The 57,671-nt window shown below is 60.7% G+C and carries 47 protein-coding genes (2 of these 47 running past the window's edge); 20 read left to right on the top strand and 27 right to left on the bottom strand.

Features of this window, described 5'->3' with window-relative positions:
* The 5 genes from HDF16_RS06895 to HDF16_RS06875 all read right to left on the bottom strand — a co-directional run.
* Positions 1–324 carry the 5' portion of a beta-galactosidase gene (locus HDF16_RS06895; RefSeq protein ID WP_184214845.1) on the bottom strand. The gene continues 1,794 nt to the left of window position 1, outside the view, so the window shows 324 of its 2,118 coding nt (coding positions 1–324); the start codon lies at positions 322–324; its stop codon lies off the left edge, out of view.
* 125 nt (positions 325–449) lie between these two features.
* Positions 450–1,649 carry a chromate efflux transporter gene (gene chrA / locus HDF16_RS06890; protein WP_184214843.1) on the bottom strand — a complete coding sequence of 400 codons (1,200 nt, stop codon included), beginning with the start codon at positions 1,647–1,649 and terminating at the stop codon, positions 450–452.
* Positions 1,650–1,698: 49 nt separating this feature from the next.
* A complete protein-coding gene (locus HDF16_RS06885; protein WP_184214841.1) occupies positions 1,699–2,604 on the bottom strand; it encodes a proline iminopeptidase-family hydrolase in 906 nt (301 codons plus the stop codon).
* 91 nt (positions 2,605–2,695) lie between these two features.
* Positions 2,696–5,911, bottom strand: coding sequence for an FG-GAP-like repeat-containing protein (locus HDF16_RS06880; RefSeq protein ID WP_184214839.1), 3,216 nt, complete (start codon positions 5,909–5,911; stop codon positions 2,696–2,698).
* 305 nt (positions 5,912–6,216) lie between these two features.
* Complete coding sequence (locus HDF16_RS06875; RefSeq protein ID WP_184214838.1) at positions 6,217–7,458, bottom strand: potassium channel family protein; 1,242 nt, start codon at positions 7,456–7,458, stop codon at positions 6,217–6,219.
* A gap of 203 nt (positions 7,459–7,661) precedes the next feature.
* On the opposite strand from HDF16_RS06875, the gene HDF16_RS06870 reads away from it, so the two are divergent.
* Positions 7,662–8,036 carry a response regulator gene (locus HDF16_RS06870; RefSeq protein ID WP_184214836.1) on the top strand — a complete coding sequence of 125 codons (375 nt, stop codon included), beginning with the start codon at positions 7,662–7,664 and terminating at the stop codon, positions 8,034–8,036.
* 15 nt (positions 8,037–8,051) lie between these two features.
* Here the strand turns inward: HDF16_RS06870 and HDF16_RS06865 are convergent, their stop codons facing one another.
* Entirely contained in the window at positions 8,052–9,791 is a 1,740-nt protein-coding gene (locus tag HDF16_RS06865; protein ID WP_184214834.1) for a putative bifunctional diguanylate cyclase/phosphodiesterase, read from the bottom strand.
* Between the two features lie 497 nt (positions 9,792–10,288).
* Between HDF16_RS06865 and HDF16_RS06860 the strand changes: the two genes are divergently transcribed.
* Positions 10,289–10,738: a recombinase family protein gene (locus tag HDF16_RS06860; RefSeq protein ID WP_184214832.1), complete on the top strand. Its 450-nt coding sequence runs from the start codon at positions 10,289–10,291 to the stop codon at positions 10,736–10,738.
* On the opposite strand, the gene HDF16_RS06855 is transcribed toward HDF16_RS06860, so the two are convergent.
* Positions 10,728–11,102: a hypothetical protein gene (locus tag HDF16_RS06855; RefSeq protein ID WP_184214830.1), complete on the bottom strand. Its 375-nt coding sequence runs from the start codon at positions 11,100–11,102 to the stop codon at positions 10,728–10,730. The genes HDF16_RS06860 and HDF16_RS06855 overlap by 11 nt on opposite strands.
* A gap of 191 nt (positions 11,103–11,293) precedes the next feature.
* Between HDF16_RS06855 and xseA the strand changes: the two genes are divergently transcribed.
* Entirely contained in the window at positions 11,294–12,841 is a 1,548-nt protein-coding gene (gene xseA / locus HDF16_RS06850) for an exodeoxyribonuclease VII large subunit (protein ID WP_184214828.1), read from the top strand.
* Positions 12,838–14,256: a phosphoglucosamine mutase gene (gene glmM / locus HDF16_RS06845; RefSeq protein WP_184214826.1), complete on the top strand. Its 1,419-nt coding sequence runs from the start codon at positions 12,838–12,840 to the stop codon at positions 14,254–14,256. Before xseA ends, glmM begins: the two co-directional genes overlap by 4 nt.
* An 18-nt stretch (positions 14,257–14,274) precedes the next feature.
* Here glmM and HDF16_RS06840 read toward each other — a convergent pair whose 3' ends face one another.
* From HDF16_RS06840 to HDF16_RS06830, 3 genes are all read right to left on the bottom strand, one after another.
* Positions 14,275–15,723, bottom strand: coding sequence for a phospholipase effector Tle1 domain-containing protein (locus HDF16_RS06840; protein ID WP_184214824.1), 1,449 nt, complete (start codon positions 15,721–15,723; stop codon positions 14,275–14,277).
* A gap of 158 nt (positions 15,724–15,881) precedes the next feature.
* Positions 15,882–16,970 (bottom strand): permease, encoded by a 1,089-nt coding sequence (locus HDF16_RS06835; protein ID WP_184214822.1) that lies wholly within the window; start codon positions 16,968–16,970, stop codon positions 15,882–15,884.
* 121 nt (positions 16,971–17,091) lie between these two features.
* Positions 17,092–18,753 (bottom strand): MFS transporter, encoded by a 1,662-nt coding sequence (locus tag HDF16_RS06830; protein WP_184214820.1) that lies wholly within the window; start codon positions 18,751–18,753, stop codon positions 17,092–17,094.
* 400 nt (positions 18,754–19,153) lie between these two features.
* Here HDF16_RS06830 and HDF16_RS06825 point away from each other — a divergent pair, with 400 nt between their 5' ends.
* Positions 19,154–19,570: a secondary thiamine-phosphate synthase enzyme YjbQ gene (locus HDF16_RS06825; RefSeq protein WP_184214818.1), complete on the top strand. Its 417-nt coding sequence runs from the start codon at positions 19,154–19,156 to the stop codon at positions 19,568–19,570.
* 27 nt (positions 19,571–19,597) lie between these two features.
* Positions 19,598–20,995 (top strand): DUF3999 family protein, encoded by a 1,398-nt coding sequence (locus HDF16_RS06820; protein WP_184214816.1) that lies wholly within the window; start codon positions 19,598–19,600, stop codon positions 20,993–20,995.
* 107 nt (positions 20,996–21,102) lie between these two features.
* Here the strand turns inward: HDF16_RS06820 and HDF16_RS06815 are convergent, their stop codons facing one another.
* From HDF16_RS06815 to HDF16_RS06800, 4 genes are all read right to left on the bottom strand, one after another.
* Positions 21,103–23,070, bottom strand: a complete 1,968-nt coding sequence (locus tag HDF16_RS06815; protein ID WP_184214814.1) for a CocE/NonD family hydrolase — start codon at positions 23,068–23,070, stop codon at positions 21,103–21,105.
* Positions 23,071–23,132: 62 nt separating this feature from the next.
* On the bottom strand, positions 23,133–23,405 hold the full coding sequence (locus HDF16_RS06810; RefSeq protein WP_184214812.1) for a type II toxin-antitoxin system YafQ family toxin: 273 nt from the start codon (positions 23,403–23,405) through the stop codon (positions 23,133–23,135).
* Positions 23,405–23,662 (bottom strand): type II toxin-antitoxin system RelB/DinJ family antitoxin, encoded by a 258-nt coding sequence (locus HDF16_RS06805; protein WP_184214810.1) that lies wholly within the window; start codon positions 23,660–23,662, stop codon positions 23,405–23,407. The genes HDF16_RS06810 and HDF16_RS06805 overlap by 1 nt, the downstream gene beginning before the upstream one ends.
* Positions 23,663–23,700: 38 nt before the next feature.
* A complete protein-coding gene (locus HDF16_RS06800) occupies positions 23,701–26,412 on the bottom strand; it encodes a DNA translocase FtsK (protein ID WP_184214808.1) in 2,712 nt (903 codons plus the stop codon).
* Between the two features lie 386 nt (positions 26,413–26,798).
* Here HDF16_RS06800 and HDF16_RS06795 point away from each other — a divergent pair, with 386 nt between their 5' ends.
* Positions 26,799–27,266 (top strand): PA2169 family four-helix-bundle protein, encoded by a 468-nt coding sequence (locus HDF16_RS06795; protein WP_184214806.1) that lies wholly within the window; start codon positions 26,799–26,801, stop codon positions 27,264–27,266.
* A 67-nt stretch (positions 27,267–27,333) separates the two neighbouring features.
* Positions 27,334–27,687, top strand: coding sequence for a DoxX family protein (locus HDF16_RS06790; RefSeq protein WP_184214804.1), 354 nt, complete (start codon positions 27,334–27,336; stop codon positions 27,685–27,687).
* A 180-nt stretch (positions 27,688–27,867) separates the two neighbouring features.
* Here HDF16_RS06790 and HDF16_RS06785 read toward each other — a convergent pair whose 3' ends face one another.
* Both HDF16_RS06785 and HDF16_RS06780 read right to left on the bottom strand, forming a co-directional pair.
* Complete coding sequence (locus tag HDF16_RS06785) at positions 27,868–29,496, bottom strand: hypothetical protein (protein WP_184214802.1); 1,629 nt, start codon at positions 29,494–29,496, stop codon at positions 27,868–27,870.
* A gap of 191 nt (positions 29,497–29,687) precedes the next feature.
* Positions 29,688–30,230, bottom strand: coding sequence for a YfiT family bacillithiol transferase (locus HDF16_RS06780; protein WP_184214800.1), 543 nt, complete (start codon positions 30,228–30,230; stop codon positions 29,688–29,690).
* 273 nt (positions 30,231–30,503) lie between these two features.
* Here HDF16_RS06780 and HDF16_RS06775 point away from each other — a divergent pair, with 273 nt between their 5' ends.
* Positions 30,504–31,331, top strand: coding sequence for a glycoside hydrolase domain-containing protein (locus HDF16_RS06775; protein WP_348641258.1), 828 nt, complete (start codon positions 30,504–30,506; stop codon positions 31,329–31,331).
* A 26-nt stretch (positions 31,332–31,357) separates the two neighbouring features.
* Here HDF16_RS06775 and HDF16_RS06770 read toward each other — a convergent pair whose 3' ends face one another.
* From HDF16_RS06770 to hemE, 4 genes are all read right to left on the bottom strand, one after another.
* Complete coding sequence (locus HDF16_RS06770) at positions 31,358–31,546, bottom strand: hypothetical protein (RefSeq protein ID WP_184214798.1); 189 nt, start codon at positions 31,544–31,546, stop codon at positions 31,358–31,360.
* 94 nt (positions 31,547–31,640) lie between these two features.
* Entirely contained in the window at positions 31,641–33,077 is a 1,437-nt protein-coding gene (hemG, locus tag HDF16_RS06765) for a protoporphyrinogen oxidase (protein WP_184214796.1), read from the bottom strand.
* A gap of 157 nt (positions 33,078–33,234) precedes the next feature.
* On the bottom strand, positions 33,235–34,365 hold the full coding sequence (gene hemH, locus HDF16_RS06760) for a ferrochelatase (RefSeq protein ID WP_184214794.1): 1,131 nt from the start codon (positions 34,363–34,365) through the stop codon (positions 33,235–33,237).
* Complete coding sequence (hemE, locus tag HDF16_RS06755; protein ID WP_184214792.1) at positions 34,362–35,459, bottom strand: uroporphyrinogen decarboxylase; 1,098 nt, start codon at positions 35,457–35,459, stop codon at positions 34,362–34,364. Before hemE ends, hemH begins: the two co-directional genes overlap by 4 nt.
* A gap of 171 nt (positions 35,460–35,630) precedes the next feature.
* On the opposite strand from hemE, the gene HDF16_RS06750 reads away from it, so the two are divergent.
* Entirely contained in the window at positions 35,631–36,596 is a 966-nt protein-coding gene (locus HDF16_RS06750) for a sugar phosphate isomerase/epimerase family protein (protein ID WP_184214790.1), read from the top strand.
* A gap of 28 nt (positions 36,597–36,624) precedes the next feature.
* Here HDF16_RS06750 and HDF16_RS06745 read toward each other — a convergent pair whose 3' ends face one another.
* The 3 genes from HDF16_RS06745 to rpmE form a co-directional block, all read right to left on the bottom strand.
* On the bottom strand, positions 36,625–36,921 hold the full coding sequence (locus tag HDF16_RS06745; protein WP_184214788.1) for a hypothetical protein: 297 nt from the start codon (positions 36,919–36,921) through the stop codon (positions 36,625–36,627).
* Positions 36,921–38,201, bottom strand: a complete 1,281-nt coding sequence (locus HDF16_RS06740; RefSeq protein ID WP_184214786.1) for a tRNA dihydrouridine synthase — start codon at positions 38,199–38,201, stop codon at positions 36,921–36,923. Before HDF16_RS06740 ends, HDF16_RS06745 begins: the two co-directional genes overlap by 1 nt.
* Before the next feature lie 68 nt (positions 38,202–38,269).
* Entirely contained in the window at positions 38,270–38,509 is a 240-nt protein-coding gene (rpmE, locus tag HDF16_RS06735) for a 50S ribosomal protein L31 (RefSeq protein WP_184214784.1), read from the bottom strand.
* Between the two features lie 366 nt (positions 38,510–38,875).
* On the opposite strand from rpmE, the gene HDF16_RS06730 reads away from it, so the two are divergent.
* The gene (locus HDF16_RS06730) at positions 38,876–40,141 is read left to right on the top strand and encodes an ankyrin repeat domain-containing protein (RefSeq protein WP_184214783.1); all 1,266 of its coding nucleotides are present in this window, start codon (positions 38,876–38,878) and stop codon (positions 40,139–40,141) included.
* A 103-nt stretch (positions 40,142–40,244) separates the two neighbouring features.
* Entirely contained in the window at positions 40,245–41,021 is a 777-nt protein-coding gene (locus HDF16_RS06725; protein WP_348641257.1) for an ATP-binding protein, read from the top strand.
* Positions 41,022–41,161: 140 nt separating this feature from the next.
* Here the strand turns inward: HDF16_RS06725 and HDF16_RS06720 are convergent, their stop codons facing one another.
* Positions 41,162–41,323: a hypothetical protein gene (locus HDF16_RS06720; RefSeq protein ID WP_184214781.1), complete on the bottom strand. Its 162-nt coding sequence runs from the start codon at positions 41,321–41,323 to the stop codon at positions 41,162–41,164.
* 171 nt (positions 41,324–41,494) lie between these two features.
* On the opposite strand from HDF16_RS06720, the gene HDF16_RS06715 reads away from it, so the two are divergent.
* Together HDF16_RS06715 and HDF16_RS06710 are read left to right on the top strand one after the other, a co-directional pair.
* Positions 41,495–42,046, top strand: coding sequence for a DUF2393 family protein (locus tag HDF16_RS06715; RefSeq protein WP_184214779.1), 552 nt, complete (start codon positions 41,495–41,497; stop codon positions 42,044–42,046).
* Between the two features lie 371 nt (positions 42,047–42,417).
* Positions 42,418–43,335, top strand: a complete 918-nt coding sequence (locus tag HDF16_RS06710; RefSeq protein WP_246408820.1) for an OmpA family protein — start codon at positions 42,418–42,420, stop codon at positions 43,333–43,335.
* A 375-nt stretch (positions 43,336–43,710) separates the two neighbouring features.
* Here the strand turns inward: HDF16_RS06710 and HDF16_RS06705 are convergent, their stop codons facing one another.
* Complete coding sequence (locus HDF16_RS06705; protein ID WP_184214777.1) at positions 43,711–46,218, bottom strand: sensor domain-containing protein; 2,508 nt, start codon at positions 46,216–46,218, stop codon at positions 43,711–43,713.
* A 473-nt stretch (positions 46,219–46,691) separates the two neighbouring features.
* On the opposite strand from HDF16_RS06705, the gene HDF16_RS06700 reads away from it, so the two are divergent.
* Complete coding sequence (locus HDF16_RS06700; RefSeq protein WP_184214775.1) at positions 46,692–47,186, top strand: thioredoxin family protein; 495 nt, start codon at positions 46,692–46,694, stop codon at positions 47,184–47,186.
* A gap of 16 nt (positions 47,187–47,202) precedes the next feature.
* Here the strand turns inward: HDF16_RS06700 and HDF16_RS06695 are convergent, their stop codons facing one another.
* Positions 47,203–47,358: a hypothetical protein gene (locus HDF16_RS06695; RefSeq protein WP_184214773.1), complete on the bottom strand. Its 156-nt coding sequence runs from the start codon at positions 47,356–47,358 to the stop codon at positions 47,203–47,205.
* 85 nt (positions 47,359–47,443) lie between these two features.
* Here HDF16_RS06695 and HDF16_RS06690 point away from each other — a divergent pair, with 85 nt between their 5' ends.
* From HDF16_RS06690 to mutL, 4 genes are all read left to right on the top strand, one after another.
* Positions 47,444–48,514: a YihY/virulence factor BrkB family protein gene (locus tag HDF16_RS06690; protein WP_246408818.1), complete on the top strand. Its 1,071-nt coding sequence runs from the start codon at positions 47,444–47,446 to the stop codon at positions 48,512–48,514.
* A 153-nt stretch (positions 48,515–48,667) separates the two neighbouring features.
* Positions 48,668–50,278: a pyruvate kinase gene (pyk, locus tag HDF16_RS06685; protein WP_184214772.1), complete on the top strand. Its 1,611-nt coding sequence runs from the start codon at positions 48,668–48,670 to the stop codon at positions 50,276–50,278.
* A 453-nt stretch (positions 50,279–50,731) separates the two neighbouring features.
* On the top strand, positions 50,732–51,508 hold the full coding sequence (locus tag HDF16_RS06680) for an EAL domain-containing protein (protein WP_184214770.1): 777 nt from the start codon (positions 50,732–50,734) through the stop codon (positions 51,506–51,508).
* A gap of 276 nt (positions 51,509–51,784) precedes the next feature.
* Positions 51,785–53,770: a DNA mismatch repair endonuclease MutL gene (gene mutL, locus HDF16_RS06675; protein WP_184214768.1), complete on the top strand. Its 1,986-nt coding sequence runs from the start codon at positions 51,785–51,787 to the stop codon at positions 53,768–53,770.
* A gap of 14 nt (positions 53,771–53,784) precedes the next feature.
* Here mutL and HDF16_RS06670 read toward each other — a convergent pair whose 3' ends face one another.
* The gene (locus tag HDF16_RS06670) at positions 53,785–56,430 is read right to left on the bottom strand and encodes an ABC transporter permease (protein ID WP_184214767.1); all 2,646 of its coding nucleotides are present in this window, start codon (positions 56,428–56,430) and stop codon (positions 53,785–53,787) included.
* Positions 56,431–56,615: 185 nt separating this feature from the next.
* Between HDF16_RS06670 and HDF16_RS06665 the strand changes: the two genes are divergently transcribed.
* On the top strand, positions 56,616–57,671 hold the 5' portion of the coding sequence (locus tag HDF16_RS06665; RefSeq protein ID WP_184214765.1) for an alpha-L-arabinofuranosidase C-terminal domain-containing protein. 924 nt of this gene lie beyond the right edge of the window; the window shows 1,056 of its 1,980 coding nt (coding positions 1–1,056); its start codon is at positions 56,616–56,618; its stop codon lies off the right edge, out of view.

Below are 57,671 nucleotides of genomic sequence, written 5' to 3'. Positions count from 1 at the left end.
TAGGATCACCGCGATCCCATGCGCGTTCAAAATCTTCACCGAACGCTCCAGCCACTCGAAGTGGAAGAAGCCCTCCCTCGGCTCCATAAGAGCCCAGGCAAACTCAGCGATGCGGACATTCGTGATGCCCATCGCCGCCATCTGCACGGCGTCGTCTTCCCAAAGATGTTCAGGCGTCTGATCTGGATAGTAGTCAGTCCCGAGTAGTAGCAAATTGGAGGAAACGTTTACCCCATCGCCCTGACTAAACCCCACCCGGCCCGGCAGAAATCCCAGCGTCGCTACGGTCGCTCCAGCACTCAACACAAACATCCGTCGATCCATGTTTCCTCCAAGGCCGATCTTTATAGCAGCCTCAACATACGATCGGCAATCGACGTCCTGGTAAACGTTCCCTAAATGGCGTCTCCCTTTCCCGAGTGCCTCGTCACGGATCGACGACTTGTCTTCTAAAAGACGTGCACCGCTAGGCTGAGAACAAGCATGAGGCCGACAACCGCCACCGGTTGAATCTTCCACTGAGTCAGCAGGACGAACGCAACCAGCACAATCAGAAAGTCCCAAGGGCCGTGCACGGTGGATGTCCAAAGCGGGGAAAAGAGCGCAGCGATGAGCACACCAACAACTGCGGCGTTGACGCCTCGCAGAACGGCCTGCATCGGTCGAAGCTCACGCCAGCGGTGCCAGAACGGCAAGATGGCACCCATTGCCAACAATCCCGGCGCGCTCAGCGCGATGAGTCCGAGCAGACCCAACCAGACACGATGCGCCGATCCCTGGATAGAAGCCCCTAGAAACCCTCCGAAAGTGAAAAGCGGTCCGGGCAGAGCCTGGGCTGCTCCATACCCCGAAAGAAAGACGGACTCCTTTACCCAGCCGGGATCGACCACCGCAGTCTTCAGCAACGGCAGAACGACATGCCCCCCGCCAAAGACCAGCGCCCCGCAGAGGTAAAAGGCCGAAAGCACTTTGATCGCCAAGGCATGGGAGAGATAGCCAGCCAGCGGCAGCACGACGAGCAGCGCAAGAAGTCCAACTGCACAAAAAATCCCTTCTCGCTTTGAAGAAGGCAGCAGCACAACCTTCGGCTCCGGCAACGCAGCAGAGTGGAAGAGCAGGACACCCGCCGCGCCGCCAACCAGGATAGCCAGAAGCGTCGCAAAATGTGAAGGCCCGAAGAGGACGATGGCAAGAGCAATCACGGCTAACGTCATCCGCTCGCGATCCGGAGCGAGAGAACGCTGCATCGTCATGACTGCCTGAGCAACGATAGCGACGGAGACGAGCTGTAGACCGTGGACAACGCGAGCGCCCAGCGGCCCAGAGAGATACGCTGTCCCGTAGGCGAACACAAGCATGAGCACCGCAGAAGGGAGAGTGAACCCAATCCACGCCGCGAGTCCGCCAAACCATCCGGCTCGTAGAATGCCCAGGCCGAAACAAACCTGGCTGCTCGATGGCCCAGGAAGCGATTGTGCCAACGCGATGATCTCTGCAAAAGTGTCTTCGTCGCACCATCTTCGTTGCGCAATGAGATCTTTCTGAAAGTAGCCCAGATGAGCCACAGGTCCTCCGAAAGACACACACCCCAGGCGGAGGAAGGCAAGGAACACCTCCAGCACTGTTCCTCGTCCCGGCTCCTGCTTCATCGTCAGTCCTTTTCCCAGGAAGTTTGCAGAGCCCTTCGCATCGCTGTCCCTACAGCGACTTCAAGAACCGCAGAAGTCCTTCAAAGTAAACCTCCTGGTCGTCCCACATCGCCAGATGGCTCCCATTTGGGCAAATCAGCGACGTCCCATCCGCCACCATCTCCGCCATCTTCTTCAAGTCCTCGGGATCCATCGTGTCGTGCGCCGCGCCGATCGTCAGCGTCTTCACCTTGATCTCGTGCAGCCGGTCCCAGCTCTCCCAGTCCTTGAAGTTCCCCGTCACCACGAACTCGCTCTTGCCCTGCATCTCGTTATAGATCGCAAGGTTCGCCTCACGGAACGCCCGCGTCACCGGCTCCGGCCACGGCTTTGTTCTGCAGATCACCTGCGGATAAAGCTCCTCCATCATGATCCGTTCGTACTCCGGATTGTCGTAGTCTCGCGCCGCGTCCAGAATCTCCAGTCGCTCCCGCGACTCTGGCCCCAGCAGCCCTTTCAGGTAATCCAACCGCCCCAGGTAAGCCTGGATCCCCGCCGTCATATTCGAGATCACCAGCCCCTTCAAGTGTCGCTGATACTTCAGCGCATACTCGATCGAGAGCATCCCGCCCCAGCTCTGCCCATACAGCACAAAGTCCTCGAGCCCCAGCCCCACGCGGACCTCTTCCACCTCTTCGCGATACCGCTCCCGCGTCCACAGCGACGCATCATCCGGCTTGTCCGAGTTCCCGCACCCAAGCTGATCGTAGTAGTACATCTCGATACCGGCCTGCGGCAGAAACGACTCCATCGCCTCAAGATACTGGTGAGTAAACCCCGGCCCGCCATGTAGCAGCAGAACCTTCAGGGGCCCCTCGCCCATCCGCTTGGTCCACACCTTGTACCGGCCACCCATCACCGGAATCATCTTGATCCCCGCCACCTTGATCCCAACCGGATTCAACCCGTCGCTCATCGCAGCAGTATACCCACGCGCTTCAGAAAGCGGAGTCTGACCGAAAGCCCCAGACTCCGCTGCTTTGACCCTTCCATCCGTACAGCAAGAGCTAGTGCGCGATCCAGGTCCAATTCAGGATCTTGATCGAACTTGCCGTGGCTCCGGTCCCGGCTGTGAACCCGGCAAACGCCTGTGCCGGTATCAACGATTCCAGCCCGCTTCCCGAGTACAGCTTTGTGGTGAAGTTCTGGTACTGGTCGAGGTCCGTGATGGAGAGCGTCAGATTCGTCCCATCCGATTCGATCCGCGCATGGAACGTGTGCCCGGTATAGAACAGAATCCCGGTCCTTCCCAGGTCGATCGATGGCGTAGTCGGAGATGCGCCGTTCAGGTATAGGCCAGTCGAGTCTGTCCCCTCGCCCGCATTGTTATGCGTATCGAACTTTATTGCCAGGCTGTTGCCGATCACCGCCCCGCCCCCGCCCGGAGTTGCCGGACCGTAGCCCAGCCCTCCCCCCTGCGAGCCGATTGAACCTAGCCGCTGGTTCTGGATCACAAACGCGAACCCATCCCCCTGGCCATTCGCGATCTGAAAGTCGAAGTCGGTTGAGAAGAAGCCATGCGGCAGCACCTTCGCAATCTCGAACGCTGCGGTCGCCTGGAACTGGGTGCCATTGGTCAACTGCAACACGGATCCATTGACCGCCGCAACGCCATTGAAGCCAAGTCCCGTCCCTCCCGTGAACCCATCAAACGGCTGCCCCGTTCCCGGCGCGAATCCGTCCGGATAGGTTGGCTTAGGATAGGGAAACAGCGACGGAGCTGGCGGAAAGGCGTCGACATTGATGCTCCAATCGTAGATCGTCTGAATGGCTGTGCCGGCGCCGGTCCCTCCAGTGAATCCCGCGTAGAAGGCGCTGCCGCCCAGCGGATAGGCCGTCGAGAGAAACAACGTGAAATCAGTGGACTTTTGCGTCACGAGATCGGTAAGCATCACCTCGATTTGATCTGAATTTTGCGAGAAGATCCTCGCGTGAAAACGATGGCCGCTATGCAGATCGAGTCCGGATGGCGTCAGATCGACCGGAGCGGTGAAATTCGGGTTTAGGGACTTAGTAACTCCGTTCTCCTCAAGCCTCACGGAATTGCTGCCTTCGCCCTGGTTACTATGTAGATCGAAGGCCACCGCCAGGCTGTTCGTGATGCTCGCTCCCGTTCCGCCGGCAGGATTTCCATAGCCAAGGCCGCTGCCGGAAGAGCCAATGGCGTTCGGACCATTCGATTGCAGTACGAAGGCGAAACCGTCAGCATTGGCATCCGTCAATTGGAAGTCGAAGTCTGACTCGAAAGAGGAGACGGCAGTCAACTCGATCCTCTTCTTTGAGAAGAAGCTGCCGCTCTCGAACTGACCGCCATCGGTCAACTCGATTGCCGACCCTTGCAGCTTGGCGCTCCCGTTCAACTGTAGCCCCGTCTCTCCCGCGAATCCGCTTCCGTACGCAACTCCCGCTGAATCGACCTCGCTGCCCGGCGACACACTGCCGCTGTGAAAGGTGTCCCCAGAGTAAGTGGAGATGATGTTGTGTACCCCCGAATCGAGCGGCACAGCCGTGCTACTGCTCGCAACCAATGTCTGGCTCAATGAAGGCACAAAGCTCGTCGATGCCGAGGCGCTCAACGGGTTTAGCTCCAGCAGGTCAGGAATCCCGTCACCCGTGAAGTCTGCGTAAGCAAGCACGGGATACACGTACCCATTCGGCTGCGGAAGGATCAGTGTGGACATGTAAAAAACGCCCTGCCCGGGTGGGTTGGTGATCTGCTGGGCCGCAAAATACGACCCGAGATATCCTTCCGACCCGGCGAATCCCGCTACATCCAGATTGCCGTTGCCGATGACGTCAGCGGCGAATAGGTAGTTCAACCCGTTGCTGCCGTGTTGCACGAAGGTAGAGTCACCGTTGCCGTGCAAGAAGGCGCCGATGCCGAATCCTGTGAAATTGATGTCCAGAAAGCCATCGTTGTCAAAGTCACCGACCAGAAGAGTACCCGCATCGCTCAAATCCTTGTAAGGATTTCCCGATAACGTAACTGCTGTCACGGGGAGTGACTGCAAAGTGCCATCCCCGTTCCCGCCGAGAACCAGAATCTGTTGTGTCACCACGTCGTACAGGGCCAGGTCCTGAAATCCATCGTGGTTGAAGTCCGCAATCGCTGGATTGGCTAAAGTGTCTCCGCCTATTGAAATCGCCGCCTGCACTGCAAACGTCCCGTCACCCTGTCCCAGCAGGACATGGATTGCACCACCGCCCGAAGCGGTCTTGCTGATCAGAACCAGGTCAGCTATCCCGTCCCTATTAAGGTCTCCCGTCGCCAGAAACAACGGGCTGTCGTTAAGAGGCGTGGACGTAGCTGCCGTAAACGTCCCGTTCCCATTTCCCAACCCGACATAAATCGAGTTCGTCTCCGTGTCCGGAATTGCAATATCCAGCTTGCCGTCTCCGTTGAAGTCCGCAGTAAGCAGAGCGCCATGTGCCCCAGTCGGCCCCGCAGGTGTAGGCGCGGGCGTAAAGGCTCCAGCCCCGTTGCCAAGCAGAACGTTCAATGTAGAAGCGCTATTGGTCTCCGCGATGTCCTGGAATCCATCGTTATTGAAGTCCCCGGTCGTCGCTGCAACCGCCGTTGTCTTGAGCGTCACAGGGACGCTGGAGAGATCCAGCGAACTTCCGGTCGGAAAGCTAAGATAAGGGAGATAGTTGACATTCACAGCCACCGGCGCGGTCGCCAGCAAAGCATTGTCCCTCGACGCGTCTGTAAATGTGACCGTTCCGCCAGGTCTAATGCTTCCCACGCTCTGTACATTCGCCGAGAACGTATATCCGCTGGTTGCCGCAACCGCCCCACCGCTTGTTTGGGTCGCCGCGACCGCGGCGCTGGGCGTCGTCGAAAGTCCGTGCCCCACGGAGATGCTCGTAGCGTAGGTCTTTGTCCCGTGAAAGATCGCCCGCAGCGCGTGCGGCCCCGGCGCAAGCTGCAGTCGGATCGTCGCCGTCCCATTCGCCAGCAATTGTGCACGACCGATCGGTGCTTCGTTCTCACAGTTTGTCGGCCCCTTGTCGCAAAAGATCACCAGCCCCGGATGGACCACCGTAGCGCCGGACGTGACCGTCGCCGTCAGCGTCGTCACGCACCCCTGTTGCAGACAGGCGGAACTCACATTTAATGCCGTTGTTGTGGAGGCTTGGGCGCTGCACTTTACAGGCGAGCCAAACACTGCAAATGCGAGCATAGCCAGGAAAAAAGACGGGACGAGACGCAGAACTCTCATGTAGATCTCCGTATGCTGAGGTCGCTTAGGAATGATGGTTGTCGAACTTACTTTCGATTTCGATGCCAGGCCGTTCTGCTTGCATCGACGAGGGGAACTGGGGAGTTCGACCCGATGAGTATCGCCTTTCACCGTGCGGCGTCGTGCACCATCCTGAGTCGGCGGAATCATACGCTGCCAATATGCAGGTTTTCGAGACAAAAAATGGGGATCTCCGATTTTAGGATTCAGCAGTAGGCAATCGCCAGAATCTCGCCGCCCACTCAACCCTTGAGTCACCCGTAGCCGCGACTCCGCCGCTACACCTAGTACTTATGCTCTTCATGCAGCGGAGTCTCACCCACAACCGCAAACTCTCGAGCTTCCTTGTCAGGCTTTGTATTGATTGCCACTCCCGGAGCCAGCTTCCTCGCAATCTCCTTCTGCGACCGCAGCCCCGCCACCGTGCTCCACTGGTCGTTCTTCTTCGGCTCCGTGATCCAATCCGAAACCGGCATCCCCAGGTACTCCGCCAGCGCATGAGCATACGGCTCGTACAGCTTCCGGATCGCCTTCAGCCGCTCCTCCGAAGCCGGATCGCCGCACAGCTCAATGTCGGTATCGTTCAGCAGCCCGCACAGCCTGCGGAAGTCCGCCATCGGCAGCCGGTCGATCTCCTGCTGCGCTGCCCACTCCTTCTGCTCCTTCAGATGAAATACCAGCACCAGGTCGACCAACGCATGCCTTGCCATCGCGAAGGTCAACTGAGCCTGCCGCACCGGCGTCCCCTGCAGGCTCGTAATCAGCACGGAGCAAGCATCCAACACCGCCGTCAGAGCCGACAGCCAGCTCTGGTTGTCATGCTGCGATCGGTAGTAGCAAAGAATCGGGTACGACACATGCGACTCCAGCAGCTCTGCCGACCACCGCTCCCACTCCGCCAGCAGCGTCACAATCGCCTCATCGCCACCATCGAACCCATGCCGCCGCAGCAACTCTCCCGCAGTCGGCGGCGACCCCGCCCGCCCATCCAGCAGCGCAATACTCACCTCGCGCTTCGAAAACGCCCCGTACAGTACCGGCACGTACCCGATAACCAGCGCCACAAATCCCAGCCCCACGCCCGCCTCGGTAATAATCATCGCCCGCGCCGAGACTACCTGCGGCAGGATGTCCCCCAGCCCTAGCGTGAACAGCGTGGTCCCGCTCACGTAGAGGTCCGTCCGAAACTGATCGAACCCGCTAGTCGCCACATGCCCCGTCACGTCGTGGAACGGCGACCCCATCGCGAAGAACAGCAGAGCGAACCCGATCTCCAGCAGCGCAGCCCAGACCACCAGCAGCAGGATCAGGGATGCCGGGCCGTAGATCCCGTAAAAGTCCTCCCGCGCCCGCTTGCTCTCGATCCTCTTCGCGATCCCCGACCACGGCCCCCACGTTGCGATAAAAAATAGCCGCGTGATCCGAAATCGTCCCGCCGGACGCCTTGGCAGGATGATCGTCTGGAACGTGTCCAGACCTACCGCCAACAAAAACACGACTCCCGCGACTCCCGCTATGATCTGCAAAACTCTTTTGGCTCCAAATCAGATTTTAGGTCATGTCCGGAACGGCAACTTTTCCTCGCCTTAGAATAATGAAGCTTATGTTTTCTGGCAGACAGTAACACCTCGAGAATCTCGATAATCTGGCCGAACTTGTCTTCCAATTTCTGTATCACGCTTCAGGGGCCCCCATCGTTACGCAACCTCTCTCCCAGCAGAGCTACACCATGAAACGAGTCCTGGTCATTGACGACGAGCCGATCACGGCCGACACCCTGGGCCTGATATTTCGCAAGCGCGGGTTCGACACCCACGTCGTCTACAACGTAGACGCCGCCCTCGATTACGTTCGCGAGTCGCATCCACAACTTATCCTCTGCGACATCACCATGCCCGGCCGCGACGGCCTCGAGTTCATGGTCGAACTCACCCGCATGAACTCCGCCTGCCCCGTCATCGTGCTCACCGGCTACATCACCAACCTGCCTCCGGTCCGCGAACAGATTCGCAAGATGCCGCAGAGCACCCACGTCTTCCTCAAGCCCTGCCCTCCCGAAGAGATCCTCCGCGAAGCCGCCCGCATGCTCTCCGTCGCCAGCTGAACCGATCTCGATCGGTTAGGGATTGCGTACGTTCCTTCCCAGTCGCAACTCAGCGATAGGGACGGGCCTGCCGAACAGATATCCCTGGTACGCTTTGCATCCTTGCGATGCCAGGTAATCCCGTTGCTCCTGCGTCTCCACACCCTCGGCGACAACGGCAAGCCCCAGGCTCGCGCCCAGCGCCATGATCGAGCAGGCAATCACAGCGTCGTTTGGATTCGTCAGGATGTCCTTCACAAACGTTCGGTCGATCTTCAACTCATCAAGCGGAAGACTCTGTAGATATCCCAACGAGGAGTAGCCGATACCAAAGTCGTCCAGCGAAAAGTAGAGGCCCCTCGCCTTCAACGCCCTCATCTTGGAAACCGTGTCCTCCGTCAGCCCCAGCATCACCCGCTCGGTAAACTCCAGCACCAGCCTCTTTGGATTGATGCCCGTCCGGTCGATCACCTTCAGCATCCGCGGCACGAACTCCGGGTGCGAAAACTCCAGCGCGCTCACGTTGATCGCAATCGTCAACTCGGCAGTCTCCGGATCAGCGCTCCAGCGAAGAAGCTGAATACATGCCGCTTCCAGCACCCACTGCCCGATCAGGCCAATCAACCCCTTCTCCTCGGCGAAGGCAATAAACTCGCCGGGCGACAGCAGTCCACGCTTCGGGTGGGGCCATCGTAGCAACGCCTCAACGCCGGTCAGCTTATTGGCACTGTCCACCTGCGGCTGGTAGTAAAGGACGAACTCGTTCTCCTGGAGCCCACGTCTCAAATCCACATCGAGTACGTCCCGCGCAGTCTCGACCGCCTGCATCTCCGGATCAAAGAATTGCATCGTGCTGATGCCCATGGTCTTCGCACGGTACAGCGCCATGTCGGCACGCTTCAGCAGGTCTTCCACGGAAGACAGGTTGTCCTTGAAGAGAGTGACGCCCAGGCTGCCGGAGCAGCAGTATTCATACTTGTTCAGCTGATAGCACGCCTCGAAGGTCGCGAGGATCTTCTCGCCAACCACCTTTGCCTGCTCCGCTGCCTCAACCGGATTCTTCGAGAGGTGCAGGATCATCACGATAAATTCATCGCCGCCGAGCCGCGCCACCGTGTCGCACTCTCGGATGCAGCCCGTGATCCGGGCGGCAACCTGCTGCAGCAGCAGATCGCCCATGACGTGTCCCTGGGTGTCGTTTAGGTTCTTGAAGGAGTTCAAATCGATAAAGAAGATCGCCCCATGATGATGCGTTCGGACGCACTCCAGGAACGCGTGTTGCAGACGATCCAGCAGCAGCCGCCGGTTCGGAAGCGACGTCAGCGGATCGTAGAACGCCAGGTGCTTGATCTCTGCCTCAGCCTTCTTCCGCGCTGTAATGTCCACCACCGTCAGCCGTACCGGAGATCGGACGTCCTTTGCCGTTACCCGCAGGCAATCGATCTGCGCATCGAAGATCGTCCCATCCAGCCGTCTCAGGGATAGATCCATCCTCTCGGGATCGCCACTCGCCGTCACATCTTCCAGAAGCTGCGCATACCGATGTTCGTCCTGGGCAACCACGAATCCGGCAAAGGGCAGGCCAATGATCTCATCCCTGCGCCCCGACAGAAGCCTCGTTCCCGTTCGGTTCACGTCCAGGACCGACGCAAGAAGATCCAGCGTGAGATAGCCTACCGGTGCCAGCTCATACAGATTGATGTACTGGTGCTTGATCGACTCCGACTCTTCTAGAGAGGCGCGCGTCTCAGAGAGAGTTTGCTCCAACAGTCTCATCTGGTCTCGAAGTTCGCGGTCGCCTATCAAGCCGTCACTTGGTCGCCCTTCCGCTGGTCGTCCTGAATGGAGGTTCATGCAGTTGCACCGCGAGCAATGGGCAGCGCAAAAAAAAGGAACATGTCGAATCGTGTAGTTTGCATAGTGGCGCCTCTGCGTAAGTCTCTATAGAGCGTTGAGCGAAGTGCCAAGCCAGAAGGAAATCTGCCCGTTCCGCCACTTTGGGCGATGTTCATGAGATGCGGAAGCTTAGCCTAAGTGGTCCCGCTACATGACTAAAGTCATCTAGCGGACAGAGCTATTGTTCAAGCCGGTCTTCCGGGAGCGCAAACCTTCACGACCGTTCGCAATCGGACATCCGTTCCGGAAAATGAACATTTCAACCCGAGTCGCTCGCCGAAGAACTCAATACCACCAGCCACTTAGCCGTGCTTCGCTTCGGCACTCAAAGTGCCCCCACACGCGAACGTAGCTCCGCCATAAAAGGAGTTCCACCCATGTCGCACTTCGAACGCATCCGAGATGTCATCTCCGGTCCCTTCAGCCCAGGCATCATCGACCAGCGCCTCGCCTCCGGCTGGCAGCTTCTCTCAATCGAGTGGCGCCGTGAACTTCCCGCCATGGAAGCCCCCCCCACCGGCGCCTTCGCAGACGATATCCCCTACGGCCTCCGCATCTCCGACGACTGCACCCGCCTCGAGATCGACCCCACTGAAAACCAGGTGATGAAGCAGATGATGGATCTCCTCGCCCAGGACTTCCCCTACTCCAGCATTGTCAGCGACCTCAACGAAAAGGGCTTCCGCACCCGCGATGGCAGCCTCTGGACCCGCGTCGCCGTCTTCAACATGATGCCGCGTCTCATCGAAGCCGGCCCCCGCCTGCTCTCGGACGACGACTGGAGACGCCGCCACGCCACCGCAGCGTCGCCCAGACTCAGAACCTGAACGGCCAGATAAGGCGTAGCAGAAACCGCACCACACTCAGGCTCAGGCTGAACTCCGGATCATCCGCATACAGATTCCCCGGTTTCGGATCGAGCGCCCGAATTTTTTCCTCGGTCAAATCGTCAGTGAACCCAAACGACCGAGCCACCGGCTTCGGCTTACGCACCGGATACGGCTGAAAGTTCGCGCATGCCCGCTTGCAAACCACGCAGTCGGCGTGAAAGGTGGCATGGTCCGCGCAGTGATGCTGGCCCGGGTCTCCAATCGTCCTCCCCGGCCTCACCACCTCCATCTCCGCACTCCCATGAGGCGAGCGAACCGGACGAAGCAGAACACCTTTATCTTCCGGATCAGGCCGTTCCATGGCCTGAAGTCTACTACCGCAGGCCACCGGGTGCCCCACATCTCGCCTCTGAGATGTGGGACGTAAAAGTTCCCGCGCCCAAACCCCGGGGTGCCCCATTCATCGCGCCTCTGTCTTATGCGATGAGTGGGACATTCGCGCCAAGCGCGAACCGCCCCCGCCCACTCCCAGAATGCTAAACTTCCCTCTGGATGCCCGCCGGAGAGAACTCGACCCCACCCGACACCCTGGCCAGCCTGCGCCGCAAATCCCGCCCCAAGGTGGAAAAAAGCCGCCCCACCCAACCCGACCTCTTCTCCACCCACGAACCCGCGCCAGCCCCAGAATCTACGAAATCCGTCAGTCTGAGCGAAGCGAAGAATCCCCGCATTCCGGCCCCCGCCATCGCCGTTCCGATAGAGCAAGAACGCCGCATCTACTCCGTCCGCGCCCTCGTCGCCGACATCCGCCAGCACACCGAGTCCGCCTACTCCAACGTCTGGGTCGAAGGCGAGATCTCGAACTGCCGCCCCGCCGCCTCCGGCCACATCTACTTCACCTTGAAGGATGGCGAAGCCCAGCTCCCCATCGTCCTCTTCCGCCGCCAGGCCCAGCTCCTCCGCTTCCGCCCACAAGACGGCCTCGCCGTCCTCGTCCGCGGCCGCATCTCCGTCTACGAGTCCCGAGGCCAGCTCCAGCTCATCGCCGAGACCATGGAGCCCCGCGGCGCAGGCGCACTCCAACTCGCCTTCGAACAACTCAAGCGCCGCCTCGCCGACGAAGGCCTCTTCGACGCCGACCGCAAGCGCTCCCTGCCGCCCTTCCCGCACTGCATCGGAGTCGTCACCTCGCCCACCGGCGCCGTTATCCGCGACATCGTCACCGTCGTCCGCCGCCGCCACGCCCGCCTCAACCTGCTCATCTATCCCGCTCTCATGCAGGGCGCAAACAGCCCTCAGACAGTCATCGACGGCATCGCCTGGTTCAACGCGCATCCTGACCGAGTCGACCTCATCGTCATCGCAAGAGGCGGCGGCTCCATCGAAGACCTCGCCGGCTTCAACGACGAGTCCCTCGCCCGCGCCATCGCTGCCAGCGAGCTCCCCATCGTCTCCGCCATCGGCCACGAGACCGACTTCACCATCGCCGACTTCGTAGCCGACCTCCGCGCTCCCACGCCATCCGCCGCCGCCGAACTCATTACCGCCGCCCAGCACCGCATCGAAGACCGCGTCCAGTCCCTCACCACCCGCCTCCAGCGCGCCATCTCGTATAGCCTCATGCAGTCGCGGCAGCGATACGCCCGCCTCTCTGCTGACTCCGTCCTCATCCGCCTCCGCGACAACCTCTACCGCCGCGAACAGCATCTCGACGACCTCGCCTATCGCGCCGACTCCGCCCTCCACCGCCGCTTCCGCTCTCATGTGGCCCGACTCGCCGGCCTCACCGCCCGCCTCCAGCAGCAAGCCCCCACGGCACGCTTGGCCCTTGCCGATCGCCGCCTCGACCGCGCCCGCGAAGCCCTCATCCGCACCGGCAGCCACCTCCTCGACACCCGCCGCACTCGCCTCGCCTCTGCCGCGACCCGTCTCCACGCCCTCTCGCCTCTAGCCGTGCTCAATCGTGGCTACGCCCTCATCTACTCAGAGCAGGGAAGTCTTCTGCACAACGCCGCCGAAGCACGCCCCGGCCAACGCATCAGCGCTCGTCTTGCCACTGGCACCCTTACCGCAACAGTTTTGGAGATTGAATCAAAGTGAAAAAACTCTTCGGCACCGACGGCATCCGCGCCGTCGCCGGCCAGGCCCCGCTCGACCCGCCCACCATCTATGCCGTAGGCCTTGCGCTCGCCCATCACCTCGGCAACTCGCCAAAGGTGTTGATCGGCATGGACACGCGTGAATCCGGGCCCTCCATCGCCGCCACCCTCACCTCCGGCCTCATCGCCGGCGGAGCCACGGTCGAATCCGCCGGCATCATCACTACCCCCGGCGTAGCGTACCTCGCCGCCACCCACAACTTCGCTGCGGGCATCGTCATCTCCGCCTCGCACAATCCCTGGGAAGACAACGGCATCAAGCTCTTCGGCCCCGACGGCTTCAAGCTCCCGGACGCCACCGAACTAGCCATCGAAGCCGAAATCTTCAAACAGCTCGATGCCGCCACTGCGAACCCAGAGACTGCCCATGGAAATGTCACCCTGAGCGAAGCGCAAAGCGAGGAGTCGAAGGACCTGCAGTTAAGTGGCACCGCAACCACCCCCACAGTCAACGAATCCGACCGCCTAACCTACATCAACTTCCTCTTAAACTCCGTTCCCGATCTCACCCTGGCCAACCAGAAGATCGTCATCGACTGCGCCAACGGAGCCGCATCCTCAATAGCCCCTCAGTTGTTCGCCTCCTTGATCGAACGAGCGGGAGGCGAAGCGATCATCACCCACGCCAGCCCAGACGGTCGCAACATCAACGAGCACTGCGGTGCCCTCCACCCCATCGTCGTCGCGCAGGAAGTAGTAGCCCAAAAAGCCTCGCTCGGCATCACCTTCGACGGCGACGCAGACCGCGCTCTCTTCGCCGACCACCACGGCAACGTCATCAACGGCGACGCCGTCCTCCTCCTGGCCGCCCGCGATCTAGCCGCCCGCAACGCCTTAGCTAACCAAACTGTCGTCGCCACCACCATGTCAAATATGGGCCTCGAAGCCGCCCTGAAACGCACGAATATAAAAATGCTCCGCGCCAACGTAGGCGACAAGTACGTCCTTGAGCAGATGCTCGCCACCGGCGCATCGCTCGGCGGCGAACAATCCGGCCACATCATCTTCTCCGGCCGCAGCACCACCGGCGACGGCCTGCTGACCGCCCTGCTGCTCCTCGACATCGTGCAAAGAGCAGGGAAGTCCCTTGCCGACCTAACCTCTGACCTCAAGACCTTCCCCCAGGTCATCGTCAACGTCAAGGTCCGCGAAAAACGCCCGCTCGAGACCATCCCCACCGTAGCCGCCGCCATCGCCGCGGCCGAGCACGATCTCGAAGACAGTGGCCGCGTCGTCATCCGCTACAGCGGCACCGAAGCCCTAGCCCGCGTCATGATCGAAGCCGAATCCGAACCCCTCATGCGCCACCACTCAGAGGCAATCGCCGCCGCCATCCGCACTGAACTCGGTATCTAGGCACTAGATAATCGGACGCTAAAGCAGCCGGATCGCCCAGACCGCGAGCGCTCCCAGCCCGCCGACGAAAGCCAGTTCCGCTCCGGTCACCGCGATCATGATGCTCCAGCGAACGAATGCCTCGTTCTGCACCGGCTTTTTGTCCTCAGGGGGTTGATACAAATAGAGCGACCCGCTCGGCTGCCCCTCTACTTCAACTGGCGACAGCGACTTAACTCCGCCCACTACGTTTCCAGGCTCATAGCCGCGACTTGCCATCCAGTCTCTGGCGGTGCGGTGAATAAACGTCTCTTGCGTAGCGAATTTGCCATCGGGCAATTTGATCTTGCCTGATGGCAGTCTCCGCCTCATTCCCAGCGGAGTCCGCCAGTTCTCCACGCCGTCATCCTTGTCGTAGTACCGGTGCGGCAATAGCTCCAGCAGACACCACGATCCATTCAACGACGGATGCACCATCTTCTTGGTCGGCTTGACGTAAAGGTCTTTGAGCGCCGCGATACGCCGCAACTCATCGAGCTCAGTCGCCGCATCCGGCATAGGATTTATGTCCTCACCCAGCACAAGCTGCTGCATATGCAGTTTGATGTCCGCCCCGGCCTTCTCTATCTCTCCGATCATCCACTCAAGAGAATTGTTTGAGAGCACGCTCGAGTCCTGGGAATAGCTGCCGCCTACATCAGAGTGAACACCCGGAAACCAGACCTGCAGCACATCCTGAGTCGGGTGTGGATCGTCCTCCGAAGCGATCGCCGCCAACTGCTGGTCTGTTGCCTTTTCGAACAGGTTGTCGCGATAAAAGCATCGCCGCTCATCGATGCTGATCGCATGCCGCGCAGTCTTTACCGTGGGATTCTGGGCGACACTGAACAGCCGCAGCGGCGTATTGATCCAGCCCACCGACGACACCGTGTCCCAGATACCCAGAAAATGGATCCGAAACTTCCGGCGCGAAAAGGTCTCTTTGAATCGGGTGTTGCTTTCGACCTTCTTCAACTTGCGGTCGTCATGCTGCCTTGCATACTCATTCCACGCATAGGGCAGATGTCCTTCGTTGCCTTTACACAAAAGTCCATACCCATCCAGAAGTCCGGCCAGGGCACGCACGGTGTAGGCGCCTCGCGAAAACCCGATCATATAGACCTGGTCGCCGTCGTCGTAGGTCTCCATTAAATATCTATAAGCATCCAGAACGTTGTCTTTGAACCCGGCGGCAAAGGCCATTCCCTTTGTCCGATACCACAGGCTGGCAAGCTTGCTCTCTGCCTTGGGATCATCGGATGTTCCGACACCTGGATGGTAATAACCAACCTGATTGTTCGTAATCCGCAGCGTCGAATACAGCTTCACCACATTCGAGTTGCTGTCGTCTGAATCAGTGTCGTCGATGAACTTATTGCCGGTGCCATCGCAGCAGACGACGATGTTCTTGGGCTTTTTAGTCTCGCCCTGGAAGTTCTCTGTAGCCACAACGCACGCTCCGCGAAAATGAATAGACCATTAATCGAGTTGCGCCAGACTACCAACTTGTTCCTATCAGTCAAGAAAAATAAAGGCTTGAACGCGGCTATCCCCATAGTCACGCTGCCCATTCACTCAGCTCTTTGGAAGGGAAGCGGCAGCGTGAGCTACCCCCACCACATCACGCTCAGCCCCGCCACCACTCCAAGCCCCGCCACTGCACCTGCGAGCCTCATTCCAGCCTTCTTCCCAATTAGCTGCGACATCGCGCTCAGCGAATAAACACTCACCGGCCCGAGGGTGCACAGCAGCGCCACCACGTAGGCGGCCGGAGCTCCAGCCCGATACAGTACAAACGCCAGAGCCACATCGAGCGCCATCGGCACCGGCAGCAGCGTACCTACAATTGCCACCCCGATCACCCCGATAACAGACACCGGCAGATGCGTCCCATACGCCGGAATCACCACGGCCATCGTTGCCCCCAGCACCGCCGCCAACAGCATCCAGGGCAGCGTCATCAAGGTCAATTTGGCAAAGTTCCGCAGGTATCGCTGCGCAAATTTACCCAGCCGCGCTCCCAGCGAAGGCTGTTCCTCGAACGATCCCATCGATAGAATCTTCCGCTTGTTCTCCGCCACCAGAAGAGGCACGCACGCCAGCAGCACCAACGGCACAGCGATTCTCCAAAGCGCAATGTGCAGCGGAAACAGCACAAACGCCATCGCCACTACGACAGGGTTCATCGTCGGCGAGCTGATCATCGCCGCCAGCGTCATCCGCGTGCTCGCCCCGCCGACGATCATGCTCTGCGCCACTGGCGTCGCGCAGTTCGTACACACGCCCATCGGAGCTCCCGCAACCGCCCCGCAAAGCACATTGCCTGCCGCGGAATCGAACCGCTTCGGCACCATCGCCCCGGCAAACAGAGTCATCAACGCCGCCCCAAACGGCAACGCGAAGTACATCCCAAACCGATTCGTATAGATCCAGTTCACGCTCGTCCGCGCTACCTGCTCTGCCACCGGCATCTCCGGCGTCACCTTCATCAGCGCGTCAAACGAGATCGTCCCGGCCACCTTCACACCGCTACCCGCGTGCAGCTTTTTCAGCAGCGCCGGATACCGCTGCTGGCTCCAGAAGATCAGCGCGATGCTCACCGCCAACAGGATAGAAAGCGAAACCTCAAGCCGAGGCAGGCGGCGGGCAGGCGCGGCAACGGCGACGGACGGAACGGAGAACGGTGCGGTGGACATAGGCATATAAGTCTGCCCGTACGATACAACATCGTCATCCATCAATAGGTGGAGATTCGCCGAGATCGCCGGGTGCCCCACCTCTCGCTTTTGAGATGTCGGACGAACAACCGACGGCGCCTCACCCCGCAACCTCTCTCGCATAGATCTGATACGAGACCTTCGGCCTCTCGTTCCCTTCATTCATCGCATAGACCCGGTCGCGAATCGCCGCATCCTCTGCCGTCACCCGCTCCCGGCTACGCAGGTAATCCAGCCACGACTCCATCAGGAACGTCTCATTCAGCCGCTCCGGATCGACCGCATCCCGATAGATCCCCCACCGGATCGCGCCATCCCGCAGCCTTACCCCCCGCAGCTCGTGGATCGCCTTGGTGAACGACACATAGTTCTCAGCCTTCACCACGTACTCAACTGAAACCCGCACCGGCCCCGCCGTCACATCCGAGTCACCCGCAAGCTGCGGTGCCGGTCTCGTCCACTGGTAAGGAGTATGGTCCGGCAGCGGCCCCTCAAGAATCTTGAACCGATGCACCACCGGCAGTGTCACCATCAACCCCACCGCCGCCGCGACCAGCGCCACCGGCGTCGAGCTATGCTCCGCCACAAACCCCCACGTAATCGATCCCAACGCCAGCCCGCCCTGGAACGTCATCAGATACGTCCCCAGCGCCCGCGCCTGCACCCACGCCGGCACCGCCAACTGCACCGAGGTGTTCAGCGTCGCCATCGTGCTCGTCCAGGCGAAGCCCGCAGCCATCAGCACCGCAATAATCACCCCGGGCGATCGCACCCGGGCCATCACCAGCAGCGTCAGCGCCATGTAGGCCGTCGCTACCGCAATCATGCGGCTCGCTCCAAACCTGCGCCGAACCTTCCCCAGCACGGTTGCCGCGATGACCGCCCCCAGCCCCAGCGACCCATTCAGAATGCCGTACCCCATCGCCCCCTGGTGAAGGTCGCGATTTGCCACCACCGCCAGCAACGACCACACCGCCGACACAAAAAACGTAAACGTAAACGCCCGTATCAACGACGACTGCAGAGAAGGCGAGTACCTCACATAACGCAGCCCCGATCGGATCGACCCCGCAATCCGTTCCGATGGCAGCACGCTCTTGAACAGCGGGATGCGTTTCCAGTTCACCAGCACCCAGATCACGCCCGCGAACGAAAGTGCATTCAGCAGGAAGACTGAGCCCGCGCCCTTATCGACTCCCTTGAACGCCGCCACCATCAGCCCGCCCAACGCCGGCCCGACAGCCCGCGCCAGGTTGTTGCTCGCCGAGTTCAGCGACACCGTATCCGGAATCAGCTCTCGCGGCACCAGCTCCGGCACAATCGCCTGCCACGCCGGGTTGTTCATCGCCGAACCCACATTCATCAGGAACGTGAAGGAGAGCAGCGCCCACGGCGAAATATGCCCCAGGAACGTCAGCACCGCCAGCACCGCGACGGTCGCCAGCATCCACGCCTGCCAGAAGATCAACAGCCGCCGCCGGTCGAAGATGTCCGCTGTCGCTCCCGCCAGCAGTCCGAAAAATAGAACCGGCAGACTAGCCGCCGCCTGCATCAGCGCGATCAGCAGCGGGGAAGCGGTTAGCGTCGTCATCAACCAGGTCGCCGCCGTGTCCTGCATCCACGTGCCTACGCTCGACACGGTCGACGCAATCCAGCGGTCACGAAACAGCGCAATCTTGAGCGGCGCAAACCCGCTCGTCGAAGTCACAGGCTGCAGTAGAGGTTTGATCTCCGGCGTAGAGTCTGGATTCTCGAAAGGCATCCATCTCAGTCTATCGGCACGCCAGTCGCGCGGTCTGACCCTGAGTCCGCCTCGCTTAAGGGCACGGCTCTAGCCGTGCCAAAACGCTATTGGGTGAAACACGGCTTCAGCCGCTGAGGTACGGTGGTTCGGTCCAAAACTTCGGGCTTAAAGAGGAAACCCACGCAGCGCGGTGGGGGCTGATGCGTGGGTTTGCCTGTTATTGCAACGAAGTGGGTGGACTTCGCTGTGACTGACTCAACCCGAAGGGAGTCTTGCCACTCACCTACGTTAGGTGATTCATTTCGAAATGTCAACAGTTTTGCTGGCAGAAATGCGGAGCGTTTCACTCTTCTCCACCCCGCCCGTTACTCTTGAAATGGCCCCGGCGGAAGCCGGAGCCGGAAATCAGGAGCAAAGTTTGAAGCAATCAACCCACAGCCTCGAAATCACCACCAGCGGCCAGGGCCTCTACGAGTTCACATCAACAGTCGTCCAGTGGGTCAGCCGCCAGCAGATCCACACCGGCCTGCTCACCGTCTTCTGCCGCCACACCTCCGCCTCCCTCCTCATCCAGGAGAACGCCGACCCCACCGTCCGCACCGACATCAAGGCTTACTTCGACCGCATCGCCCCAGAGAACTTCCCCTACCACCACGACTCCGAAGGCCCCGACGACATGCCCGCCCATCTGAAAACCGCGCTGACCCAAGTGCAGCTATCCATCCCACTCATGGAGGGCCGCCTCGCCCTCGGCACCTGGCAGGGTATCTACCTCTTCGAACACCGCGTCCGCCCGCACCGCCGGGAGATCGTCCTTCACCTCATCGGCGAATAAAGCGATCAGGCGTTCTAGAATCGGGACGTGCTAATCGACCGAGTCCGGCCCAGCCTCCATCTCTCTGCTGCCAAACCCGTCCTCGCCTCTCTGCTCCTATTTTTCCAGGCCGCCCCGCACCCCGAAGCCTCCCCGCAGCACTTCCGCTACCAGCGCACCATCCGCCTTCCCAGCTCTGTCACCCAACTCACCGGCGAGTCCTGCGCCGTCCTGGACGCCTCCGTCTTCACCCACGCCTCCCCGTCCCTCAAAGACCTCCGCATCTACGCCGGAAACACTGAGATCCCCTACGCCATCACCCTCAGCGAGCCCCTCCAGCAGGACACCGACGATGCCCGCATCCTCAACCTGGGCACCCGCTCCGGCCACATCGTCTTCGATCTCGCGATGCCCGCCCGCCCCTACACCGCCGTCGCCCTTGATCTCGACGCCCACGACTTCATCGCCACCGCCGAAGTCTCCGGCAGCCAGCAAATAGCCGCCCCGTCTCCCACCAGCCTCGGCAGCTTCACACTCTTCGACCTCACCAGCCAGCATCTCTCCCACAGCACCAGCCTTCCGCTCGCAGAGTCCAGCTTCCCCTACCTCCACGTCGATCTCTCGCTAGCCCCCGCGCCCGGAACGTCCGCGACTGCCGTCTCTCTGAACCGCCCTGAGATCGTCAAATCGGCCTCCGTCCCGCCCAGCCGCGAAGCCCAGACCCTCTACACCACCCTCCAGCAAACCTCTGCCCTGGTCCAGCGAGGCCGTGAGACCGTCGCCACCTTCCAGGTCCCCGCCCGAGTCCCCATCGAACGCATCGCCTTCACCCTCGCCCCTGGCTATAAGGGCAGCTTCAGCCGCCCGGTCCGCATAGAAGCCCGCGTCACGCCCGGTCAGAAATCAGATCCGTCCCTTAATTCATCTTCAGATCCATCTTCAGAAGACGACAGCGCAACCTCCGCCGAAACCTCCACCGGCACCATCCTCAGCGTCCACAAGTCCGAAGCCGGTCGCGAGATCGCGCAGGAAAATCTCACCATCCCCACCGCCATCGGCGCCAACATGCAGCACTTCGCCGAACTCCAGGTAGCCATCGAAAACGGAGACGACGCCCCGCTGCCTATCGCCACCGTGCAACTCCAGATGCGCCAGCGCCGCATCTGCTTCGACGCCGCGACGGTGACCAATTCGCCGCTCCAACTCTTCTACGGCGACTCCACCCTCGAAGCTCCGGTCTACGACTACGCCAAGCTCTTCCAGCCCTCTGCCACCCCGCTCATCGCCACCCTCACCCCCGAAGAATCAAACCCCACCTTCACTCCCCGCACCGACGCGCGCCCCTTCACCGAACGCCACCCCGAACTCCTCTGGATCGTCCTCCTCGCTGTCGTCTGCATCCTGGCCCTGACCGCCTTCCGCAGCGCAAAAAAGCTCCCCCGCTAATTTCTCCACCCGGAGTACGAAAGCCCGGGTGCCCCATCCATGCGCAGCTTCATCGCGAATGGGTGGGACGTAAACAGTCAACCCGACACTCTTAGCGCCGCCACCAACTACTTCACCACCGGCAACTCCACAAAACTAGCCTCACCCGCCGAGTGATAAACCCTCTCCGTAGCCTTCTTATAATCCCCCGGTTTCGCAAAGAAGATATTCGGCACAAACGTCTGCGGATTCCGGTCATACAGCGGGAACCAGCTCGACTGCACCTGCACCATCACCTTATGTCCCGGCAGAAACACATGGTTCACCGTAGGCAGAGCGAACTTGTACGTCAGCGGTTTATCTGGCGTAATCGCCTTCGCCTCCGCCAGGCTCTCGCGATACCGCCCGCGGAAGATGTCCATCGACACCGCAAGCTGATACCCACCCATCTCGACATCCCCACCAACCTCGTCCGGATAAACATCGATCAGCTTCACCACCCAGTCCGCATCGCTGCCTGTTGTTGAAGCCACAAGATTCGTAACCGGCTCCCCGCTGATCTTCAACGGCGCGGTCAGCACGTCGCTCGTATAGCTCAACACATCTGTCCGCCCAGAAAACTCCCTCTGATCGTCCACCAGCCACCGAACCCACGAGAGATTCGGCGTGTACCCCATCGGCTGACTGGGCCGCGCTCGGTAGGGAACCGGCTTAGCCGGATCAGACACAAACTCATCAAAGGCAGAGGACTCTTCACCCCCCGCAGGCACCTTGAACCCCAGCTTTGCCCCCGCCTGCAAGTACATCGGAGTCGCCCTCGGCTCGCATCCATGCGAACATCCCGAAGGCCACGAGTCCAGCCGCTCCCACGTATTCGTCCCGGTCTCATACGCCGTCACAGGGGCCGTCTTCAACGGCGGCGGATCGTCCTTCAAATAATGCGCAAGAAACGGAGCAAGAATCTGCTCGCGAAAATAGAGCCCGGTATCGCTATGGAACTTCACCGCTCCCAGCGAACTAGCATCCTCGATCTCCTGCCCGTGATGCCAAGGCCCAATCACCAGAAACAGCTTGTCGTTATGCGTGTCCTTCGGCTCCAGCGCTTTATAAGTCGCAATCGCGCCATAAATATCTTCCTGGTCCCACAGGCTCTGCACCAGCATCGTCGGCACGGTCAGCGGCTCGGCCGCCAGCACGCGATCTACCGCCTGTTCGCTCCAGAAGCTGTCATACGCAGGATGCTCCGTCACCTTCTTCCAGAACCCGATCTGCTCCAGCCCGCGCCGCTTGCCCAGCTCTCCCGCCGACCCGGCATTCATATAAAAGTCGTAGTCGTCGAAGTACGTATTCAGCCAGTGATAATCATTCCCCCGCGACCCCGCCTGCTCGTAGATGTACCCCATGTTCTGCTCGCGAAACGCGCCGTTATGGAACCAGTCATCGCCCCGCCATCCATCCACCATCGGGTTCATCGGTACGGCAACCTTCAGCGCCGGATGCGGATGCGAGATCGGGATCAGCGCCGTAAATCCGTCATACGAGATCCCCAGTATCCCCACCTTGCCATTCGACTCCGGAACATTCTTCACCAGCCAGTCGATCGTGTCGTAGGTATCGGTCGTCTCATCCACCGGCGTAGGATTCAAGGCCCCCGGCTTTGAAGAGTGGTTCGGTCGATTCATCACATAGTCACCTTCGCTGCCATACTTGCCGCGAATGTCCTGTACTACCCGGATATAACTGCCATCTACAATCGTCTCTAGCGCATTGTCATACCCGTACAGCGCGCTCGCCAGATGGATACTCATCGCATTGGTAGTAGTAGCCGTCGCGCTATAAGGAGTCCGCGTCAATAACATCCCCTCATGCTTCGCCGCCTTCGGCACAAGAATGACGGTGTGCAACTTCACCCCATCGCGCATGGCGATCATCACCTCGCGCCGCTCATAGTCCATGCCTTCCCCGGCATAGGTCGGCTGCCGCAGAGTCGTCGGCGTCTCGCTCGGATAGCTCGGGTACTGCGGAGCGGCCTGCGCGTGAGAATGTAATGCAGCCAGCGAAAACGCCGCCGCAAACAAGAAGTTCCGCTGAGACATATGCAAGAAGTTCACCAGGAAGTGATTTATCGAAGCCGAATAGCAACAGCCTACAGGAGTTCCTAGTCGAACAGATCTGAATGCGTCCCGGTGCGCTCGAATCGAATGGTCGCTTCGTTCACATAGGCATAAATCAGCAACCAGTCCGGCTCGATGTGAGCATCGCGATAACCCACCCAGTTGTTTCTAAGAGGATGATCTTTGTACCGCGCGGGCAGAGGATTGTCTTCGATCAGCAATGACAGAAGCTCTTTGAGCTTTCCTACATCCTTGCCGCGCCTTTGCGCTCGTTTTACATCGCGCTTGAACTGAGAAGAGTACTCAGGCGTTCGCATCAGATGCCAAGCTGGGCAAACAAATCCTTGGCATCCTTCGCCCGATGAACTCCCTCACCGCGAGCACTCTTCAGCAGAGTTTCCCGGGTCAGCTCATTCGGCGTAAGTTCGAACGGAAGCTTGCCTTCGTTCGCGACGTGGGTGAGAACGATCCGCATCACGTCCGACACGCTCAGTCCCATCGTGTCGAGCACAACGCTGGCCTGTTCCTTCACCTCGACACTGACGCTTGAGCGAACTATGACATTCCCGGCCATGAGGAAAGTGTATTCCACATGGCCGGGACACGCATACCCTACCGCGCAGCCGCCTCAATCTCCGCAAGCCAATCCGCCGACTTCAAGATCTCCCGCGGCTTCGATCCATCCGCCGGCCCCACCAGCCCATCGTTCTCCATCATGTCGATCAAATGCGCAGCCCGTCCATACCCAATCCGCAACCGTCTTTGCAGCAGGGAAGTGCTCGCCTTACCAAACTCAAACACCAGCCGCATCGCATCTTCGTAGAGCTCGTCGTTGTCCTCGCCGCCGCTCATGTCATCAATCTCTCGGCCCTTATCGTCCTTCGGCCCTTCGAGGAAGCCGTGCACATACTCGGCCTCGCCCTGCGCCTTCCAGAACGCCGTGACCGCGGCGATCTCCTTCTCCGTAACAAACGGAGCATGAACCCGCTGCACCCTGCTAGTCCCCGGCGGCAGATACAACATATCGCCGCGCCCCAGCAGGCTCTCCGCACCATTGCTGTCGATGATCGTCCGTGAGTCCACCTTCGTCGCCAGCCGGAAGCTCATACGCGTAGGCACATTGGCCTTGATCAACCCGGTAATGACATCCACACTAGGCCGCTGCGTAGCCAATACAAGATGGATCCCGACCGCACGCGCCATCTGTGCCAGCCGAGTAATCGACTCCTCAACATTCGCCCGATCGAGCATCATCAAGTCCGCAAGCTCATCGATGATGATGATGATGTAAGGCAGCGGCTCCTGATTAACATCCTCAAACAGGTACTCGCTGCCATGATCGAACAGCTTGTTGAACTGGTCTATATTCCTTACGTGGTTGGCCGCCAACAGCTTCAGCCGCCGCTCCATCTCACGCACAGCATTCTTCAGCGCATTCGCAGCCAGCTTCGCCTCGGTAATGATCGGCGTAAACAGGTGCGGGATGCCTTCATACATGCCAAGCTCAACCCGCTTCGGGTCGACGAGAATCATCCTCACCTGCTCGGGCGTCGACTTGAACAGCACGCTCATAATCATCGCGTTGATGGCCACGGACTTACCTGAACCTGTAGACCCCGCGATCAGCACATGCGGCATCGCCGCCAGGTCCGCCGTCACAATCCGTCCGTTGATGTCCTTGCCCAGCGCAATCGCCAGCTTGCTCTTCGACTGTGCGAATGACTCGCACTCCACCACATCCCGCAGCCAGATCGTCTCCCGCTCATGGTTCGGCACCTGTATGCCTACAGTCGACTTGCCCGGCATCCGCTCAATCAAAATCGACTCCGCCGCCATCGCCAAACAAAGATCATCGGCCAGCCCCGTCACCCGCGCATACTTCACGCCCGCATCCGGCCGGAACTCGAACGTCGTCACCACCGGCCCGGGATTGATCTGCGTCACCTGTCCATCGACGCCGAACTCGGCACACTTCTCCACCAGTACCTTCGCTTCATCCCGCAGAGCATCTTCTCTCACTACAGCGTGGTCTTCACTCTGGAAGAGCAGCGTAGAAGGCGGCAGCTTATACCCGCGCACAGACTTCGGCGTAATCACCACCGCCACCTGGTCCGCGTCCGCCCGCTTCCCAAACGAAATCTGCCCCGGCATCTGCGCTAACGGCATCGGCATCGGCATCGGCTCTGGCTCCGGATACGGTGTCGCCATCGGCCTTGGCATCTCCACCAGATTTCCCGCCCGCGAAGCCGACACCTCCGCCCCAATCAACTCATCCAGGGCCCAAGGTGCCGGTGCACTGTCCGGCAGATCGAACGCCTCTTCCCGGAACAGAGGTGCCGAAGCCGCAGCCAGTGCCTCCGCATAAGGAGCCGCAGCCGCTGCAGCCGTCCCCAAAGCAGTCGCGGGAGGAGCGTCTACGTCCATCCGCGGCATCTTCTGCCACATCGAAGCCGGAGCCGGGACCACCATCGGCTCCTCTTCCTGTGCCATCATCGAAAGCTCGTTCTTCCGCGCCTTCCGCCTGCCCCACCAACCAAACAGCCCACCCAACAAACTCGTGCTCGGCTCGCTCTCGTCTGCGGCCAAAGCATCCGCCATCTCCGCAGGCGACTTCTTCCGCGCCTTCTCCTCGGCCTTGCGCGCCCGTTCGATCGCCCGCTCGCGCTTGCTCTCATAGGCTCCAATAATCTCTTCCGCCTCAGCGTCGGACTTCGCCCGCTTCCGGCTCTCCCACCACTCCCGAATCCGCTGCACAAAGCTGAACCGAGCCGCCATCCACTCGCTGGCCGTGTTGAACGTGAACGTCGTCGCCAGGTACAGCGACAGCGCCACCATCAACGTCAGCACGATTACCGCTCCCGGCAGGTTCAGGTACTTCACCATCGCGTCCGCAAGAATCCGCCCGGTTACACCCTCAAGCGGCAGCGAGTGCATCCACAAAACATGTCCCGGAATCAACCCGATCGCTGCGGGCGCAAACACCACCCAAAGCGCCAGACCAATCCCCTTCGCTAGTCCCGATCCCGCAGGCATCGACCGCATCCAGCTAATCCCCAGTCGCACCAGCACCAGCGGCAGCAGAAACACTGCCACGCCCATGATCTGCAGCGCGGAGTCAGACACCCACGCCCCCACCAATCCCGTCCAGTTATGCGCAGGTCTCCCGGTCACATAACTTCCCACCGTGTTGAACGAGGGATCAGACGCGGTATAGCTGACCAGCGCCAGCAGCAGCAGCGCCGCCGAGACCAGCACCATCATGCCCAGAATCTCATTGACCCTGCGATTTCGAGTTGGAGCGAGAACAAACCGGAGCGTCTTCAAGCGTTTGACCTACTTCGTTCGAGCGTTGGCCACCAGGCCGCGTCGTCCGGGGTGCAACTCTGGCAGGTACCGTCAATTATTCCAGCTACCGGCGAGTAAAGGGCGAAGATCCACCCGCCACGTACCTCCCTGCGTACCCTCGCAAGCCGCGCGTTCATCTCCGCCCATTCCACCAAATAAAATCCACAAGCAAACCCCACACCACCCACCGCATCTAGATACCCATACTCGCTGCCATGCGCGATAGACCGCACGGCAGTCCTTATCAAGCGTCGCGCAGGGGAACGGGTTTTCGCCATTTCCTCCGCTTGCCGCCGGTCACGGAGAATGGCCCACAACCGGCGGACCCTGCCACGCAACTCAAAAGTTCCGAAGGGAAAACAATCATGGCTGAATCGATCAACAATGAAGAAGTAATCAAGGTCCTCAAAAACGTCATCAACTCCCTCGAAGATGGCCAAAAGGGCTTCACCGATCTCGCCGAACATCTCCAGGACCCTCACCTCAAGCAGTTCTTCGTAGCCGAGGCGCTCAAGCGCGCCAGCTTCCGCGGCGACCTAGAGACCGAACTCCACCACGCAGGCGTCCATGACGTGAAGGAGACCGGCACCGTGGCCGGAGCACTCCATCGCACTTGGGGCAACGTGAAGCTCAGCGTCGTCAAGGGTGACCACGAAGTCCTCTCCACCGCCGAGCAGGGTGAAGACGTAGCCAAGAAGGCTTACGCCGACGCCCTTGAACAACCGCTCCCTCTCCCAATCAAGCAACTCCTCATCACCCAACAGGAGCACATCATCGCCTCGCACGACCACGTCCGCGACCACCGCGACGCGCTCGCCCTGGCTGCAAAGTAATTGAAGTAGGACCCTCTCCAATGCAGTAAAGTCACGGGTAGCGGATCGTCTCCGCTACCCGTTCCCTATGTTCTTCCGAATCCTCTTAGCAATCCTCTTCATCGCCGCCGGCTCCCTCCACTTCCTGCTTCCGCAAACCTACATTCGCATCATGCCGCCCTACATCCCAGCCCACGAGATGTTGGTGCACATCAGCGGCCTCTGCGAGATCCTCGGTGGCCTCGGCCTCCTCTTCCACCCACCCATCCGCACACTCGCCGCCTGGGGACTCGTAGCTCTCCTCATCGCCGTGATGCCCGCCAACATCTACATGGCCACGGATCACGCTAGCTATCCGTCGATGCCTGTGTGGGCGCTCTACCTCCGCCTCCCCCTGCAACTCCCGCTTATCTGGTGGGCATGGCTCTACACGCGCCGCTAACCAATGCGGAGCTCAGCAAAAGAAGAAACCGTCATCCTAAGCGCAGCGCGGAGTCGAAGGACCCCGAGCGAACCCATATCACCCCTGCCATCCGAACCCTTCAGCCACAAATCGGGTACCTATATCTGGCAGTTTCATCGCCAGATATAGGAGCGGTGCCCTAAACGTCGGAGCTGCGCCTCAAACCTCCCCGCCATAAACTCCCCTCGCCCCATCCGAACTCCGCTTCTTCCAGACCACTTTGATCTCCTGCCGCCACCGCTCATCGATCGCCACCAGCGTCCACTCCACTCTCGGCGAAAAATACCGCAACACCGTCTCCGTAGCCGGATGAATCCGCAAAGCCGGAGCCACTAAAAACAACCTCGGCGCAGAAGCCGCTAGCCTCACGCCCCCAAAATATCCGTTCCTCTGAAACTCCCCCAACCCCGTCACCGGATCAGGATTCTCCAGATGATGCGCCCGCACCCTCACCCAGTAATCCAGCCCCTGCAGCGCCAGATGCAAATCCTCCTCCGCCTTCAACTCGATCACCGCCAGCCGCCCGTCCGCCGTCACTCCTAGCAGGTCCAGCATCCCCCGATCCGCCGCCGCAAACGCCGGCACCTGCGTATAAACATGCGCCGGATCAAGCCCCGCATCGATCGGCTCAACATTCCTCCGCAGCACACTCTCCAGCCACCGCTCCGGAGCCATCCTGTACAGCACATCTCGAGTGCTCCCCATCGCACTCCTTCGCGCAAAAAGCCTCTCCACCAGCTCTCTCAGCTCCGTCTCGTTCTCCTCCGTCAGCGGAGTCTCATTCGCTCCCGCGCCAAACGTAATCTCCTCCACCCGGTTAAAGCCCTGCCCCGCATAGCCCATCCGCGCCCGTGCAAACTCCAGCCCATGGATCAGGAACGCCATCTCCCCGCCGCTACGCACCCGCATCTCCACCACGCCCCGCATCCCCTGCGGCACCAGCCCCAGCACCTTCTTGGCCGCGTCGCCAAACCGCTCCAGCGCGGACTCTTCATTAGGAGCATGAAGCAGCCGCGTCACCAGATTCCCAAAGTCCCCCGCCTCTCGCGACGCAAGCTCGTCTGCCTCCTCATCGAAGACGTATAGCTCCCACTTCGCCACCGCAGGATTTAGCCACGCCAACCGCGACAGCGTCAGCGCCTCCATCGCCTTCGGCACGATGACACGAAGCCCTTGGAACAGCCGTCGCCCACCCGCGCCCTCGCGGCACTGCGCCAGCCAAAGAATCCCCGGCGTCATCACGCCATCCACCGTCGCCTGCGTCTCTTCCTTGTTGACCCCAATCACCGCCCAAGCCTGCGTGCCTTTGACCTGCACGCCACGCGCATAGGCCGGCCCGAAGCTCTTCTCCAGATCCATCGAGGTACGAAATCCATCCGGATTCCAGTCTGGAAACTCGCGCAGCAGCGCCTTCTCCAAGCGCCGCATATACCTCAGCCGTGTACTCTCTCTTGTTGAAGGCGTCCTTCGATCCTTATCTGCCACCAGCTCCAGCATCTGCGGCTTGGTCTGCCCAAACCGCATCGTGCTCAGCCGTAGCGACGCCTTGCGCGGGGCCGCATCCACCACCCGCCGAACAAGATTGCGCTCCTCATCCCACATATGCAACGAGCACCGCCCATGCTCGCTCCCCACCGTGTACTTCGCGGTCCGCATATCGAACAGCGGCCGCCCATCCTCCAGCAGCACCGCCGCCGGATGCTCAGCCAGAAACGCCTCCAGCGCCCCAGCTACCTGGCGCGCCGTCTGCTCTTTTTGCCCGGGGGAAATCTCAGCTCCGGCGTTCATCGCACGAGCATACCCTTTTGTTTGTCATTCCCGAAGGGAATCTACGTTTCTTCTCCTCGCCGCGACATCCTGGGTGCCCTACATCTCGTTTCTGAGATGTGGGACGTATAACGCCGGGGTGCCCCATCCATGGCTCGCCTTTGGCCATGGGTGGGACGTAAGACGGTGACTCCGCGCATCAACCACGAAATTTACCAGCCCTCCCGCCGCCGCAACTCCGTCACGTGCGCCGTATGGTGCAAACTATGCCACTGATACAAAAGCGTAGCCGCCGCCACACTCGAAGGCCCCCGCTCCGGATGCCGGACCTCCCGCTGCCACTGCGCCTCATCGAGCGACCGCAACATCACCACCCACCGCGCATGAACCCCATCCAGAATCCCTAGCGGCACCTCAATCGGCCCCTTCGAATCCGCAAGCTCCGCCCATGCCTTCTCGTCGTACCCCGTGATCAAAGGCGACTCCTCCGTCAGCGCCAACCGCACCCGGATGAACGCATTCATATGGCTGTCTGCGACATGATGCACAAGCTGCCGCACCATCCATCCACCCTCGCGATAAGGCGTATCGATCTGCGCCTCCGAAAGCCCAGCCACCGCCGCCCGCATAGTCTTCGGCAGCCCTTCAATCGTCGCAATCGCAGCCGCAATCTCCGCAGATCCGATCACCTCCGGCATCACACACTGCCCAACCGGATACCGTGGATCAACCACTGCATCAACACTCGTCGCCATAAGAATTCTCCTCCCAGAAAATCGTCACCCCGACCGGAGCATCACGGCCATATCGTGATGCGACGTGGAGAGACCTCCACATTTCGCTTTGTTCTCGTTTCACTATGCTCCAACATCAAAAGAGCCGTCATCCTGAGCGAAGTTTGGCGCGCACTTTGCGCCAAACGCAGTCGAAGGACCCCGAGACCGCTTACTCCACCCAACCCCTCGACCTTTCAGCCACGGCATCACGAGGTAGACCTGCAACAAAGCGTCTGCCGGTATTCTATCCACGTGCCCCGCCTCCCGCGCTCCATCCTCGCCCTCGTCATTCTCTCGCTCGCGGCCCACGCCCAGATCCCCAAAACCTACATCGGCTTCGACCGCAACGTCTACCCCGGCGACACCGCACTCCCTGCGCTCCGCCGCCACTTCGACTTCACCAGCTTCTGGCTCACCAACCCCCCAGGCTCCAACCGCAACACCTGGACTGGCAAACGTGCCATCCTCGCCGCACAAGGCTTCGGCTTCCTTGCCCTCGCCAACGGTCGCACCGAATCCCAAATTAAAGCCGGTCTCACCACACCAGCCGCCCAGGGCCAAAAAGACGCCACCACCGCCGCCGCATCCGCCCAACGAGAAGGCTTTCCACCCCACACCCTCATCTTCCTCGACCAGGAAGAAGGTGGCCGCCTCACCCCCGAACAATCCGACTACCTCTTCGCCTGGACCGAGACCCTCGCCGCCACCGGCTTTCGTCCCGGCACCTACATCAGCGGTCAGCCCGTCCCCGACGGCCCCGGCCAAACCATCACCACCGCGCAGGACATCCAGCAGCAGGTCGCCGCCCGGCACCTCCATCCCATCACTCTCTGGGTCTATCAGGACACCTGCCCACCTTCAAACGGCTGCGTCCTCACACCTCCGCCTCTAGCCTCCAGCGGAACTCCCTCCGCCGAAGTCTGGCAGTACGCCCAATCCCCCCGCCGCCGCGCCAACACCGCCGCCTGCGCCAAGACCTACGCCCCCGATAACAACTGCTACGCTCCCGACCCGGCCATCGGCCACCTCATCCTAGACCTCAACGTAGCCGCCACTCCCGACCCCTCGCACGGTCGATAACCAGCCAGGGGAAGGGAAGCGCAGCCTTACTTCCTCACTTCTTCCAACAGCTTCTCGGAGTGCCGGTGCGCCTCCGCAGAGTGTTCCTGCGCCTGCTTCGAAAGTTCATGCGCGCTCAGATGATCGCCCTTCCCATGAGCAACTGCTGCGGCCTCATGGGCATGTGCGGCAAGATTGTGTAATTCGGCGACTCGGTTATGCGTGCTCTGGGTCATATGTTTGTTCTCCCACGCTATTAGACGCCATCCGGCAAACGTCGTGCCCCATTCATCGCAGCCTTATCGCGATAAGTGGGACCACCACCCATGTCTATCCCGCGACCTCGACAGCCGCCGACCGGGCATCCCTCACCAGATCCGGCAGCCCCACCCCACGATACCCATTCCCCAGCAACCAGATCCCACCCATCGCCTCCACCTGGCGAAACAACTCCGCCATCCGCTCCAGATGCCCCACCCCATATTGCGGCAAAGCCCTCGGCCATCGACGCACCACCGTCAGCACCGGCGAAGGCAACTTCCCCAGCACCCGCTTCAACTCCGTCATAGCCAGCCCAGCAATCTCCTCATCACTGGCACTCAGCAGCCCATCCGCCGCCACCCCACCAAAGAAAGCCCGCACCAGTCGCCCACCCTCCGGCACCCGCGACGGATACTTCTGATCCACAAACGTCCCCGCCAGCAAACGGTTCTCTTTCGACCCCGGCGGCACGAGAAACCCAAACCCCTGTGGCAGATTCACAGCCTCCGTAAACGCAAACGCCGCCACCACCGCCGACGTCGCCTCAATCTCCATCAACTCCGCCGCCCGCGCATCGGTAGCTCGCAACAACTCCCGTGCCACATCCACCGGAGCAGCCATCATCACCGCATCGAACTGTTCCGTCCCGATAACCGTCGAAACTACCCACCCATCGCCCGCCTTTGCAACTCCTGTGACGGGGCACCCCAACCTCACCCACCCCGCCGGAATCCCCTCGACCATCCGCTCCACCAGCGCCCCACTCCCACCCCGCAAAGAAGTAAAAAGCGCCGCGCTTTCCGCTAACTCGCTAATTAGCGCTTTCGCTCCTCCGCTAACTCGCTGACTAGCGAACTCGCTCCTTCGCTCCATCCCCAGCACCAGACTTCCAAACTCCCGCTCCAGCTTTACAAACGGAGCCATCACTGCCCGCACACTCAGCTTCGTCACATCGCCGCCAAATACCCCACCCAGCAGCGGCGCACCAATCTTCTCCAGCACCTCCATCCCGAAGTGCCGCGCCACAAAGCTGGCCACGCTCTCATCCGCATCAGGAGCGCCCGCCTTCAACTCCTCCGCCCGTCCCACCTCCGCACGAAACGCCGCCTTCGCTTCGGCGGAGAACAGCGGTGAAGCATCGATCCCATCCAGCGCCGCCAGCCCCTTCGGCACCATCATCCGCATGCCGTCCGGCATCATCACCAGCTCGCCGTCCTGCAGCACATAAGTCTTCCGCGTAGCGTCGTTCGACGAGATAATCTCAGCCCTAAGCCCCAGCTCCTCAGCAAGCTCCCGAGCCCAGGGCTTATCTGTCACCCACCCATCCGGCCCACACTCAATCACAAATTCATCGCACCGCACGGTCTCAACAATGCCACCAAGTCGCCCGGAAGCCTCGAACAGCACCACCTCAACCGCCGCCCCGTCAGCCGCAAGCCTCGCAAGCTGCCAAGCCGCCGTCACCCCGGCAACCCCACCACCAACAATCGCAACCCGCCTAGCCAAAGTACATCTCCCACCACCAACAAGAAACCGTCATCCTGAGCGGAGTTTGGCGCGCACTTTGCGCCAAACGCAGTCGAAGGAACCCCGAAGGGTTCCATCGTGCCACAACCGTCCGAGCCTTCCTACCCGCGAACGAAGCGGCGGCTGTAGCCAACCGCTAAACCGTCACAACCTCATCCACAGTAGCCGGATACTCCCCACTCACGACCTCTTCCAGAGCCTGTACCAACAGCGGAGAAGCATTCAAACTCTCCGCCCGCCACAGCAGCAACCCGAGGTCTTTCGCCATCTCGCGAAACGCGATATCGATGTCGTAAAGAATCTCCACGTGGTCGCAAAGGAACCCCACCGGCTGCATCACCACGCCCACTTCGCCCTGAGCCTTCAGCGCCTTCAGCGTGTCTTCAACCGTTGGCCCAATCCAGGGCCCTCCGCTGATCCCCTGGCTCTGGAACGCAAAGTACCAGTCCTTCTCCGTCATCCCGACAGCCTTCATCCGCTCCGCCACGGCCAGCGCCGTAGCCTTCGCCTCCACCGGGTAAGGGTCGGGCGATTCCTGCTCCGGCGTCCCCGGTCTCGCTCCCGCGACGGAAGCCGCACCCGTCATAATCGTTCGGCAGGGAACCGAGTGCGCCGTGAACAGCACCGGCACCTTCCTTTCTGTAATTGCGCAAGCCTCCGCCCACGTCGGCCAAAGCTTGTCCGCAAACGCCCGCGCCAGCGTGGGATTCTCCGCCCACCCCGCCACAAACGTCATCTCCATCCCTTCGGCAGCAGCCACTACCGCCTTGCGATACAGCCCCACACTCGTCCGCGAGTTCTGCGGAGCAAGGCACACCGCCTTGAACCGCTTCACCCCATCCGCCCGCATCTGCGCCACCGTGTCCGCGATGTACGGATGCCAGTTCCGCATCCCTACATACACCTTGGTATTCGGCCCGGCATAGTTAAGCGCCTGTTCCAGCAGGAACCCCTGTGTCAGCGTCCACTTCGTCAGCGGAGGAGCCTCTTCACCGGGCGTCTCCTTCAGTCCAATCTCGCCATAGCGATGCTGCAGCTCCTCGACCACCTCCTGCGGCAGCGCCCGCCCACCCGTCACCTTACTCAGGTACTCGGCCATCTCGCTGAGAACGTCCGGCGTTCCATGCGCCAGCAGAAGCACGGCATCATGCGGCTGGGCCGGCTCTAACTCCAGCACAGGCTCCTCAACCAACAGCGGAGCTTCACTTTCCTGCTGTAACGGTTCCTCTTCGACCTGCTCGACGGGGAGAATCGACTCGTCACTCATCGCTGCTTGTACTCCTTCACCAACTCCACCACGCGAATCACATTCTCTACCGGCGTGCCCGGTACGATGCCGTGCCCCAGATTGAAGATGTGCCCTGGCCTGCCGCCGGCTGCGTCCAGAACCTCCCGCACCCTCCGCTCCAGTACATCCTGTGGAGCAAACAATGTAATCGGGTCGAGATTTCCCTGCACGCCGCAGCCTTCGCCAACAGACTTCCAACCCACTTCCAGCGGCACCCGCCAATCCAGCCCAATCACATCCGCGCCGGTCTCCCGCATCGTGCCCAGCAGGGAAGCCGTATCCACACCAAAGTAGATCACCGGCACGCCAAACGCCTTCACCCGCTCGACCAGCTCCTTCGTCCACGGCAGACAGTACTCGCGGAAGTCCGTGACCGACAGTGCGCCAGCCCAGCTATCGAAGATCTGGATCACGTCCGCGCCGCCCTCGACCTGCTGTTTCGCAAATGCAACCAAAACAGTTACAAGCTTCTCCATCAACATCGGCCAAGCCACCGAATCCGAGTACATCAGCTTCTTCGTCTCGATGTAGTTCCGCGAAGACCCGCCCTCAATCATGTAGCTCGCCAGCGTAAACGGAGCTCCGCAGAACCCGATGATCCCCAGCGTGTCCCCATCCGCCCGTGGCCCGGCAAAGTGCTTCGCCACCTTCTCAATCGACTTCGCGACATACCCAAGCTCATCCGCGCGATCCGTCCGGAGCGCCTGCACATGCTCCAGCGACCGCACCGGCGTATTTACCTGCGGCCCTTCGCCAGCGACAAACTCAAAGTCCAACCCCATCGGCGTAAACGGCAGCAGCAGGTCCGCGAAGATAATCGCCGCATCCACTCCCAGCCGCTCCGCTGCTGTAATCGTTACCTCGGACGCAATCTCCGGCGTCCGGCAGATGTCGAGCAGGCTGTGATGCTTCCGCACCGCCATGTACTCCGGCATATACCGCCCCGCCTGCCGCAAAAACCAAACCGGCGTTCGATCCACCGGCTGTCGCAGACAAGCCCGCACAAACCGGCTGCTCCCAGCCTCAACCACCAACGTATCCTCATTCGCTACAGCCAATGCCTCGTCACTCAAAGCTCAAATCTCCCAATATCGATCACTTTGAGCCTAGCATCCGCCGCCTTCGACCTACACTCTGTTCAACAAAACACCACTCCGAAAAGGGCCAGCCCCTGCTGTATAAAGTGGATCGGCACCGCTCTGGGGAGCGCTTAGACTGATCAAGTCTGTTGAGAGGACGTTGCGATGAAGTTAGGGCTTTTTACACCGCTATTTGCCAAGCTGTCGTTTGTGGATCTGCTCAAAGAACTAAAGCTATACCCGGAGATTACGGCGCTTGAAATTGGCTGCGGCGGATGGCCCGGCGCGAGCCATATCAATCCTGCGGAGCTGTTGGCGAGTGCAGCTGCGGCGAAGGAGTATCGGGTAAAGCTGGCGGATGCAGGGCTGACCATCAGCGCGCTTTCGTGCCATGGAAACCCAGTGCATCCAGACCCGGCGATTGCACGGCGAGAGGATGAGACGTTCAAGCAGACGGTACGACTGGCCGAGGCACTTGAGGTGCCGGTAGTGGTCACATTTTCAGGCTGCCCTGGGGCGAGCGCCGACGATAAGACTCCTAATTGGATTACGGCCGCATGGCCGCCGGAGTTTGCTCAGGGACTCGAGTGGCAATGGAGCGAGCGCTTGGTTCCATACTGGATCGCAGCCGAGAAGATGGCGGCAGCGGCGGGAGTGAAAATAGCGCTCGAAGCGCATCCAGGGTTCTGTGTCTACAATCCGGAGACCCTGCTGAAACTGCGATCTGCCACCGGCAAATCGCTTGGCATCAATCTCGATCCCAGTCATCTCTGGTGGCAACAGATTGATATTCCTGAAGCGATTGCGGAGCTAGGCGATGCGATCTTCCACTTTCATGCGAAGGATGTGGCGGTGAACCCTGCGCGTGTCGGAGTAAACGGAGTGCTTGATACAAAGAGCTACACACAGCTGCGGGAACGCTCCTGGCTCTTCCGCAGCGTGGGCTGGGGTCACAGCGAAATTGAGTGGAAAAAGATTGCTTCGGCGCTCCGGTTAGTGGGATACGACTACGTGATGAGCATCGAGCATGAGGATGCGCTGATGTCGACGCATGAGGGGCTGAGTTCTGCGATAGGGATGTTGTCTCGCGTCCTGATGAAGGAAGAGGCTGTGGAAGCCTGGTGGGTATGAAACGCCTGATAAGCGAGAAAGAACCGCGCTAAACCTCCGGCGATTCGGCGGCCACTTTTCCCCGCGAGCTAAGCAGCCAAAGGACAACCATCGTTCCGCAGAACCCCACCGCAGCCACACCCAGTCCAGCGACCACCGCCGCTGTCATCGCCCCCAGCAAGCTCTCGCCGCCAGCCGGAGTCGCCCGCCGCAGATACCCCGCCATCACAAAAAACGCCGTTGGAAAGCCAACAGCAAACCCCGCCACTCCCACCAGCAGCGAAATCGCCGTCCGCTTCAACCATCCGTCTTCCGTCTTAGGATTCTTCCGCCACCGAACCTGCATCAGGCGATCATCGCTTCAGGTTCGTGAACGGCCTCGAGCCCCGAATCGTTATGAGGAGTTGCATTCGCCCGCCCCTCAAAAAACTCCTCGATCGACCCCAGCACCGCGGCCCCGTTCTTCGCCTCGAAGATCGACTTCCTCAGCCCCGACCCTCCCGGAACCCCATGCGTGAACCAGCTCGCGAACTGCTTCATCTTGCCCACACAATCGCGATTCCGCTGCTCACGAGCCACCTGCCCCGAGGCCGTAATCGCCTCGGCCCGAGCCGCCTCCGCGCGCTCCTCGATCGCAATCTCATCCACCAGCATCTCGAAGTAAGTCCGAATCATCCGGTACCGGTCGGCATCGGTCGGAACCTCATAGCTCCCAACCCCGGTAGCCTCCTTGGTAGCCGTGTACTGCGCGATCTGCCGAAAGATCCAGGGATTCGCCGGTGCCGCCCGCCCAATCATCACCGCATCGCAGTGTGTCGCATCCACCATCGCCGCCGCATCTTCAGGCGTGCGAATATCCCCATTCCCAATCACCGGGATCGTCACCGCATCCTTCACCGCGGCGATGTACTCCCACCGGGCCTGCCCGGTATACCCATCCTCACGCGTCCGAGCATGAAGCGCGACAGCGTTCAGCCCACAGTCCTCCGCCATCTTCGCTAATTCCACGCAGACGATGTGGTGGTCATTCCATCCCATCCGAAACTTGACGGTGAAGGGAATCGACACTGCCGCCCGTACGCGTTTGAAGATCACCTCGATCAGAGGCAGATCCCGCAACAGTCCCGACCCACCGTTACAAGCGACTACCCGCTTTGCCGGACACCCCAGGTTCAGGTCCACAAGATCAAATCCTGCATCCTGGCATATCCGCGCCGAATCAGCCAGCGTCTCCGGGTTCGACCCAAAGATCTGCGCCGAGATCGGATGCTCATCGTCGTAGTAAGTCAGATATCGCTTCCGCTTCGTCTCCCGCATCCGCGAGAGCCCATCAGCCGAAGTAAACTCCGTCATAATCAGCCCGCACCCCGACTGCTGATTCGAAGTCACCGCCTCAACACCGTCAGCTGTAAGCCCCGCAGAACCGTCCGCCGAAAACATGCTGGCGTTCTTGATAAACCGCCGAAACACGGTATCGGTCACACCCGCCATCGGCGCCAGCACCGTCGCCGGCGCGATCTCCACCCCACCAATATTGAACCGGGCAGGCACGCGCGTATGCTCCGGCATCGCATGCTCCGCCGGATCGTCCCACCGCTTCTGCTCCAATGTGTAACGCTTCTTCATATCCTCAACTCTGCAAACAAAAGGCCTCCGCGCAAAGCGGAGGCCTTTCGGGTTATATCGCCTCCGCCTTACTTCGCGGCAGCAGTCTCGGCCTTGCCCGCGTCCGACTTCGCGAACTTCCGGCGGAACCGCTCCACACGGCCTGCCGTGTCGATCAGCTTCTGCTTGCCGGTAAAGAACGGGTGGCAAGCCGAGCAGATTTCGAGCACGATATCGCCCTTGTGGGTCGACCGCGTTTGAAAGATCGATCCACAAGCGCACTTCACGTTGATTTCGTTATACGACGGATGAATCCCTTGCTTTGGCATACTAAATTCCTTTTCTTATCTCGATTGGCCTTCCGGAATCGCGGTTCGCTTGCAAACGGTGCGGTCACGTTCACATCGAAGGCCTGTCGCGAATCCAGTGACGCCCCGCTTTGCAGGGCAATCAGGCACTTTCATTAGTGTATCTAAAGAATCTGATTCGCCAAAGCAGAATTCGATTCGAGCTGCCACTTGTGTGCTGCTTCCAGGCCGGCCGGAAACGGAGATACACTGTTTCCGGCGCACAGGGCGCCACCCGTCCGCGGAAGGGACCGAGTCCACCTGTGAAGTTTGAAATCGAAGGTTCTCACGAACTCCTTCAGCCCCCGAGTAGCGGACCCAGGGGCACGCAGCTTTAGGAGGTCGTCCATGCCCGCCCGCCACTTTCCTGTTCGCCCCAGTCTCGACCAACTCCGCCGCCAGGCCAAAGATCTGCTTCGCGCCTATCGCGCAGGCGACTCCGCCGCAATTGCAGACTTCGCCGAGTTCGGCAGCCCTCTCGTAGGCCCCACCACAGTCAAACTCGCCGACGCCCAGTTCGTCCTAGCCCGCAGCTACGGCCTCCCCAGCTGGCCCCGCCTTGTCACCGCCTGCCGCATGACCGTTGCCCTCTGGCGCGGCGACCTCGAAACCGTCCGCTCCCTCGTCCTCCGCGATCCCAGGCTCCTTACGGAAGACGCCCGCGGAGTCACCGGCAACTGGGGGCCTCCCCTCTCCTACGCCGCCAACCTCGGCCAGGACGCCATCATCGAGATGCTCCGCGGCCTCGGCGCTACTGACCTCCAGCAGGCCTTCAACCGCGCCTGCCTCCAGGGGCAGGTCGAAACCGCCCGCAAGCTCCACGCCATGATGGGCAGCCCCACCCCGGCTGACGGCTGCCTCGTCGACCCCGCTTACACGCTCAACGCCGATGGCACCCAGTTTCTCCTCGAGATCGGCGCCCGCGTCTACGACGACAACGGCCATCGCCTCGCCCCCGTCCACATGGTCCTCGAAACCGATAGCCGCAACCCCGCCGCCCGCCACCGCATCCTCGATCTCTACGAGCAGTACGGCTTCAAACTCCCCGACACGCCCCTCATGGCCATCTTTCGTGGCCGCGTCGACCTCCTCGAAGCCCACCTCCGCCGCGACCCCGGCCTCGTCACCCGCACCTTCACCCACGAGGAGGTCTACCCTCCCGAACTCGGCTGTGGCGACGAGGTGAACGCGACCCACGGAACACCCCTGGCCGGAGCCACCCTCCTCCACCTCTGCGCCGACTACGACGAGCTCGAAACCGCCCGCCTCCTCCTCGACCACGGCATGAACCCCGACCAGCCCGCTGCCATCGACGCCGACGGCTTCGGAGGCCACACCCCACTCTTCTCCACAGTCGTATCTCAGCCAAATTTCTGGATAAATCACCACGGCCACCCCTCCGACGCACCCTTCACCCGGCTTCTGCTCGAACGTGGAGCGAACCCGAACGCCCGCGCCTCGCTGCGCAAACAACTCCATCCCGGCTATGAAATAGAAGGCACGCATGAATACCGGGATGTCACTCCTCTTGCTTGGGGACAGAGATTCATCCACCAGAAGCTCGTCGATCCCGCAGCCCTGCGTCTCATCGCCGAGCGCGGCGGCCACACTTAGCCAGCGAAAGGCCAGCAGATTTCAGCTTCATGCCGCGCTATGCACAGATGCCGAACGATTCGCACAGCTAACCCTGGTCTGCCACCCTGCGATACTGGAACTCGTGCCTGAAATCTGTCCCATCTGCGATGGCCTCGGCCTCCACATCACCCGCCGCCCCGACGGCAGCCAGTTCGCCGAACCCTGCCCCTTCCGCCTCGTCCAGCGCGGACAGCGCATGATCTCCCGCGCCCAGATTCCCAAACGCTACGAACACTGCACCTTGGAGAGCTTCGAGCCCGGCTTCGGCCGCGCCGTGAACAAAACGTTTGAAGCCGCCCACCTCGTAGCCCGCAGGTTCGTCGAAAACTACTCTCCCTCTGACAAGACCGGAACCGGCCTGCTCCTCACCGGCTCAATCGGCGTCGGCAAGACCCACCTTGCCGTCGGCATTCTGCAATCCCTCGTCGCCGAGCGCGGCGCCACCGGCCTCTTCTACGATTACCGCGACCTCCTCAAGCAGGTCCAGAACAGCTACAACCGCCAAGTCAACGAAACGGAGCTGGAAATCTTGAAGCCGGTTTTTGAAGCCGAGGTCCTCGTCCTCGACGAACTCGGCGCATCGAAGCCAACCGACTGGGTATGGGACACCGTCGCCCATATCCTCAACACCCGCTACAACGACCGCCGCACCACCATCATCACCACCAATTACGGCAATCTTCCCCCGCTGGGTTCCGAGGGAGGGCAGGGAAGCGCCGTCCGCAACGCCGTCCGTGAAGAGACCCTTGGAGACCGCATCGGCGAACGCATGCGCTCACGCCTGCAGGAGATGTGTGTTGTCGTAGAGATGCACGGTGAAGACTTCCGCCAGAAGGTCAAACGCGCCAGCTTCGCCTGACAGCTAGCTTTTGCATAAGGCGTCATCGTGAGCGTAGCGCGAAGCCGAAGGATCCCGAGCGATCCAACCTTGCCGCGGTCGCTCGAACCTTTCAGCCGGGCGCTTAGGGTTGCCACCTGCATGACTCGCGAAGCCGAGCCTCAACACACCGTCATCATCAGTAGCAGCGCCACTCCCGCCGCCGCAACCTTATAAGCCACATTCGGGCACAGGAGCAGCGAAGCCGCCTTCCTCTCAGAACGCGCTACGAGATGAATTCCATGGTGGGCAAGTGAGGCATGCGGCAGATGCGAAGCGGACATTGGTCAGTTCTCCAGTGAAGCTCTGTGCGGACACCTCCCTCATCGGCGGCCTCTTCCGCAACTTGAGCCGATCATGGCGCTCAGCGTCCATCTGCCACCATGACGATTGTGTTAGCCGCTCCTTCCCGCCACTACGCATGCCCTTACGGCAGCGGTATAAAATCTCCCCTGATGAGCGATCCCCGCAAACAGCCCGACGCCCCCACGGAAGAAAGCATCTTCTCCGCTCCCCCAGAAGAGCCGTCGCACCGCGGCCTCATCCTCGGCATCGTCTGCTTCGCCGTCATCGCCATCCTCGCCGGCATCTTCCTCCCCCGTGGTCAGGACAAAGCTCCGGCCAAAGCAGCCAACACCATCGTCCAGGCCGACGCCTACGCGAAATCTCTCGCCTTCTCCGGCCTCGCCATGAGCCAGTCCACCAGCCTCTCCGGCCAGACCTCTACCTTCCTCGACGGTCACATCAAGAACACCGGCACCTCCACCCTCACCGGCGCCACCCTGCAAGTCATCTTCCGCAACGATGTCGGCCTCGCCCCCACCGTCGAATCCCTCCCGCTCTCCCTCATCCGCACCCGCCAGCCCTACGTCGACACCGAACCCGTCAGCGCCGAGCCCATAAAGCCTGGCCAGGAAGCCGACTTCCGGCTCATCTTCGAGTCCATCCCGGAGAACTGGAACCAGCAGATGCCAGAAGTCTCTGTCGTCCACACGACACTGCAGTAACTTACGGGCAGCTATCGCTTCGAAAGCCTCTCAACTCGCGTGGATTTACTAATAAATATCGGCCATAGGCTACATTCATCGCTTGAAGATGACTTCTCCCTCGGGTACTTTCTTGCCACCCACCGGAAGAAATTTCCGGTTCTTCTTTCATCGGCCCTACGTCGCTCTCGGGCCGCTCTCGAAAAGTGTCGTAACTCGCTGAAAAAGCGAGAGGCGCAATTTTGCAGGAATGGCCACCCGCTTGCATTGATCCCAAGTCGAAAGAGATGTGCAGCGATTTCGCCGAAGATTTCCAAATGCACGCAGGCTTGAAATTCAGCATCACATCCTCCAGTAACGCGCACCAGATCACGACCTGGGAGTAAACAAAAATGACGAAGATGACATCAATCTATGCAGGTAAATTTTCAGTTTTAGTCCTTGGCGCCTCGCTGGCGACCTCGGCCTTTGCTCAGTCGGGCACCACGGACGGAGTTGCTCAGCCCTCCTCCACTCTCCCCGCCGCACAGACCACCAAACAGACCGATGCAAATGATTCTTCCACCTACGCGACGGGTAAGCCGCTCGCTGGTCAATCCAAGGAAGGCTTCTGGGGACACGTGAACCCCTTCGCTCGGAAGAAGTGGGTAAATCGGCAGGTTGATCCCATCAAGGATCGCGCCAATGAGCTAGACCAGCTTCAATCCAAGAACGCTAATGACATCCGCGACGTCGACTCCCGTGCGACCGCCGGCATCAATAAGGCACAGAACTCCGCGAGCCTCGCAGACCAGCACGCAGCCGATGCCCGCAATCGCGCCGATCACGCCCAGGGACTCGCATCCGACGCCAGCAACCGCACCAATGCTTTGAATGGAACGGTCAGCAACCTTGACCAATATCAGACTGTCACCGCCGCTCCGGTTGCTTTTGTCTCAGGCCGCACCACTCTCGGCCCCAAGGCCAAGGCGCAACTCGATGACATAGCTACCAAGTTGAATGGCGAAAAGGGCTACATCATCGAAGTCCAGGGCTACAGCCGCTCCGGTGTTCAAACCTCGCAGGCGATGGCTGACTCAGTTGTTCGCTACCTCGTAACCGAGCACCAGGTTCCTGTCTATCGGATTTACCGCACCGGTCTCGGAAAGAACACCCAGAAGCCGACAGACGGAGAGAAGCCCCTCACCAACGGCGTGATGGTTAGCCTGATGCACAACAGCCTCGCCACCATGACCCCCACCACTGCTTACGCTGCTCCCGCTTCCAGCCTTCAGACGACCGGAACCAGCAACGTAGACGGAAACCAGTAGTTCCCATATCGGGATAAGGGCGAATGATCAGCGTCAAGCGAATCATTCGTCCTCCCCGAGAGATCTTAAGATAGCAGGACGCAGCCATACAAAGAGCGCGCTTGCGACAGACTCTCCTAACCAGAGAGAACCAAGGCAGATTGGCCCCTCGCCCGAGGGGCCGTTTTTTTTGTTTTGCAAGAATCAATGAAGCAAAGGGAAAATCGTCATCTCGCCCGGAGCGAAGCCCAAACCAAAAAAAGTCATCTCAACCGGACTCTGAGCCTGTCGAAGGGCAGCGGAGAGCCCCCCGCATTTCTCTTCACAGCCCAAAATCTGTGCCCTATTCATCGCGGCTCTATCGCGATGAGTGGGTTTGCCACAAACAACCCACCACTACCCGATCGCCAGCGGCCTCATACTCCCATCCGAGGTCGGCCGAATGAACTCAATTTTCTCCTCCGCCGCAATCGCCACAGCAGCCCGCTCCCCTGAAGGATCGCTCAAGTTCATCCGCTCAATCCCCGGAACCGCTTCGACAAACTTCTCAGGCGAAAGCGGTCTTGCAAAGAAATAACCCTGCGCCTGGTCGCACCGCCGACGAAGCAGGAACTTCAACTGGTCACGCGTCTCCACGCCCTCGGCGATCACCTTCACTCCCAGCCCGTGCGACATCGCAATCACGGTCCGCACCACCGATGCCGCATTCACATCCGACGCTGCCTGCCTTACAAAGCTCTGATCGATCTTCAGCCGGTCCACTTGATACTGCAGCAGATAGTTGAAGTTACAGAATCCCGTTCCAAAGTCGTCGATCGAAAGCCCCACACCCAGATCGCGAATCATCTGCAGCGTCTTCATGTTGGCGGATGAATTGATCATCAGCGTGTTCTCGATGATCTCGATCTCAAGGTCGTTCGGGTGCAGCCCGCTCTCATCCAGCGACTCTTCAATCGTCCGCAACAGCTTCGCCTGCGCAAACTGGTGCGGAGACAGGTTCACCGAAAGCGAAACCCGCCGCCCCAGCTTCTCCTGGATCCACTTCGCTTCCTGGCACGACTTCCGCATCAACCACATGCCAAACTCCGGCAGAATGCCAATCTTCTCGGCCATCGGAATAAAGTGTGCCGGGGAGACCAGCCCGAACTTCGGATGCCTCCAGCGCAGCAGCGCCTCCATGCCAATCACCTTGCCGCTCGGCAATGCCACCTGCGGCTGATACTCCATGAACAACTCGCCCCGGTCCATCGCCTGGCGCAGAGCGCCTTCCATCGACAGCCGTGAGTAAGCATCCTCCAGCATCTTCGGCGCAAACATCGCCATGCGGTGCCGCCCCGCCTCTTTCGCCCAGAACATCGCGGTCTCGCTCCGCCTCAGCAACGATTCGGTGTCCGAAGCCAGATCCGGATAAACGCAGATTCCAATGCTAGACGTCACGTTGATCGCGTGGCCGCTCACCATATACGGGGAGGAGATCGTCCGCAGCAGTTGCTCTGCGCAAAACTCAATGTTCGTAAGATCCGTGTGGTCCGGCAGGAGGACGATGAACTCATCGCCCCCGATCCGCGCAACCGTATCCGAGATCCGCACCTTGCCGATTAGCCGGTTCGCCGCCGTCGTCAGAATCTCGTCGCCAACCGGATGTCCCAGCGCGTCATTGATCCGCTTGAAGTTGTCGACATCCATCGTCAACACCGCAACCTTTGTCCCCGCCCGCTTGCTCCGCTTGATCGCCTGCGTGATTCGGTCTTCCAGAAGACTCTTGCTCACCAGCCCGGTCAAGTCGTCATACAATCCACCCGCCGCCGGGTCTGTCTCCACATGCTTCCGCTTGCTCGAGTCGTGAGCGATGGCGATCATCCCGGTGCGCTCGCCCGTCGGTCCTGTCAAAATCTTCAACGCCAGGCTCACCGGCATCCGCGTTCCGTCCCGGCGGATGAACGTCCAGTCCTGCTCAGGAAGCGTGTGCGATCCCGGATTCTTGCCTACAACCACCTTGCTCATCAGAGCCGAAGGGCTGCTCATTCGCTCCGTCGGCGAGGAGATCAGGTCGATCCCCTGCAGCATCACTCCATCCTGCTCGCTGCGTTGAATCGCCCTTTGCTGCAGCTCTTGCGGATCGTGCAACAGAAGAATCGATGCCGTCCCAATCATCTCCTGGCTGTTGTAGCCCGTCAGTTGTTCCGCCTCGATGTTCATCGCGGTGATCATCCCGGCGCCATCGGTCGCGATGATGCTGAAGGGAGCCTGCTCAAAGATGTGTTCGCTGAACTCCGATACGCTCTGGAATCGGTCTTGGACGGCCTTGAACTCGGTCAGGTCAGTGCTAGAGATTGCCACCCCATCGCCCAGTTGCACTACATGGTGACGCAGCCACTTGATCTTGGCGCCGACGGATAACACCGGTAGCTCCACCGTCAGCGAAGCTCCGGTCTCCACCACCTCGAAGTACCGCTCAATCTGCCCTTGCTCGAAGAATCTGCCAAAGTGCTCGAGGCAGCTTGCCCCGGTAAGACTGCCATCTTTGACCTGGAGCCGCCGCTCACCCTCGGCGTTCACATAGCGGAAGCTGAAGTCCCGGATCGCACCCTTGCTGTCGCGCACGCTGTCGAGAATGTAGAAGGCGTCCCGCGAGGCCTCTGCCGCCGCCTGGAATCTCCGCCGTTCCTCGTTCAGTCGTTCCACGTCGGCTGTCCGGAACGTGCTGGCCTTTTTCCGCTGGACTCCCAGCATCGCGAGGCTTCCCGTGCCGAGACCGCCCAGCAGCATCCCGAGATTACGCGCAAGCTCCTGCGTCGAAATCCCTGCCAGCAGAAACGCGCCTGTGGCACGATATCCAGCAGCCGATTGCCACGGTCTAGTCGTCAGCAGATCCCATGCAGCAGAGCTGATATGAGGCCCCAAGAAACTCTCCCGCTAATGAATTTGCGCTGCCACTTCGGTCGCCCGTTGTCAAACGTTACCATTTGCCGTACACATTCCTAGTTACTTAAGTGGCATCTTCGGCTACACATTATGTGTCCATTAATGAATCAGCAACCCACTCCCCACAAGCCTTGCCCCACTCATCGTGCTTCTATTGCGATCAGTGGGCAGCCCCCCAAACATTCGGCATGACATCATCCCCGACTCGTGCGGAGCGCATTCGAGTATCTCTCGCCTGTCGCTGATAGCCTGCACCCGTAACCGCATCTCCGTCAAGACTTCCCGCCAAATTGCCCCCGTCTTACCTGCCTCGCGGAGGGCTCTGAAAGCCATCATTTTGCATCGCGCCCTGTATTCATGCATCCTTTACAGGTGCGTCGCCAAGGCTTGAAAGCCGAAGTCGGCGTCAGGATCACACGCCTCGCGGCGACGATCCAAAGGATGGTCTACAAGTGAAACTCTCGAACGTCTTCCGTAACCTCGCTCTCTTTTCCGTTGCCGTCCTTACGCTCTCTCTGGCGTCGCCTCAGATTCAGGCTCAGGTGCCCTTCGTCAAGAAACACATCTACTCCGAGACCGCAGACCCCAAAGCCGACATCGCCACCGCCCTTGCTCAAGCGAAGAAAGAGCACAAGCGCGTCCTCCTCGACTTCGGCGGCGACTGGTGCGGCGACTGCCAGGTCCTCGACATCTACTTCCACCAGGCTCCCAACGAAGCTCTTCTTGAAAAGAACTTCGTGCTCGTCCACGTCTGGATCGGCCACATCGACAAGAACCTCGACATTCCGGAGAAGTACGGCGTCGCCATTAAGAAGGGCGTTCCCGCACTCGCTGTAGTCTCCGCCAAAGGGGACCCCATCTTTGCCCAGAAGACCGGCGAGTTCGAAAACATGCGCAACATGAACCCCGAATCCGTCACCAGCTTCCTCGAAAAGTGGAAGCAGTAACGCTCCGGCTCGACCTCTAAGAAAACATCGTCTCGACCGAAGCCTCTCGCAGTTCCATTGCGAGAGGCGTAGTGGAGACCCCCGCATTTCCTTCCGGTCGCGCGACGAACCCATGTGCCCCATTCATCGCGCTCTTGTCCTTCGCGATGAGTGGGACATTCGTGCGAAGCACCAACCGCCTTTTCTGCACGAGCCCCAAAATCTTCACCTTCCCTCGCCGCCCATCTCCGCATATCCTGAAAGCTCCGAGGAGGAAGATGGCCCTGAACTCCACTCCGTCTTCAATGGAAACTCCGGTGACGGTAGCCCCACAGCATCCGCCCGGCACCCTCCGCACCGCCGTGTCCCTCGCACCGGCCCGGATGATGCACTTTCTCGGCCTGCTCCGCCGCACCTTCGTCGGCTTTCTCGCTCACGACTGCCTCCATCTCGCCCAGGCTGCGGCCTACTCGGCCCTGGTCGCCCTCTTTCCCACGCTCATCGTCTCCGCCGCCGTCGTCGCCCTGCTCCCGGACGCCGCCCCGCTCCGCTTCCAGGCAGCGCTCTTCTTCGACCGCGTCCTCCCTTACGACGTCAGCCCCATTCTCGATGGCTACTTCCAGAACGGCCAGGAGACGATCCACTCCACGCGTGCCCTCGTTCTCGCCGGAATCGTCTCCCTCATTGGTGCCTCCAGCGTTATCGTCACCCTCATGGAGGGCTTCCGCCGTGCCTTTAACCTGCCCGGGGACCGGTGGAGCTTCTGGGGACGTCGCTGGCGCTCTGTCGCCCTCGTCTTTATCGCTCTCGTCCCGCTCTTCATCGCGAGCGTGCTGGTAATCTTTGGCCACTTTGTCTCCAGTTGGATCTCCGCCAATATCGGCGACTCCGCCCGCACCCTCATCCTCGTCACCGCATTCCTGGTCCGCTGGACCGTCGCCCTCATCTCCAGCGTCTTCGTGATCGCGATCACCTATCACATGGGCACTCCGCCTGCGGGCCTCGCCGTCATGGAAGAAGACAACCGCCACGATCACCTCTGGGGCTCGGTCCGCACCGTTCGCGCCATGAGCACCATGGAACGTTCCTGGACCCGCACCCTCCCCGGCGCAACCCTGGCCACCGCCATGTGGTTCCTCACCACCCTCGTCTTCGGCTGGTACGTCACCCGCTTCGCCAACTACTCGGAGGTCTATGGCTCGCTCGGCGCAGGTGTAGCCCTCCTCTTCTGGCTCTACATCATCTCGCTCAGCGTCCTCGCCGGCGCGGAGTTCAACGCCCAGCTCTATCCCGCCTACTGCAACGCTCCCTCTTTAGAACCGCAGATCCCGCGAGAACCCTCCGCCTAGCGTTCCTCCAACCACCCATCGACCGCGCTGTCATCGCACAGACGCGATTCCCCAGTTAGAATTGCCTTCGACGGCAAATCCAGATTCGCAACCACCCGCAGACCTCGTAACACTGTCTGCATCAGGGTAAGAAAGTACACGGCACTGGCCCCCATGAAATCAGGCAAATCGAAGTCCGACGCATCTAAGTCCGCCACCAAGCTCAAGAAGAAGTCCGAAAGCAAGCCCGCGAAGAAGAGCCTTGCGCCCTTTGAAATCGCGGAGATCGCGTCTATCCCCGCCGCTCCGCTCGAGCGCGGCCGCCGCGCCAAGATCGTCGCCACTCTTGGCCCCGCCTCCAGCTCCGAGGAGGTCTTCCGCGACCTCGTCCGCGCCGGCCTAGACGTCGCCCGCCTCAACTTCTCCCACGGCTCCCACGCCCAGAAGTCCGAGCTCATCAAGATGGTACGCAAGGTCAGCCGCGAAGAGGGCAAGCCCATCTGCATCCTCGCCGACCTCCAGGGCCCCAAGATCCGCACCGGCAAGCTCGTTGACCACAAGCCCGTCCTGCTCGTCGCTGGCGAACGCCTCACCATCACCCCGCGCGAGATCGAAGGCACCAAGGAACTCGTAGGCACCACCTTCACCACCCTCGCCGAAAATCTCGAGCCGGGTTCTCGTATTTTGTTGTCCGACGGCCTCATCGAACTCCGCGTCGACTTCGTCAAGGGCGTCGATGTCACCTGCGAGATCGTCAACGGCGGCATGCTCGGCGAAAACAAGGGCATCAACCTCCCCGGCATCGCCGTCAACGTTCCATCCCTCACCGAAAAAGACGAAGAAGACCTCATCTTCGCCATCGGCGAAGGTGTCGACACCATCGCCGTCTCCTTCGTTCGCACCGCCGATGACGTCCTCCACGTCAAGAAGCGCCTCGACGCCCTCAAGAGCGACGCCTGGATTATCGCCAAGCTCGAAAAGCCCCAGGCCATCGAGCACCTCGACTCCATCCTCGAAGTCGCCGACTGCATCATGGTCGCCCGCGGCGACCTCGGCGTAGAAGTCCCGCCCGAAAAAGTCCCGGCTATCCAGAAGCACATCATCCGCCGCGCCGCCGAGTACCGCCGCCCCGTCATCACCGCCACCCAGATGCTTGAGTCGATGATCGACAACCCGCGCCCCACCCGCGCCGAGGTCTCGGACGTAGCCAACGCCATCTACGACGGCTCCGACGCCGTCATGCTCTCGGCAGAATCGGCTGCCGGAAAATATCCCGTCGCCTCCGTCGCCATGATGGCCAAGATCGTCGTCGAAACAGAGCATCAGATGCGCACCGAGCCTCAGCACCAGCTTCCGCGCATCAAGCCCACCGGCCTCTCCGTCGCCGAGACCATCTGCGAGTGTATGGCTCACGCCGCCGAAGACCTCGACGTCGGTGCCATCGCCATCTTCACAGAGACCGGTGCCACCGCCCGCCTCCTCTCGAAGTACCGCCCCGACCCTCCGATCTACGCTCTCTCCCCCCACGAAGAGGTCATCAACCGCTCCATGCTTCTCTGGGGAACCTACCCCATCAAGTGCGACCGCTTCCGCGACACCGACAAGCTCATCCACATGGCGGAATCCATCCTGCTCGGACCGGGCTACGTTCATGAACGCCAGATCGTAGGCATCGTAGCCGGAACCCGCACCCGCTCCGGCGCAACCAACTTCATGCGCCTCCACATGATCGGCGACCGTGAAGCCGACATCCTCGAAAAGAAGCCCAAAAAGAAAAAGAAGTAACTCACCTCACCTCTTGCGTCTGCGCCCCTTTTATTTGTCATCCTTCGTCGCAGGCGGAGGATCCGCTTCTGTTTTCTGCGGGTCCCTGTACATCGAATCGGGTGCCCCATCCATCGCAGCCTCATCGCGATGGGTGGGAACGCTCGCCCCGCTTTGAAAACGCCGACCGAACCAGAGCAGCGCCGGTTGGAAAAATACCGTCATCTCGACCGAAGCCGCAGCATCATCGCGGCGCAGTGGAGAGACCCCCGCATCTCCGTCCTCCCCGCCACGAATCACGCCACCGCTATCGCAAAGCCTCCCCCACATCCACGTTGGTTGTATAGGAACCGCACCTCCCCTTCGATACTCTGACCCAGGCATCGGAAGCAACCGATACCGGCAGTACTCCATGTTCGTTCTTGGAGACGATCGCCTGCGCCGTCGCACGACGACAGCATCCCGAGGAGTCCCATGGAAGTTCTGCAGCAACGTCAGACGTCCGCCTGCAACGCCTGCAAAGACGGCCACAGCGAGCCCTTCCCCTTCACCATGGCCTTCCAGCCCATCGTGAACGTCGAGACCGGCCGCGTCTACGCCTACGAGGCACTCGCCCGCGGCCCCGAACAGCAGTCCGCTGGCTTCGTCCTAAACCAGGTTAACGACGAAAACCTCTATGCCTTCGATCAGGCCTGCCGCGTCAAGGCCATCACCCTCGCCGCGCAGCTCGGCCTCGCCGAAACCGGCGCGATGCTCTCGATTAACTTCCTCCCCGGAGCCGTCTACAGCCCGGCCGCCTGCATCCAGTTGACCCTCAAAACCGCCCGCGCTGTCGGCTTCCCTCTCGACCGCCTCATCTTCGAAATCGTCGAAGTGGAAAAGGTAGCCAGCTCGCAGCACCTCATGGACATCATCAACGAATACCGCAGATGCGGCTTCCGCCTCGCCCTCGATGACTTCGGAGCCGGCTGGGCCGGCCTCGGTCTCCTCGCCGATGTTCAGGCCGACGCCGTGAAGCTCGACATCGACCTCATCCGCGGTATCCACAAGCGCCCCCGCGCCCTCGCCATCGTTGAGTCCATGGCCTTACTCTCCGAGTCGCTCCACTTCAACGTCGTCGCCGAAGGCGTCGAGACCTTCGACGAGTACCACGCTCTCCGCGACTGCGGCATCAAGCTCATGCAGGGCTACCTCTTCGCCCGCCCCGGCTTCGAGAGCCTCCCCGCCGTCACCCTCCCCGAACACCGCTAACCAACTCACTGCCGGGTGCCCCATCTTCGCGACAGTTTTATCGTCGCTAAGGTGGGCCTTCGTGCCCGTCGTGAATCGCTCTCCTTCCACAAGCCGAGTCACGTCACCCGCAAAAAGGCGTCATCTCGACCTAAGCCGTGCAGCTCTATCGCACGGCGAAGTGGAGAGCCCCCGCATTGGCTTTTCCTCTCCCAGCCAAAGCTCTTATTCCCATTTCCGTCCACCGTCACACCCTCGGCTCTCCTCCCCTATCCCTTCTCCCTCTACAATCAAAAGATGGGCCGCATCCGAGTACTCTCCGACCAGGTGGCCAATCAGATCGCCGCCGGCGAGGTTGTCGAACGCCCCGCCTCCGTCGTCAAGGAGCTCCTCGAAAACTCCCTCGACGCCGACGCTTCCCGCATCCGCATCGACGTCGAAGGCGGCGGCCGTAAGCTCATCCGCATCACCGACAACGGCTGCGGCATGGTCAAGGACGACGCCCTCCTCGCCTTCGAGCGCCACGCCACCTCCAAGCTCCGCACCTCCGACGACCTCCTCTCCATCACCACCCTCGGCTTCCGCGGCGAGGCCCTCCCCTCCATCGCCTCCGTCTCCCGCCTCAAGCTTGAGACCCGCGCCACCGGCGTCGCCACCGGCACCATGGTCGAGATCGCCGGCGGCTCCATCATCCACTTCGAAGACGCCGGCGTCCCTCCCGGCACCGTCATCGAGGTCCGCGACCTCTTCTTCAATACCCCCGCCCGCCGCAAATTCCTCCGCTCCGAGCAGACCGAGCTCGCCCAGATCGCGGCCATGGTCACCCACTACGCTCTAGCCAACCCGACAAAACACTTCGAGCTGCACTCCGCCTCGCACGCCCTGCTCACAGCGCCCGGTGCCCGAAACACCGCCGAACGCCTCTTCCAGATCTTTGGCGCCGACACCGCCGCCCTCATGATCCCCGTCGCCGCCGAGATGGACTTCGCCCACGCCGGCCTACCTGAGCTACCACCCTGGAAGCGGCCACTCGACTACGAAGCCCCGGCTCCCGGTCACCTCCGCGTCACCGGCTTCATCTCGAAGCCCGAACTGCAAAAACTGAACCGCAACTCCATCTACCTCTTCGTCAACCACCGCCTCATCCGCGACCGCCTCGTCCTCCACGCCTTCACCGAGGCCTACCGCAACATCATCCCGCCCACCTCCTTCCCGGTCGTCCTGCTCTTCTTGGACATGCCGCCCGAAGAGGTCGACGTCAACGTCCACCCCGCTAAGACCGAAGTCCGCTTCCGCCAGCCCACCTTCGTCCACGACTTCATCCGCGACACCGTCCGCGCCGCGCTCACCTCTGCCCGCCCCGCCGCCAGCTTCGCCGCCGCGCTTACGTCCTCGCCGCACGCTGCGTCTTCCCTCACGCTCGACGTAAGCCCGCTCCCCAACGGCCCTGAATCGCCAGTCTTCCAGCCCCGCGAGGCCTACACTTTCGGCACAACTCTCGACGATCCCACCCGCAACGGCCAGCCCGGCTCGGACCCCAACTTCCCGTCCGCCGAAGACACCGCACCCTTCAGCCTCGCCCCGCCTCTGGTCCCCGAATCCCCCGGCCGCTTCGATTTCTCGGGCTCGATCCCCGTAGGCTACGACGACAACCCATCCCCAGCCATCTCCCATTCCGACGCCGAACCTCAAACCCTCAACGCCTTGGCCACCCTAAAACCCCTCGGCCAGCTCCGCGACTCTTTCATCCTAGCCGTCAACGAGGAGGGCCTCTGGATTGTCGACCAGCACGTAGCCCATGAGCGCGTCCTCTTCGAAAAGATCCTCCGCGACCGCGAGGTCGAAGCCGTTCAGCGCCAGCGCCTCCTCATGCCCCTGCTCATCGACCTTCTCCCCGCCCAGATGGTCGCCTTTGCCACCATCGCCGAGGAGCTCGACCGCAACGGCTTTGAAGCCGAACCCTTCGGCCCCCGCACCCTCGCCATCAAGGCCGCTCCCGTTGGCCTGGAGGGCAGGGAACTGGAACGCATGTTGGAAGAGGTCCTTGCCGTTCCCGAGCGCGAGCAGCAAACCGAAAACTCCGACACCCGCCGCCGCCGCATCGCCGCCTCGATCGCCTGCCACGCCGCCATCAAGGTCAACATGCCCTTAGAGCCCGCCAAGATCGACTGGCTCTTACAAGAACTAGCCAAGACGGAGCACCCCACCAGCTGCCCCCACGGCCGCCCCATAGCCCTCAAATACACTCACAAAGACATCCAAAAAGCCTTCCAGAGGATTTAGTTGTCGTGAAGAGGCTAATCGTGACGCAGGGCAACCGCAGGATCGACCCTCGTCGCGGATCGCGCCGGCAATAGAGTCGCCGCAAGCGATACTGTTCCCAGAAAGATCGCAACTCCGGCAAACGTCGCTGGATCATGCGGCCCCACGCTGAAGAGCAAGCTCTTGAGCGTACTCGAAACCGCCAGCGCAACGATCAGTCCAAGCACCCCACCAAGCGAGATCAACCGCACGCCATCCCACAAAATCAACCGCAGGATATTTGCTCGCGTTGCTCCAAGCGCCATCCGAACGCCGACCTCCTGCGTTCGTTGCATCACCATAAACGCTGTCACACCGTAGATGCCGATAACTGCCATGACAAGCCCGGTGAAGGCGAAGAAACCAAGCAAAGCGCTCTCGAAACGCGGCCGGTCGGCGAGCTTGTTCACCTGTTGATCGAGCGTGCCGACATCGATAGGAACGGTGGGATCGATCTGCGCTATCTGGGTGCGCACCCACGGCATGCTCGTCTTCGCGGGCAGAGAGGTCTCTGCGATCAGCGTCGCGCCCCACCCGTCCCAGTCTTCAGCCTTGTTCCGACGAAGCCTGTAGAACTCAGGATTAGCCGGACTGGCAAGTCCAGCGTTCTTCACATCCGCCGCAATACCTACAATCGTGTACCAGTGGCCCTCTGGAATCGGCTGCACACGCTGACCAATCGGGTCGTTGTTGCCGAACATCCGAGATGCAAGCAGGCTGCTCAGGATCATCACCTGCTGGCTCGAGGTTCGGTCAGCTTCGGTGAATGTCCGCCCACGCAAGATGGATATATCAAGCCCTTGAAAATAAGCCGGCGTGACCCAGCGCCAGGTCACCATACCACCCGTTCCTGCGGTAGAGGGCGGCTGCCCCGCGACTTTGATATTGCTGTAGATCTGTTCATGGTGCATTCCCCCGGGTGGGAGGGTATCGGTTAGCCCCACGCGCGAGACCCCGGGCAATGCGCGCAACGCAGCCTCCGCCCGCAGAAAGAACTCCATCTGCTTCTGTGGAGTTGCGTAGCGATACTGCGGCAAGTCAATCGCCGCCGTAAGAACGCCGCCTGTCTGCATCCCTAAGTTCTGTAGCTGCAGATTACGAAAGCTGCGCAGCAACAGGGCCGCGCTCGACAGCAGAACGATACTGACAGCGATCTGCCCCATTACGAGGGCACGCCGCAAGAAAGCCTGTGACCGCGAGCCTGCAGATCGAGCCGACAAGCTTGAGGCCCGAGGCCTTTGCATTGCAGGCACCAAACCAAACAGGACACCGCATATCAACGAAAGCCCGCCGCTGAACAACATGATGCGAAGGTCAAGGTGAGCTTTGTCGAGGAAGAGAATCCCAGCAGGCGCGAGGTACACGAAGACCCGCAGCAGCAGCACAGCCAGCACCCAACTCGCCGCTGCCCCAGCAAGCGTGATCATCAACACTTCCGTCAACGTCTGACGAACCAGCCTGCCCCGGCTCGCACCCAGCGCCGATCGCACTGCCAGCTCACGTTCACGCGCTGCTCCGCGAGTAAGGAACAAGCTGGCCACGTTGGAACATGCAATCAGGAGCAAAGCCAGCACCGCGCCCAACAGAACAAACGCAATCTCGCGTACATCGTGCATCTGGCGGTCCCGAAGCGATCGCACCACGAAGTGGACCTCTTTGCGAAATGGAGCCGGCGCAAGGCTCAGCGAGTATTCGAAGACAGGCTGAAGCTCAGCCGTCGCCCGCTCGATACTCATCCCCGGCTTCAGCCGCGCAAACGCGTACAGGACAGCCCCCGGGCTATCTTTCCGTTGCGCCGCTTCGTCAAGCGCCAACGGCAGCACCACATCGGCGTCGAGCAGGTCGGGCATCTCAAAATCCTTCGGAAGCACCCCCACAACCCGAACATCCTTGCCATCGATCTTGATCAGACGATTCAAAACACTGGCATCAAGGTTGTAATGCGTCCTCCACAGCGCGTACGAGATCAACGCCACCTTCGGCCCGTTCGGACGATCTTCTTCCGGAAGAAAGTTACGCCCCAGCACAGTCGAGACGCCAAGAGTAGGCAGCAAGCCCGCTTCCGCCTTGGCACATGTCAGCCGCGCGGGATTGTTCTCCGTCAGATCGCAAGCATCGGAGATCCCTTCAGCCGCGAACGACTCAAACGGCTTCTGATTGTCGCGCCAGTCGTAGTACGAACCGCCGAGCATGAACTCCTGCGGATTGATCGGAGCTGTCAGTCCAACCGAAACCAGGCGGTCGGCGTTGCCATAAGGCAGGCTCCGAAACAGGATCCGGTCCACCACGCTGAAGACGGCCGTCGTCGAACCAATGCCGAGCGCCAGCGTAACAATGGCCGTAACGGTAAAGATGGGGCTTCGGCGAAACCCGCGCAGCGCATAGCGAACATCCTGCCCGATGTTCTCCATCCACAGACTGGGCCGCTGCTCATAGCACTGCTCGCGAGTTCGCTCGACCCCGCCAAACTCGATCAGTGCCTGCCTGCGCGCCTCTCCAGGCGTCAAGCCGTCTGAAATCTTCTGCTGTATAGACTGCTCAAGGTGAAACGCAAGCTCATCATCAAGGTCGCCGTGACTTTTGCGAGAGATCACGAAGCGCAGGCGGCTAAGAAACTCTTGAACTTTGGCGACGGCGCTCATGACAAAGCCTCCGAATCTGAAGCAGATCGATGCAGGAAGGGAAGTGTGTCCCCTCGACATTCGACAAGTAGTTTCTAAGCCCGCTCTTGTCGAATGTCAAGGGGTGCCGGTAGAAAGAGCTTCCAATGCCAGACTTCGGTAAACGTTAACCCGACAGCCCCATCTTTCGATATCATCGCTGCCATATGTTCAAACCAATCACCGCCGTCTCTCTTCTGCTCCTATCCGTCTCCACCGCTCTCTTCGCGGCGGAGCCCCCAAAGACAGCGGTGATCTCCGTCGACGCCACCCACCCCGGCGCCTCCATCTCCCCCTCCATGTTTGGCATCTTCTTCGAAGACATCAACTTCGGCGCCGACGGCGGCCTCTATCCCGAGCTCGTCAAAAACCGCTCCTTCGAGTTCTCCGAAGCCCTCACCGGCTGGCACGAGGTCCTCTCCTACGAACTGCCTAAGGGCATCGACCCGCCCAAGGGCGAACTCGACATCCGCACCGACTCGCCCCTCAACGCCACCAACCCACACTATCTCCGCGCCCACGCCACCGCCCCCGGATACGCCTTCTACAACGTCGGCTATCGAGGCATGGGCGTGACCAGCGGCGCTGGCTACAGGTTCTCGGCGTACATCCGAAGCAAAGGCCCGAAATCCCTTCGCGCCACTCTCACCGACCCCTCCGGCAAGGTCATCGGCACCGGCAAGCTCGAAGGCTTCATGGGCTCCGGCTGGACGCGCTACGAGACCGTCATCACCCCCACCGCCACCGTGCCCGACGCCCGCCTCACCCTCTACGTCGACGACATCGGCGACCTCGACATGGACATGGTCTCGCTCTTCCCGGTCGACACCTGGAAGAACAGGCCCAACGGCCTGCGCAAAGACCTCGTCCAGCTCCTCTACGATATGCACCCCGGCTTCGTCCGCTTTCCCGGCGGCTGCATCGTGGAAGGCCGCCAGCTCATCACCCGTTATCGCTGGAAGACCACCGTCGGCGACATCTCCGAGCGCAAGACCATCATCAATCGCTGGAACGACGAGTTCGACTACCGCCCCGCCCCGGACTACTTCCAGTCCTTCGGCCTCGGCTTCTACGAATACTTCCAGCTAGCCGAAGACCTCGGCGCAAAGCCCCTGCCCATCCTCAACTGCGGTATGGCCTGCCAGTTCAACTCCAGCGAGACCGCCGCGCTCGGCCAACTCGACGAATACGTCCAGGACGCCCTCGACCTCATCGACTTCGCC

It is taken from the genome of Granulicella aggregans (assembly GCF_014203275.1).
GTDB lineage: Bacteria > Acidobacteriota > Terriglobia > Terriglobales > Acidobacteriaceae > Edaphobacter.
Note: the sequence above shows the minus strand (reverse complement) of the source record. Positions and strands in the feature narration are given on the sequence as shown.

What these genes read in the sequence shown, in the direction of transcription:
- chrA (WP_184214843.1), bottom strand. Translation starts at nt 1,649, where the DNA reads ATGAAGCAGGAGCCGGGACGAGGAACAGTGCTGGAGGTGTTCCTTGCC.
- HDF16_RS06885 (WP_184214841.1), bottom strand. Translation starts at nt 2,604, where the DNA reads ATGAGCGACGGGTTGAATCCGGTTGGGATCAAGGTGGCGGGGATCAAG.
- HDF16_RS06880 (WP_184214839.1), bottom strand. Translation starts at nt 5,911, where the DNA reads ATGAGAGTTCTGCGTCTCGTCCCGTCTTTTTTCCTGGCTATGCTCGCA.
- HDF16_RS06870 (WP_184214836.1), top strand. Translation starts at nt 7,662, where the DNA reads ATGAAACGAGTCCTGGTCATTGACGACGAGCCGATCACGGCCGACACC.
- HDF16_RS06865 (WP_184214834.1), bottom strand. Translation starts at nt 9,791, where the DNA reads ATGAGACTGTTGGAGCAAACTCTCTCTGAGACGCGCGCCTCTCTAGAA.
- HDF16_RS06860 (WP_184214832.1), top strand. Translation starts at nt 10,289, where the DNA reads ATGTCGCACTTCGAACGCATCCGAGATGTCATCTCCGGTCCCTTCAGC.
- HDF16_RS06855 (WP_184214830.1), bottom strand. Translation starts at nt 11,102, where the DNA reads ATGGAACGGCCTGATCCGGAAGATAAAGGTGTTCTGCTTCGTCCGGTT.
- xseA (WP_184214828.1), top strand. Translation starts at nt 11,294, where the DNA reads ATGCCCGCCGGAGAGAACTCGACCCCACCCGACACCCTGGCCAGCCTG.
- HDF16_RS06835 (WP_184214822.1), bottom strand. Translation starts at nt 16,970, where the DNA reads ATGTCCACCGCACCGTTCTCCGTTCCGTCCGTCGCCGTTGCCGCGCCT.
- HDF16_RS06830 (WP_184214820.1), bottom strand. Translation starts at nt 18,753, where the DNA reads ATGCCTTTCGAGAATCCAGACTCTACGCCGGAGATCAAACCTCTACTG.
- HDF16_RS06815 (WP_184214814.1), bottom strand. Translation starts at nt 23,070, where the DNA reads ATGTCTCAGCGGAACTTCTTGTTTGCGGCGGCGTTTTCGCTGGCTGCA.
- HDF16_RS06810 (WP_184214812.1), bottom strand. Translation starts at nt 23,405, where the DNA reads ATGCGAACGCCTGAGTACTCTTCTCAGTTCAAGCGCGATGTAAAACGA.
- HDF16_RS06805 (WP_184214810.1), bottom strand. Translation starts at nt 23,662, where the DNA reads ATGGCCGGGAATGTCATAGTTCGCTCAAGCGTCAGTGTCGAGGTGAAG.
- HDF16_RS06795 (WP_184214806.1), top strand. Translation starts at nt 26,799, where the DNA reads ATGGCTGAATCGATCAACAATGAAGAAGTAATCAAGGTCCTCAAAAAC.
- HDF16_RS06790 (WP_184214804.1), top strand. Translation starts at nt 27,334, where the DNA reads ATGTTCTTCCGAATCCTCTTAGCAATCCTCTTCATCGCCGCCGGCTCC.
- HDF16_RS06785 (WP_184214802.1), bottom strand. Translation starts at nt 29,496, where the DNA reads ATGAACGCCGGAGCTGAGATTTCCCCCGGGCAAAAAGAGCAGACGGCG.
- HDF16_RS06780 (WP_184214800.1), bottom strand. Translation starts at nt 30,230, where the DNA reads ATGGCGACGAGTGTTGATGCAGTGGTTGATCCACGGTATCCGGTTGGG.
- HDF16_RS06770 (WP_184214798.1), bottom strand. Translation starts at nt 31,546, where the DNA reads ATGACCCAGAGCACGCATAACCGAGTCGCCGAATTACACAATCTTGCC.
- hemH (WP_184214794.1), bottom strand. Translation starts at nt 34,365, where the DNA reads ATGAGTGACGAGTCGATTCTCCCCGTCGAGCAGGTCGAAGAGGAACCG.
- HDF16_RS06750 (WP_184214790.1), top strand. Translation starts at nt 35,631, where the DNA reads ATGAAGTTAGGGCTTTTTACACCGCTATTTGCCAAGCTGTCGTTTGTG.
- HDF16_RS06745 (WP_184214788.1), bottom strand. Translation starts at nt 36,921, where the DNA reads ATGCAGGTTCGGTGGCGGAAGAATCCTAAGACGGAAGACGGATGGTTG.
- HDF16_RS06740 (WP_184214786.1), bottom strand. Translation starts at nt 38,201, where the DNA reads ATGAAGAAGCGTTACACATTGGAGCAGAAGCGGTGGGACGATCCGGCG.
- rpmE (WP_184214784.1), bottom strand. Translation starts at nt 38,509, where the DNA reads ATGCCAAAGCAAGGGATTCATCCGTCGTATAACGAAATCAACGTGAAG.
- HDF16_RS06730 (WP_184214783.1), top strand. Translation starts at nt 38,876, where the DNA reads ATGCCCGCCCGCCACTTTCCTGTTCGCCCCAGTCTCGACCAACTCCGC.
- HDF16_RS06720 (WP_184214781.1), bottom strand. Translation starts at nt 41,323, where the DNA reads ATGTCCGCTTCGCATCTGCCGCATGCCTCACTTGCCCACCATGGAATT.
- HDF16_RS06715 (WP_184214779.1), top strand. Translation starts at nt 41,495, where the DNA reads ATGAGCGATCCCCGCAAACAGCCCGACGCCCCCACGGAAGAAAGCATC.
- HDF16_RS06710 (WP_246408820.1), top strand. Translation starts at nt 42,418, where the DNA reads ATGACGAAGATGACATCAATCTATGCAGGTAAATTTTCAGTTTTAGTC.
- HDF16_RS06690 (WP_246408818.1), top strand. Translation starts at nt 47,444, where the DNA reads ATGGCCCTGAACTCCACTCCGTCTTCAATGGAAACTCCGGTGACGGTA.
- pyk (WP_184214772.1), top strand. Translation starts at nt 48,668, where the DNA reads ATGAAATCAGGCAAATCGAAGTCCGACGCATCTAAGTCCGCCACCAAG.
- HDF16_RS06680 (WP_184214770.1), top strand. Translation starts at nt 50,732, where the DNA reads ATGGAAGTTCTGCAGCAACGTCAGACGTCCGCCTGCAACGCCTGCAAA.
- mutL (WP_184214768.1), top strand. Translation starts at nt 51,785, where the DNA reads ATGGGCCGCATCCGAGTACTCTCCGACCAGGTGGCCAATCAGATCGCC.
- HDF16_RS06670 (WP_184214767.1), bottom strand. Translation starts at nt 56,430, where the DNA reads ATGAGCGCCGTCGCCAAAGTTCAAGAGTTTCTTAGCCGCCTGCGCTTC.